A 57,671-nucleotide genomic window follows, 5' to 3' on the forward strand; every position below is an offset into this window, starting at 1 on the left:
CTGGCACCGCCGCCACCGGAGGATCCGCCCCCGCCCCCGCGCGGTCCACCGCCACCACCACCTCCACGGGAGATAATCGATAAGAGGAGGTAGGTAAGTGTTCCGCCAAAAAACATAAAATCAAGAACAACTACTCCGATTATGATGATAATCAACAGCCAGGAAGGAATAGGGAAATCCTGCTGCTGGTCCTGCTGCTTTTGACTGGGGGCACTGCCGAATTCATTTGTTCCGGCAACTTCGCTGGCCAGTGCTTGATAAGTGTTCATTACGGCTAGATTTGGCTGCCCGTTTTTTAGATGGGGGATAGCATATTCATCAAGAATTCTCCCTGCTTTCCCATCGGGGATGATGCCTTCAAGGCCATAACCAACCTCGATCCTGATTTTTTTCTCTTTCATCGCAATGACGAGCAGGACACCGTTATTATTTTCGGTTGTCCCAAGTCCAAATTTGCGATAAGCTTCAACGGAATATTCTTCAATGCTCGTTTCACCGATTGAAGGAACGGTGAGCACGGCGATTTGGGAGGTTGTCTGGTCATCAATCGATCTCCCCAAATTCCGCAGCTGTGCTTTTTCATTGTCGTTTAATACATTCGCGAAATCCTGTACATAAATATCCCCAACAGGTGCCGGAATTTCACCAGGTGCCGCGATTGCTCCGGCTGGAAGCAGCATTATCAGGATAACAAGAAGAGCTGCTGATCCGGAGAATCTTTTATGGCTCATTGTCAGCCCCCGAAATCAACAGCAGGAGCTTCTTGCGCCCGTGGATCCGCTTTGAAGTATTCCTTTTCGTCAAATCCTGTAATGTTCGCGACGAGGGCACCCGGGAATTGCTTAACTTTTTTGTTGTAGACAGATACTTGGTCATTATAATCCTTGCGTGCAACTGCCAGTCGGTTTTCAGTACCAGCAAGCTCATCCATAAGTTGCGTAAACTGCTGGTCAGCTTTTAAATTTGGATAGTTTTCGACTACCACTAGCAGTCTGCTTAGAGCATTTGAAAGCTCTGCGTTAGCTGTTGCCTGTTCTTCTGGTGTCCTGGCACCAGCCAGTCTCGCTCGCGCGTCTGAGATGGACTGGATAACCTCTTTTTCATGTGCAGCATATCCTTTTACAGTGTTCACGAGGTTAGGAATCAAGTCCAGCCTTCTCTGCAGCTGGTTTTCCACCTGGGCATATGCCTGGTTCACGTTTTCTTCCTCGCTCACAAAGCTATTATAGCTGCCAACTCCCATCATGATAAAAATGCCGAGTATAACTGCCAATCCGATAATGATGCCTAATCCTTTTTTCATTCGATAGCCACTCCTGTTTCTATGATGTATAGGTCATGACGGTATTTTTCCCTAACTTACTTGGGTTTTAAACTTCAGGGTTTTAAAACTTGCCAGGCGTTGAAGATAGATTTTAGAATAAAATAAAGGGAAATACTGATAAAAACCATAATTTCAGCTATACTCTACATAAAGATAAGTCGTTATAGGTAAAGGAATGATTTAAATGAATAAAGAGAGTACAGACCAATCCTTAAAGCTGTTCATCGTCCTGTCCCGTGCATATCGGGCAGTGAATGAGAAAGTGAATAAAGTCATCCAGAAGAATGGACTGAATCCTACGGAATTTGCTGTTCTTGAGCTTCTCTACCATAAGGGCGACCAGCCATTGCAGCAGATTGGCGGCAAGATCTTGCTGGCAAGCGGGAGCATCACCTATGTTGTAGACAAACTCGAGGAAAAAGGCTATCTGAACAGGGTTGCATGCCCAAAGGACCGCAGGGTGACATATGCAAGCATCTCTGAAGAAGGAAAGAACCTGATAGAAGGAATGTTTCCTGAGCACAGTGCCCTGATTCATGAGTTGATGAGCAGCCTAGCTGATGATGAGAAATCCCAGGCAATTGTCTTGCTTAAGAAGCTGGGGCTTTCCGTCGGGAAATATTGACATAACGGCTATTTTGGCCGTTTTTTTATTTTGTTTTTCCGTAAATAAAAGGATATCTGGAATTTCCGTAGAATAGGATAGTGATGGGGATTCGCTCAATCCAATAAAGAGAAAAAGGGGGCATTACCATGAGATTTGAGCAATATACATATGTTCGCCCAAATTTGGACGAAATTACTTCAAATTTCGACCAGCTGCTTGAGAAATTCAAGAATGCTGGTTCAGTAGAAGAACAAAGCACTGCGATGAACGAAATCAATGAACTGCGAAATGATGTAGGGACCATGTTCAATCTTTGCTATATTCGCCACTCCATTGATACAGAGGACGAATTTTACAAGGGTGAACAGGATTTTCTCGATGATCTTGCACCTCAAGTAGAGGGACTGGTCACGAAGTATTATGAAGCGCTGGTTTCATCTCCATACAAAGCTGAGCTTGAGGCAAAATGGGGCCGCCAGCTATTCGCTCTGGCAGAAGCCCAGTTAAAACAATTTTCACCTGAAGTTGTTCCATTGATGCAAAAAGAGAACAAACTGTCAACTGAATACACAAAGCTTGTTGCTTCGGCGAAAATCATGTTTGATGGAGAAGAGTATACACTTGCACAGCTGGATCCTTTCACTGAATCAAAGGACCGTGATACAAGAAAGCGGGCAAGTGAAGCAAAGTTCGCGTTTTTCTCCGAGCATGGAGAAGAATTCGACCGGATTTATGATGACCTTGTTAAGGTAAGAACTGAAATCGCACATAAGCTGGGCTATAAGAACTTTGTTGAATTAGCCTATTATCGTATGTTCCGCACGGATTATAACAGCGAAATGGTTGCTGCGTTCCGTGACCAGGTGCATCAATATATTGTACCTGTTGCCACTAAGCTCAAGGAGCGCCAAAAAAACCGGATTGGCGTGGGAGAGCTGAAGTTTTATGATGAGCCATTTGACTTCAAGACCGGGAATGCTGCACCAAAAGGAAGTCCTGAATGGATTATTGAAAACGGCCAAAAGATGTACGATGAGCTTTCTAAAGAAACGGGCGAATTTTTCCGTTACATGAATGATAATAACCTGATGGATCTGGTGGCCAAGAAGGGAAAAGCAAGCGGGGGTTACTGTACCTATATTGAGAATTACAAATCGCCATATATCTTTTCAAACTTCAATGGTACTTCAGGAGATATTGATGTTTTGACGCATGAAGCAGGGCATGCTTTCCAGGTGTACTCCAGCCGCCATTTTGAAATTCCAGAGTATTACTGGCCGACATTTGAAGCATGTGAAATTCATTCAATGAGCATGGAGTTCTTCACATGGCCTTGGATGGAGTTATTCTTCAAGGAAGATACAGATAAATATAAATTCTCCCATTTGAGCAGTGCATTGCTCTTCCTGCCATACGGCGTATCTGTTGATGAATTCCAGCACTGGGTTTATGAAAATCCAGAGGCAACACCAGCTGAGCGCAAGCAGCAATGGAGGGAAATAGAGAAGAAGTATCTTCCGCATAAAGATTATGATGGATTTGCATACCTGGAGGAAGGCGGCTTCTGGCAGCGCCAGGGCCATATATACAATTCTCCGTTCTATTATATCGATTATACACTGGCGCAAATCTGTGCTTTCCAGTTCTGGAAACGCTCCAGAGAAAACCAGGAGGAAGCTTGGAAGGATTACGCAAATCTGTGCAAGCTTGGCGGCAGCATGGCGTTTACAGAGCTTGTGAAGGCTGCTAACCTGATTTCTCCTTTCGAAGAGGGATGCGTTCAATCGGTTATTGGTGAAATTGAGGGCTGGCTCGATTCAGTGAATGATCGTGAATTGTAAAAAATTAAGCGAAGCCTGTTGGCTTCGCTTTTTTATTGTTTTCTTGGCGAAAGTAAAGACTGTTTCTATTAAAAAAGTATTACATTCCCCGTTCCTTTTTCACCTGCCTGAAGAAAAAGACTTCATACATGACAGGGATCAGGATAAGCGTTAGCAGGGTGGATGAGGTGAGTCCGCCGATAACGGTAACGGCCAGCCCTTTTGAAATCAATGTGCCTGAAGATGTTGTCAGAGCTAACGGTATCAAAGCAGCAATTGTTGCAAAGGCAGTCATCAGAATTGGACGCAGTCTTGTTACACCTGCTGCAACTAAAGCTTCGCGAATTTCCATCCCTTTTTCAATCCGGTTTTGGCCGATCCTGTCAACAAGCACGATGGCATTTGTCGTAACAATCCCTATCAGCATCAGCAATCCGATCATGACACTTACAGACATTGGTTCATTTGCTATCCAAAGACCGAGCAGGGATCCGATTGGAACAAAAATCAGGGATGAGAGGATGATAAATGGTATTCTTGCCTGCCCAAATGTAATCAGCATCGTAAGGTATACAAGGCCGATTGCGACAATCATCGCGATTCCGAGCTGAGTGAATGTCTCAACTGTTTCATCACTGCCGCCTCCACCTTCCAGGGAAACTCCTTGAGGAAGGTCAAGATCATTTTTCACACCGTCAATGACAGCTGTAGATACTGCCCTTATATCATTTGAGGCAATTTGTGCAGAAACCCGGGCAAATATTTTGCCGTCAAGCTTCTGGATGGATGTGAATGCCTCGGCTTCGGTAATTTCGGCGATGTCCGTTATTGGAGTAGGACCTTGCTGGGTAAAAATAATCGTGTTCTTCAAGTCCTCCAATGTTTTCGATTGCTCATCATATGTGATGGCAACCCTTCGATCTTCGTTTCCTAAATTCATCGTCCCGGCATCGACTGGTTTAGTTTTATCAGCAATTGTTCCGAGAATCTGGAATCCGGACAGACCCAGCTGAGCAGTCTTTTCAGGATCGATGTCGACAATTACTTGCTTTTGTTTTTCAGAGAAATTATTGGAGACATACTTTAAGTCTTCCTGCTTTTTCATATATTCTTCTACCTGGGCAGCTGCCTCCTGCAGGGTTTGCAAATCGGTCGAATATAGATCGATGTTCACATTATTATTGGACGGAGGCCCGCCGGTGGACTGTTCCTGGACGCCAATTTTAGCGTCAGGCTCGTATGTGAAGATTAAATCCTCCAATTCTTTTTCAAGTTCTGGTATAAAGGTTGATACGCTGACGCCATCATCAAGACTGATGAAATAATTTGCCTGGTTTTGGCGCTTCAGACCAGTTTGAAAATCACGGCTGCCGATGCCAACAGTCACATCTTTAATTTCTTTTTTGTCTGCGAACATTTCCTCTGCTTTTAAAGAGATTTCATTTGTTCTCTCAAGTGAGGTAGATGATGGAAGCTGGAATGATGCCACCAGCAGCTTTTGCTCTTCGTTAGGTATGAAGGTGAAACCCAGGCCTTTCACAAGGAAGCCTGAGCCTGCCAGCAATACAACCGAAAGAATGATGACAAGTGCCTTATGGTTCAGTGACCATTTGATCGAAGCACCATAGGCACGCTGTATATAACCTTCTTTTTCTTCCTTCGGCACCATTTTGAATGAGAACTTCGCCAGGATCGGCACTATCGTAATGGCCACAATCAGTGAAGCCAGCAAGGAAAAAACGATAGTCAGGGCAAATGGAAGGAAGAACTCACCGGTAATGCCGCCTACAAGCCCAAGAGGCAGGAATACGACCACGGTTGTAATGGTAGAGGACGTAATCGCCTTCAGGATTTCTCTTGTTGAATCCTGGATCAGGTCATCTGTCATGCCTTCCGTTGTCTTTCTGACCCTCCGGAATATATTTTCAATTACAACGATACTGTCGTCGACGACACGGCCGACAGCCACGGCCATCCCGCCAAGAGTCATGATGTTCAACGAAATATCAAGCTGGTTTAAGAAAATGGATGAAATTAATAAAGATAACGGTATGGAAACAATCGCTATGATTGTGGCCCGGAAATTCCTTAGAAAAACCAGGACCGCGATAGAGGCGAATAGTGCCCCGAGCAGCCCCTCTTTGATCAGCGTATTTACTGATTTTTCAATTCCTTCCGCAGAGTCAAAGCCAATTGCATAATCGAGTCGATCACTATAGCTCTCTATTACTTCCAATACCTTATCAGCCACAGCAACAGTATTGGCATCCTGTTTTTTCGTGATGGCCATTGAAAGGGAATCCTTCTCGTTATAGCGGGTGATTTCGGCTTTTTCGGTAATCATTTCAATATCCGCAATTTCACCTAGCTTAACTGGCGGTGCATTGGGCACAAACTTCGGCTTGATCACCAGGTTTTCCAACTCATCAATTTTTTCTATTTTCTCTTGGACCCTGACAGGAATCTGGATTTCATTCTCGTTCAGGTTTCCAGCAGGAAAGCTGAATTTTTTTGAGTCAATGAGTTCCTTAATCTCGTTTAAACTCAGTCCCAGCTCAGCTGCTTTATCCTGGTTAACTGTAATCTGGACGATTTCTTCTTTTTGCCCGCCAACTGAAACACTATTAATACCCTGGATTTTATTTAATTCTGGGATGATTTCTTCATTCACCAGTTTTCCAAGATTATTGTCGTCCTTAGCGAAAAGGGAAATGTTAAAAATCGGGAAGGTGCCAAAAGAGAATCTGTTCACGTTTGTCTGAACGTTTTCCGGCAGGCCTGCCTCTTTTATATAGGTATTTACCTGCTGTTCAGCGTCATCGAGATTCGTATTAAATGGAAACTCAAGGTTGATGATAGCGATGCTTTCAAATGATGAACTTTGAAGCTTCTTGATGCCATCAATCCCTTTGAATTTAGTTTCAAGCTTTTCCGTCACTTGCTCATTAATATCCTGTGGTGATGCACCTGGATATACGACCTCAACTGATAGCTGAGGAAATTCAATATTAGGGAGCAAATCAACCTTTAATCGGGTAAAGGAATATAAGCCGCCAAGAATCAAGAGAAAGGAAATGATAAATACGGCAAAAGCGTTCTTTAAGCTGAACCTAGTCAAAAAACCCATAAATTAACCTCTTTTCTAGAATATTATGCTCTTATTCTATATGCCTTTAATGTACTTTTCATTTTTAAACTGTAAAATTAATAATATTTTTGCAAGGGCAGAGGGAAGAGGGTTATCTATAGGGTTTACAGATGCCCTGGAAGCAATGGGATAGAGTACAGAAGGAAACTTATGAGGGCTGTAGATGCCATCCAAGCGGAAAAAGGAGATGTGGAGGTAACCTATAAAGCTTATAAATGCCCTGGAAGCAGGGGAACATGGTCGATGAGATAATTTATAAGGGCTATTGAAAATACTAAAGCTTTTTTTCACTGGCTCTGTTAATCAAGGCTGTTGATTTTCGTTCCAGGCGCTTTGCTTTCCTCAGGAAAATTATGAAAAAGCCCAATTGCCGGCTTTTTCAAGAGCAAATTTTTCTTGGGGCGTGCGCTGAGCCTCCTTGCTTCGCTTCTGTGGGGTCTCACCTGCCCGCTATATCCCGAAGGAGTCTGCGCGCCTCGAACGAAGAGCAACAAGGTTTAAAAATCTACATTCAGCTTTTACAGAGCTTTTTCATTAGCAAAAGGCCCGGATTAAATTCCGGGCCTTGTTGCTTACTTGCGTTTGATTGTAATACTGTCATTTTCGATTACCGCAGTCAGTTCGTTTGCGTCTGGTTCTTCAAGAATAAAGTCAGCAATTGAATCCTCGAGCTTTTCCTGGATGGCACGGCGGAGCGGGCGGGCACCGAAAGCAGGATGGTAACCGAGTTCAGCCAGCTTTTCTTTGACATCAGTTGTTACGTCAAGGGTAACGTTTTGTTCGCTCAGCGTATTATTCAAGTCTCCTAGCATAAGGTCGACAATTTGAAGCAGGTGATTCTTTTCAAGTGACTTGAATTCAATGATGCTGTCAAAGCGGTTAAGAAATTCAGGCTTGAAATATCCACCCAGTGAATCAAGAATGCTCGATTCAGCCACTGCATCACTTTGGTCAAAGCCTACCTTCATTGTTTTATGGCCGACACCTGCGTTGCTGGTCATGATGATGACAGTATCTTTAAAACTTACTGTTCGGCCCTGACTGTCTGTTAAGCGTCCATCTTCAAGAATTTGGAGGAACATATGCTGAACATCAGGATGTGCCTTTTCGATCTCATCAAGCAGGATGATGCTGTATGGGTTGCGTCGGACCTTTTCCGTCAATTGTCCGGCTTCGTCATGACCCACATATCCTGGCGGTGAACCAATCAATTTTGAAACACTATGTTTCTCCATATATTCACTCATATCCAGCCGGACCATAGAGTCTTTTGTGCTAAATAATTCTTCAGCAAGAGTCTTGGTTAATTCAGTTTTACCGACACCTGTTGGCCCGACGAACAGGAAGGAACCAATTGGGCGATTTTTTGATTTTAAGCCTGCACGGCTGCGGCGGATCGCTTTTGCAACCTTTCCCACCGCATCCTCCTGGCCGATTACTTTGCTATTAAGGTTTGCAGCAAGGTTTCTCATCTTTTCCTGCTCATCTTCCTGAAGCTTGCCCACTGGGATACCAGTCTTCTTCTCAATAATCTCCTGGATATGCTGGACAGTAACTGCCGGACGATCTGTATTCCCGTTTTCATTCAATGCTTTTTCCAGCTTGGCTTCCTCATCACGGAGCTTTGCTGCAGTTTCATAATCTTCCTGGCTGAGTGCCCGCTCCTTTTCTTTTGCGATATCTGCCAGGCGTTTTTGCGCATCATTTATATTTGTATTGTCTGAGAGGAGGTTCAGCTTCGAACCGGCTTCATCCATCAGATCAATTGCTTTGTCTGGAAGGAAACGGTCCTGGATGTAGCGGTGCGATAGCTGAACACATGCCTTGATGGCATCTTCATTGAATGCGACTTCATGGAAGTCCTCATATTTAGGTTGGATTCCTTTTAGAATTTCAATCGCTTCCTCCACTGTCGGCTCAAGGACATGGACAGGCTGGAAGCGCCGTTCAAGCGCTGCGTCTTTTTCAATCTGGCGATATTCCTTCAAAGTTGTAGCTCCTACAACCTGAAGCTCGCCTCGTGCAAGAGCTGGCTTTAGAATATTTCCAGCATCCATTGAACCTTCTGCAGATCCCGCGCCGACGAGCTGATGTATTTCGTCAATGAATAGAATGATATTTTTCCGCGCCTGGAGCTCAGAAATAAGCTGCTTCATTCTTTCTTCGAATTGGCCGCGGATTCCTGTGTTTGAGACCATTGACGCAACATCGAGCAGGTAGACTTCTTTATTTTTAAGCTTAGCAGGGACATCGCCTTCCGCAATTTTTAAGGCCAGGCCTTCAGCGATGGCTGTCTTACCTACACCAGGTTCCCCAATCAGCACTGGATTGTTTTTGTTCCTTCTATTTAAAATTTCAATGACACGTTTTACTTCTTCGTCTCTGCCAATGACAGGATCGATTAAGCCTGTCTTGGCAATATGTGTGAGATTTCTTCCATATTGATCAATAAAGCTGTTTCCTCCACCCGCAGATTTAGTACCTGCAGAATAGGACTGATTTGGAATAGGATTATCCATATTGTCGGAATATGATTGGAACATATCATTGAATGGCGAACCACCAAATGGCGAACCGCCGAAACCAGTGAATCCGGACATCGAGCTGCCAAATGAAGCGCCTAGCTTTTCGCGTTCTTTTTTATAGCAATCCTCGCAGAGCATTAAATGCTTCTGATTACCGTTCAAGTTCACTTTTAATTGAATGTTAGCATTTTTTTCTTGGCAATTTTGGCAAAGCATTTAAATTCCTCCTTCAAAATGAATCGAAAAATTTTTATTTATAGTAATTGATCAAGTATATTGATTTGAGTTTGACTATCTTTGATCAATTTAATTTTATTATACTTTGACCTTTTTTGACTTTCAATATATCTACCCCATGTAATTTTTACCAAAAAAAGAATTCTTTTTATATAGCCCGTCATGGTTTGTCTCATTGCACATATATTGAAAAGGAGGGAGGGGAAGGCCTTGAAGACAAACTGGGGAGCTGCCTTTCAAATCGCGGCTGTTTATGTTGGCACAGTCGTCGGTGCTGGCTTTGCGACCGGGAGGGAGATCGTCGAATTTTTTTCCCGCTTTGGCATATTTGGTTTAGTCGGAATTTTAATGAGCGGCTATATGCTTATTTATATGGGTTCAAAACTTATGAGAATTGCAGCTTCCATTGGAGCAAAATCATATGAAGAGATGAATGAACATCTATTTGGGAAGTTTTTCGGAAGATTGATTAACATTGTCATGTTAATCATGCTTCTTGGCGTGTGCGCTGTTATGCTTTCAGGAGCTGGTGCTGTTTTTGAGGAACAGTTGGGGCTTACTAAGGCACTCGGCATATTTGTTACGATTGCCTTGTCCCTGGCAGTCATGTTTGTTGGGCTGAAGGGAGTGTTTGCTGTCAATACCTTTGTTGTGCCTATGATGATTCTTTTTAGCCTTATCCTGTTTTTTCTGTCGGTTAAATTGCCGGGCTTTATGGATCAAGTGGTTTTCTTGCCATATGCGGACGATGGCTGGAAGTCGGTTGTGGCGCCTTTTTCATACACGGCCTTGAATCTTTCGCTGGCACAGGCAGTCCTTGTCCCGGTTGCTGCAGAGATAAAGGATGATCAAACCGTAAAGTGGGGAGGCATCCTTGGAGGGATTGCTCTCACATTAATTTTATTATCGAGCCATTTGACTTTGATCATGCTTCCGGGCTTCGAGACCTTCGAAATTCCCATGGCTGTCATCATGAAGCAGCTGGCCTCAGGACTTTATTGGATATTTGTACTGATTGTCTATGGGGAAATTTTTACTTCTGTGATTGGAAATATCTTTGGTTTAGAGCGGCAAATCCAGAAATATATCAAGCTTCCAAGTATGGTCGTTGTGTCCATTTTGTTCATTATTTGCTATTTTATCAGCCAAATCCACTACGGAACACTGCTGTCTGTTTTATATCCTGTTTTTGGATATATAAGCTTGATTTTCATAATCCTTTTGTGGATGAAGCCGGTTAACATGAAAAGTGGTTAACTTTTTGAAGGGTCCAAACTGGTTTTATAATATAGCCTTTGTTAAACAAGGCTGTTGATTTTCGTTCCATGCGCTTCGCTTTCCTCTGAAAAATTATGAAAAAGCCCAAATTGCCGGCTTTTTCAAGAGCAAATTATTCTTGGGGCGTGCGGTAAGCCTCCTCGTCGCTTATCTTCTGCGGGGTAAAATGGCCCCTTCTTTTCGGGCCATTTCTACCTTGGTCTCACCTGCCCGCTACATCCCGAAGGAGCCTGCGCGCCTTCCACTACAATCGACTGCGTTTAAAAATCAACATTCAGCTTTAACTGAGCCATAATGTAAAAAAAGAAGGGAAGCCCCTTCTTTTTTATTTGTTTTCTTTTTGAATTGTTTTGCCCATTTCCAGGAATGCATTTTTATGGTCTGCATTGTCTTTCGTGAAAAGAGTCAATTTAATTGGCTGCTTTTCATTTTTTATAAGGTAGGAAGTGACCGATTCAGAACCACTCTTCGTCTCCATTGCCCAGGCATTTTCAAAAAATGGATCTTCGGGAATATCGGCTTCCTTCACATCAGGACCTACAGCAGTTAGCTGTGCTTTTGTGTTTTCTTCCATCATGGCCCAGTCGATGTCTGCAGGCAGCAATTCAATCCTCATGAATACACTATCGTCATTTGTCCAGTACAGGACGTCCTTATTAGGCTCTTCTCCAGTCAGTTCATAATCTGGAAGTACATACATTGAGTAATTCTGGTTATCATTGTATTTCAAAAAGGCGGTATCTTCTTTTTGCTCACCATTGACTTCATAAGAAACATTCTGTTCAAGGATTCGAACAACGCCTTCTCCTTCAGCCTGTTCATTTTGTTCCTGTTCTTTGCTTTGGTCCTTTTCCTTTTCCGTGCTTTCTGGCGCAGTGACCGGTTTTGCGGCAGGTTTTTGGTCAACAGCTTCTTCAGCTGAACCGCAGCCGGCGATGAATAAAGCAGATAAGGTAATTACTGCAAAGGGTTTTAATAGTTTGTTCATTTTTACAATGCCTCCTGTTGTGGTATCTACTCTTTTAGACGCAAAAGATACTGATAAGTTACATACACTATACCCTAAAAAAAGATAACACGGACAAACTGTTTATAACAATAAAAAAAATGACCCTTTTATGCCAGATGCGGCAGGGCCATTTTTCCTATCGAAGCGGAATGAAGACAAATAATAATAAATCGAAAACAATATGGGAGACAATAACCAGTGGGAGACTCCGTTTCCAAGCATATAAAATGCTCCACGCCAATCCCGCGATGACGGCAGCCAGTACTAGAATGAACTCGCCTGAGTATAAATGGACTGTTGCATATATTAGTACAGAAAGTGCAATTGTAATTTTAGTATCGAAATACTTATTAATCCGCTTTTGTATGAAGCCTCTCCAAAAGAATTCTTCACCAGGTGCGATAATCAGGACAAGTACAAGATAATGCCAGAAGAGCTCAGGTGAAAACCGGTTGTACAGACGGGAAATTTGGCTGTAGAAAGGCAGATTTAGCAAGTCAATCAGTGCACTGCCAAGCCAAAAAAGGCCAAACAAGCCTAAGCCTGATGCAACGCCAATTGTCAGGTATGTTAAAGTCGGTGCTTCGTCCTCAATATTTTCATGTATGATTGTATAGCTGATTAACACCAGCATGGATGCTGTGAATATATACCAGAATACGGCCTTATCTTCAAATGTGAAAAATAATAACAGATGTGCGATCAATATCCCTAGAATCAATCGGCGATCCGCCATCCAAGTCTTCATTACAATAAACCCCTTTCCAGAAACCAAAATTTATTGTATCAAAAAATTGCTTAAAGTTGTAAGGAAATGATTTCTTTTAGTTGGGGAATGGTAAGAAGGAGATACAATAATAATTTATGGAGGGATCACCATGTCAGAATCAAAACGCGAAAAGGAACGAAACTGGACAGTCAGAAAGCAGGATCAGCACCCTCATGGGAAAGTAAAGTCATTCAAAGAACTGGCTGGGAAGGAAACAGGGAAATAAACACAATAAAAAGCAGCCTCTGGCTGCTTTTTATTAATGAGAATATTCCTCTTCCAAACTCGAGCCATTCCGTCAAAAGGAGTACTTCTGCAGGAGGGGGGCACCAGGTTTTGCAAGAGCAGGATAAGAAGACAGGCTGGCTGATCCTGAAGGCTTGCTCCTTAAAACAGAAGAAAGCGTTCTTATTCCAATGCTTAGTATATTAATAGGCTGTTTCTTTAATAATTTTATAGTTTTTATGATTGATTACAGTGCGCTGGTCAAGTTCCAGGTCCCGGAAATTGTTCATATATGTTAAATCAACAATAACGGAATTCTCATTTACTTTTTCGACTATGCCTTGCAATCCTTCTTTGAATTCGATTACATTTCCAACTTCTGCTTTCTTCAAATAACCTCGCTCCTTCGCAATAGTTCGAATTACTAACCATTTTGCACTAAAAAAATTCAGTCGTAAAGGAAAATTATCATAAATTTCAAATGTTCACGTAATTTTCATTTTATAATAGTTAGAAAATTCAATTTTTGTCTTTCTATTATATTGCACAATTGAAATTTCTTCCACAAAAAATTACCGATAATATGAGTTGGCCATAGCTTTGCATAATTGTCTGTAAAGCCGCCAGCTTACTGCAACTGAGGAAATTATTGAATTATAAAAAAATGAAGATAAAATAGTTTAAAGAATCATTTAGTATTTAAGGAGGAAACGCAATGGATAAGGAGCAAGCTTCGAGGATGCTTGATAGCTTAAAAAATAAAGAAGTTGAAGAAATTTTCGTAGCAAAACAGGATTTTATGGCATTCAGGGAAGTCATTGTCAAAAGGGAAGATTTTAAACATTTCAGAGGAATTGCCCAGCGTGGAGGAGATGTCATTTATAAATACATGGATGACCCACGCAGTTAATTTAAATCAATATATAGCAGATAGGTTTTTTTGAGGCACCAGAATAGGTGTCTTTTTTTGGATAAAAATGGTTAAAAGTTTTCATTTCCTTACTGGGGTGATAAAATTTTAAAAAGGCTGTTTTGTCAATTGCAGTGTCTGTCAAAGCTTGGCGTCCAAGAAAATAACAATTCAGTTAAGACAGCAATAGAGAAAGATTAAATCAATCGTTACAGGGGGAGCAATCATGGGGTGGGAAGCTAAACTAGATTTGTTAAAAAATGAAATCAGGAAAAACGTTATCGGGCGGGATAAAGAAGTTGAATTGATGGTAATTGCGATGTTAAATAATGGCCATATTCTAATGGAAAGTGTTCCAGGGACCGGAAAGACTTTGCTTGCAAAAACCTTTGCCCGCTCAATCAGCGGCCAGTTCACCAGGATACAATTCACCCCGGATGTTTTGCCAAGCGATATTACAGGGATCCAATTCTTCAATCCGAAGCTTCAGGAATTTGAGCTGAAGCCAGGTCCGATTGTAACAAATATCCTGCTGGCTGACGAAATCAATCGGGCAACACCGCGTACACAGTCCAGTTTGCTAGAGGCAATGGAGGAACATCAGGTAACAATTGATGGCCATACCATCCAATTAAAATCCCCGTTCCTTGTCATTGCAACGCAGAACCCTGTTGAGTCACAGCAGGGGACCTTCCAGCTGCCAGTTGCCCAAATGGATCGCTTCTTTATAAAGCTTTCATTGGGCTATCCGGGAGTAGAGGAAGAAAGTGAAATGTTAAGGAAGCACCGATTTGCTGCTTCAAAAGCGGAGATCATGCCTGTAATAAATGAAAATGATATTAATGAATTAAAAAGAGAGCTAGAGAATGTGACGCTAACTAAGGTAGTCGAGCAATATTTATTATCAATTACCAGGGAAACCAGGAATCACTCCTCAATAGAACTTGGAGTCAGCCCGCGCGGGACACTTGCATTGGTAAAGGCTGCACAGGGCAGGGCTTTTATTAAAGCACGAAGCTATATTATTCCGGAGGATGTAAAGGAGATGGCGCCTTATGTTCTCGGGCATCGAATCTATTTGTCTGCCGAGGCATCATTAACCTCAACACCAGAAAAGGTTGTACAGGAGCTATTGGAAACCATTCCGCTTCCGGTGGAAGCAGAGGTTTAAGCTTATGCAATGGAAAAAAATAATTCTTGAGGATAAGTTTCTCGCCATCCTTGCGTTTATTGGCATCCTGTTGGTACTGGCCAGCTTCTATCTGAATTCCTGGCTGGTTTTCGGATCTGGACTGATGATCGTATTGATAGGGGCAGCAAATTCCTATTATTTAAAACACATCGGAGCAGGTTTGCTTTTTGAAAACAAAAGGGGAAGAAATCGTTTTTTCATTGGAGATCAAGGTGAATGGACATTGTCATTGGCGAATCGTGGCTTGCCAATCATGAAAGCCTATTTAACTGTATATTTTGACCATGCTGTCCTTCCTGCATCTGGTGAATATCATGTCCACCAGTCAAAGGTAGATGTATCCCTGCCAATTTCTCTTGGGAGAAACGAAAAAATCCTGGTTAAGATTCCATTTACTGCCCAGAGAAGGGGACTGTCAAGAATCAGGAAGTTGGAGCTGCATATACCCCATTTCTTCGGTTTCGGAGACACAATCCTCGAATACGAAGAGGTCATCAATATGGAAGCAATTGTCTACCCTAAAACGATAACCGTAAATGGATTAGACAAACATAAATCAGTTAAGCCAGGGACTAGTCCCTCATGGTTTTCTGTTTTTGAGGACAACATGGGACCTATTGGTACAAGGGATTACCTGCCAACTGACAGCTTCAACCGGATAAATTGGAAGGCTAGTGCCAGAAGAATGAATTTGCAGACAAAGGAATTTGAAAGGATCAATGAAGCTGGTGCAGTGATCTTTGTTAACGTAGTGGATGGGTTTTCGGTTACCGATAAGCTTGAGTTCCTGATGAGCAGTGCTGCCGAAATGGCATATTTTTTTCATCGTTCCAATATTCCTTATTCACTATGCTTGAATATAAGGTCTGCAGGGGCTGCTCCCTTTACATATCTTCCTCTTGGTTCTGGAAGGGATCACCTGCAGAAGTTTCTGGAAATCCTGGCGATTGCAGACCATCATTCCCCAACTATTCCATATGACTCCATGATGTTCTTTTATAAAAGACACATTCAGCAAGCGCCAGTCATGATTCATTGCGGAAACAGGCTGGAAAGCTCAGATAAATATTTCCGGGATTTCCAAAGGGACGGAACACTAATTTTGAGCCTTGAGCATCAACAAGAGAGCGCATATTTAGAAAGGATGAAAATGATGACGAAAGAAGGGCTGGCAATTGGATAAACATGTATTGAAGGTTTTCTACAAAGTATATATCGAATGGACCTTCGCCGCCCTGATTATATTGATGCTTCATTTATTGTCATCACAGGAAATGCCCTTATATGCAGCGATGGGGATGTCAGCACTATCCATCTATACATTTGCATACTTTTTACAGAAAAAAGGCCAGATGGCCAAACCTCTTTTCTTCTTATCTGTATTGCCGCTGCTTGTTCTTGCGTCATATATAGCGGGGCTTCAATTTTTTTATACGGCCATCATCGCGCTGATCATTTTTTGGAGGACAATGGTCTATCACGAGGATACTACGAGTAACTCAGAAACAGTCTGGCTTGTTTTGACATTTCTCACTGGTTTATTACTGACACCTCTTGCGCATTATTATGGCGGACAGTATCTTATGCAGATTTCATTTTTGTTGATCTTTCAGCTCCTATTTATCATTGGAGGACAATTTTTTATCAAATGGATTGACATTGAGCAGATTACAAAGAAGAGATTTGCTGCTGATTTTTCAAAGCTGCTTGGTGCAGGAATCTTGATTGTAAGTGTCATCACCTTTGGAAGAAATATCATCAAGGAAATTTTCTTTTTCATCCTGCAGGGGATTGGTTGGATTTTCTCATTGCTTCTATATCCTGTATTTACTTTAGTTGAGGAACCACTTGATATCGGCAGATCAAATGAACTGCTAAGCAAGCTGAAGCAGCAACAAGAAGATGAACCATTATTCACCAATTCTTCTTCCGGGATTGATGCAGAATTCTGGGGTCCGATTGTTTTTGCTTTACTTGGTGCTGCGGTTTTCTGGTATCTTTATAAAAAAAACAATTTATTTAACAAAGAAGAAGGAACTCAAATTGCACCAGGAGGCTTAATAATATCCAGCTCTATTAGCGACAGCGCATACAGTAATAGACTTTTTAATAAGAATGCAAGTATGCCCGTAAATCAGATAAGGAAAGAAATCTACCAGCTTGAAAAATTTGCCCGCAAAAAAGACCTTGGGAGGCTGAGGCATGAGGGTATCCATGAGTGGCTGACAAGGGTTGGGGTGCAATTTGATGCAGGAGTGGTAAAAAACTATCAGGATGTACGATATGGGAACATAGAAGAAAACAAAAATATAAACTGGTTCAAAGAAGAAATCCGCAATATTAAAATACAGCTGAACGCGATTTATAAAGAAAAAAAGGAAGAAAATAGGGCTGGTATTTCAGGCAGCATAAAAAGCATATTGAAGAAAAAATAGTTTGTCTTTATCTCCTGGGAAGCCAGGAACAATGATTTGTCACGAATTTGTTAAAATGAAAACGTTTTACCAAAAAAATATGCTGAAACCCTGAAAAAAACAGGGTTTTTTCGTTGTCTAACTGGTATCAAAATGCTATTCTTTTGTGTGGGATGCCAGTCGTTAGTAAAAAAGATGGAGAGTGCGCCGCTTTTGGGCCAGGTCAGCTGGCTGCAAGCCAATTCCTGCTTTTACGTGGAAACGATTGGAAATAATATATGGTGTGAAAGAAGATAACAAATGGGTAAACTACAATTATCTTTTTAGCAGGCCAGATATTTTGACCTTCGCTGAACGGATCCATTTGGTAAGGAAGGCATCATGTATGGTCATCTTAATCATTTATTTAAAGGAGATTGATCCAATATGGTACAAAAACAATTCAAAGTTGTTGCTGAAACAGGAATTCATGCTCGTCCGGCTACTATGTTAGTTCAGGCTGCAAGCAAATTCGATTCAGAAATCCACTTAGAATATAAAGAAAAAAAGGTTAACCTTAAGTCTATCATGGGTGTAATGTCTTTAGGTATCGGCCAGGGAGCTGATATTGCTATCATCGCAGAAGGAAGCGACGAGCAGGATGCTCTTAACACACTTGAAGAAACGCTAAAAAGAGAAGGTTTAGCTGAATAATGGGCTTTCTCCAGGGAATTGCCGCTTCAAACGGCATTGCAATAGCAAAAGCTTATAAGTTGGTAGAACCGGATTTTTCTTTTGAAAAAAAGACGATTGATGCTCCTGCAGATGAAGTGGCACGTTTTCAGCGTGCCCTTTCGACTGCCAAAGCTGAACTCGAACAAATCCGTCACCATGCAGGCACAGAACTAGGTGCAGATAAAGCTGCTATTTTTGATGCTCATCTTCTAGTCCTTAGCGATCCAGAACTGATTTCACCCATCGAAGACAAAATCAATACTGAAAATGTGAACGCAGAACACGCATTGAAAGAAACTGCTGATATGTTTATCGGCATGTTTGAATCAATGGATAATGAATATATGAAAGAACGTGCAGCAGATATCCGTGATGTTACGAAGCGTGTATTATCACATTTGTTAGGAATACAGATTCCAAACCCAAGCATGATTGCTGAAGAAGTAGTCATTGTTGCGGAAGATCTGACACCTTCGGATACTGCACAATTAAACCGTCAATTTGTAAAAGGCTTTACTACAAATATTGGCGGCCGTACTTCCCACTCAGCTATCATGGCCCGTTCCATGGAGATTCCTGCTGTAGTTGGTACGAAAACAGCAATTGAAGAAATCAACAATGGAGATCTCGTTGTTGTTGATGGCTTGAAGGGTGAGGTCCATTTCAATCCTACACCTGAAGTGCTGGAGGCCTACAAGAAGATCCAGGAAGACTTTGAAAAACAAAAAGCAGAATGGGCTAAGCTTGTAAATGAAAAGACAGTGACGGCAGATGACCACCATGTTGAACTTGCTGCCAATATTGGAACACCTAAGGATTTGAAGGGTGTTGTCGAAAACGGCGGCGAAGCTGTAGGGCTTTACCGTACCGAATTCCTTTATATGGACAGGGACCAGCTTCCTACCGAAGAGGAGCAATATACAGCTTACAAGGCAGTTCTTGAAGGCATGGAAGGCAAGCCAGTCGTTGTCCGCACATTGGACATTGGCGGCGACAAAGAACTTCCTTATTTGAATCTTCCAAAAGAAATGAACCCTTTCCTTGGTTTCAGGGCGATCAGACTTTGCCTTGAAGAACGGGATATCTTCAGGACTCAGCTTCGTGCACTTTTACGTGCGAGCGTCCATGGCAACCTTAAAATTATGTTCCCGATGATTGCGACTTTGAATGAATTCAGGGAAGCAAAAGCAATGCTTGAAGAAGAAAAAGCAAAATTGGCAGGTGAAGGTATCCAGGTTGCCGACCATATCGAGCTTGGCATCATGGTAGAAATTCCGTCAACAGCAGTCCTTGCTGACCAATTTGCTAAGGAAGTTGATTTCTTCAGCATCGGAACAAATGACCTGATTCAATACACAATGGCTGCCGACAGGATGAACCAGCAGGTTTCTTATCTGTATCAGCCTTATAACCCATCAATCCTTCGACTTGTGAAGATGGTCATCGATGCTGCCCATAAAGAAGGCAAATGGGCTGGTATGTGCGGAGAAATGGCCGGCGATGAGACTGCAATTCCAATCCTGCTTGGTTTAGGTCTGGACGAGTTCTCCATGAGTGCTTCTTCAATTCTGAAAGCACGCTCCCTGATCAGACAGCTGAACAAATCTGATATGGAGAAACTTGCATCCGAGGTTCTTAATATGAGCACAACGGAAGAAGTAGTTCAAGCAGTAAACAAAGCAGTTTCTTTGTAACATAATTGTAATATAAAAAATGTTTTAACCTATATATGGCGGGTATATATGAGTAAGCACTTTGGTTAGACTGAAAGTAAGCTAATCATTCTCATTTTCCCCCAGATTTGGCCGGCTGTTAATCAGCCGGCATTTTTTTTGCATTAATAAAGTTTATCTGCAAAAAAAATCCTCCATTATGTTTGGAGGATTTTTTTATTGATTATTTTTCTGCTTAAACGGATTTTTCCATTCCATCAGCATTCCATAATTCAGCGATTCTTCGTCTTCGAGGTAATTAGCTACTGGTTTGACAGGTGTTCTGCCGCAGCGCATTAAAAACGTGATAACAGGATCCTTTAAGTCCCCATTCATGATTTTCTCTGCATATGCGTCAATGGACATTTGATGGGCATGACGATGATAACCTGGCATCCTGCCTCCGCCTAGCAGGCGATCCAGCTTTAAATGGACGACCGTTTCATACATTGACTGCAGAAGCCATTTTCCCAACCCCAGTTTTCTGTATGCTGGACTGATGCATATATCAACTATGTATAGAGTGTTTCCTCCAGGATCGTGGTTTTGGATAAACCCATTATCAGTGATTTCGGCCCATGAATGTTCCTGCTCATCATTGTTTAGATTGACAATCAGCCCGGTGATCGACCCGGCAATTCTGCCGTTGACCTCAACACAGAGGGCTCCTTCCGGGAAAAGGGTGATGTGGTTTCTGAGCTGTTCATGATTCCAAAGAAGCTCCTCTGGGAAAGGAGGGGGAAAAGCTTCTCTCTGTACCCTGATTAGTTCCTCAAAGTCTGTTTCATTGTAATTCCTTATCACTGCCTTGACTGGATGTGATTGATCGAAGACATACAGTTCTTTTAAAAACATCGTACCACCTCTTTTTTTCACTATAGCTCTGTTAAACTAGGCTGTTGATTTTCGTTCCCGGCGCTTCGCTTTCCTCGGGGCGTGCGCTGAGCCTCCTCGTCGCTTTGCTCCTGCGGGGTCTCATCTGCCCGCTTCATCCCGAAGGAGTCTGCGCGCCTTCCACTACAATCAACAGCGTTTAAAAATCAACATTCGGCATTAACAGAGCCTTCACTATAAATAGAGTTTATGAAAAACATCTTCTTTTTACAAATAACAGTCATTCAGAATTTTTTACATGAAAAAAACTCATGGTTTTTATATAATGGACGCAATAATGAGGGGGGATTACCTATGGAACTTAATCTGGTCGGTAAAACGGCTGTCATTGCTGCTTCAAGCCAGGGGCTGGGAAGAGCAATAGCTGAAGGTCTGTTGCGGGAAGGGGCAAATGTAGTTATTTCTGGCAGAGATGAGGAGAAATTAAGAGCTGTTACTGCAGAATTAAAAGAGGTCGGCACTGGAAAGATTATTCATCATCAAACTGATATCACCAATCCCGAGGATATAAAGAAGTTGGTCCAAGCGGCTGCCGACCGCTTCGGAGGTATTGATATCCTTGTAAACAATGCCGGGGGTCCGCCTGCTGGTTCTTTTGAAGAGCTTACAGACGAACAGTGGCAATCAGCATTCGAATTGAATTTGCTTTCATATATCAGGCTGATTCGTGAATCTCTGCCTTTTTTAAAAAAGCAGGGGGGCAGGATTATTAACATCGCATCATCTTCCATTAAGGAGCCAATACCAGGGCTGCTGCTATCCAATACTTTCAGGACAGGAATAGTCGGTCTAACGAAAACCCTAGCTCAGGAGCTCGCTCCTTATGGCATCCTGATCAATACGGTGGCACCTGGCAGAATAGCAACCGACAGGGTCAAGCATCTTGATGACGTGAATGCAGAGAAGCTTAATATTTCACGTGAGGAAGTGGAGGAAAGAGTGAAGGGCTCTATCCCATTAGGACGGTACGGCAAACCTGAGGAGTTTGCGAAGGTTGTTGTTTTCCTTTCGTCCGATGCGAATTCATATATGACAGGCAGTTCATTCCTCGTTGATGGCGGAATGGTTAAATCAATTTAAATAATAGGTTTCAATTTTGGTTAGAAAGGGTATATAAAAACTGCGCATAAAATTGCAGATCGTCCTGGAAGGCCTGAAGAGCATCTCTTCGGGCCTTTTTGCATGGTTTTCTTTGACGCTTCTTAGGGCGAGAGATGTTCCATGCAACAAATACCTCACTGATGGTAAAATGGAAATAATCTCTTATGAAAGAAGGAATACATATGTTATCGAAGGAAGATACAGTGGTTGGCTTCATTGGTACAGGGGTGATGGGGAAAAGCATGGCTGGGCATTTGCTGAATGCTGGCTATCAGGTAGCTGTGTATACCAGGACAAAGGCAAAGGCTGACGAGCTGATTGAAAAAGGGGCAGTATGGGCCGAATCACCTGTTGAGATCGCAAAGAAAGCTGATGTGATTTTTACAATTGTCGGCTATCCTGCCGATGTTGAAGAGATTTACCTGGGCGAAGATGGTTTGATTGCGAATGGCAAACCTGGTTCTTACCTGATTGATATGACTACATCAACACCTTCACTTGCAAAAAAAATCTATGAAAAGGCGAAAGAAAAAAATATCCATGCCCTTGACGCCCCGGTATCTGGCGGAGATGTGGGAGCACGAGAAGCCCGCTTGGCGATCATGACTGGCGGGGAGCAGCAGGCCTTCCTGGAGATCGAGCCGCTATTGAATATCCTCGGGACCAATATTGTCTATCAGGGTGAAGCAGGTGCAGGGCAGCATACGAAAATGTGCAATCAGATCGCGATTGCCTCAAACATGATTGGGGTTTGTGAGGCAATTATCTATGCTGAAAAAGCAGGCCTGGATCCGGAGACAGTTCTAAAAAGTATTGCCACGGGTGCTGCAGGAAGCTGGTCACTTTCTAATCTGGCACCAAGGATGATTGATGGCAACTTTGAACCTGGCTTTTACATTAAGCATTTTATCAAGGATATGAAGATTGCTTTGGATGAAGCTAAGCGGATGGACATGGAGGTTCCCGGTCTTTCATTAGCTTTGTCACTTTATGAACAGCTGGCTGAAAAAGGCGAAGAAAACAGCGGAACACAGGCCCTTTATAAGTATTGGAAACAATAAGAAGCACTTTTAAATTTTTCAAGTCATAGCATCCCTTTTCGGTATAATACTAAAACTAAAGGAGGGGATAGCTATGGCTAAAAGAACAAAGAAAAATGACCCGCAGCAAAAAAACAAAAAAGGCTTTGATTCGGCGGTAATCGACTCAGAATTCTCACATGAGATCGGCAGCGCCGCAACAAACAAAATCCATAAGGATAAAGCCAAAAAGGAAAAAGCTCCGAAAAACAATGGAAAATATAAAGGTTAAATGGGAAAAGCCGTTCCATTTGGGAACGGCTTTATTTATATGGAGTCTAATAGAGCTCATTAAGACCAATCTGAATATGATTTTTATTTGTGGAAGCTAATTAAGACCACCTAGATAGGATTTTTTCTTGTGAAAGGCTCTAATGAATCTTATTAGGACCATCCAGAAACGATTTTTACTTGTGGATGACTCTAATGAAGCCTATTAAGACCACCTAAATACGATTTTTACTTGTGAAAGGCTCTAATGGATCCGATTAGGACCATCCAGGTACGATTTTTACTTGTGGAAGGCTCTAATGAAGCCTATTAACACCACCTAGATAGAATTTTTTCTTGTAGAGGGCTCTAATGAGGCCTATTAAGACCATCAAGACTCGTTTTTTTCTTGTGAATGGTTCTAATGAAGCTGATTAAGACCATCCAGAAACGATTTTTTCGTGAGGATGGCTCTAATGAAGCCTATTAGGACCACCCAAATACATTTTTTTCACTCGGATGGCTCTAAAGAACTCCTTATTAGGATATCTAAATAATCTTCTAAAGTCTGCATTGGTGATCTCACGCTGCAGTCCACTTCGGAGTCTGCCTACGCGTTTAAAAACTTCTCCAGGCGGTCCAGCCCTTCCTTCAGCGTATCCATGGAATAAGCATAGGAAAGCCTGAAATAACCCTCGCCTAGCTCTGAAAATGCACTTCCAGGAACGACTGCCAATTTGGCTTTGTCTACAAGCTCCATACAAAAATCAAAGGAGGAAATGTTTTCGCGAGGTATTTTAACAAAAAAGTAAAATGCGCCTTCAGGCTTGATGACATCTAAATTCATTGAGACAAGCCTGTCATAAACATAGTCCCGGCGGGCTGCATATTCGCGCTTCATCTGTTCTGCATCATCAATCCCAACCGTCAGTGCTTCGAGTGCAGCCATTTGGGATACGGAGGTCGCACAGGTGACATTGTATTGGTGCACCTTCAATATATGTTTTGCCACATATTCCGGAGCAAATAGCATGCCAATTCTCCAGCCAGTCATGGAGTGTGATTTGGACAGGCCATTGATCACAATTGTTTTATCCTTGATGAATTGTGCAATAGATACATGCTTTTGTTCATAAACAAGTTCACTGTAGATTTCATCAGCCAGAATAAAAATTTCTTTATCAGCAACAAGCTCGGCAATTTCTTTTAGTTCTGCCTCGTTAAGGCTTACCCCAGTAGGATTAGATGGATATGGCAATACGATGCATCTTGTTTTTTCCGTAATCAGGCTTTTTATTAAATCAGCTGTCATTCGAAATTGGCTGTTCCTGATATCGGCGTAAACAGGAATGGCACCACAAAGCTTGATGATTGGTTCATAGCCAACATATACCGGGGCAGGGAGGATGACCTCGCAGCCTTCCTCCAGGATTGTCCTGAATGTTATATCAATAGCTTCGCTGGCACCAGCTGTAATGATTGTTTCATAACCTGCGGAATATTCAACATTATATTTCTCATGGTAAAAATTCGCTGCAGCTTCCCTCAGCTGAAGCAAACCTGCATTATGGGTGTATGTAGTGAAATTATCGTCAATCGCTTTTTTGCCTGCTTCTTTAACATGGTCTGGTGTTGGGAAGTCAGGCTGGCCGATTGTTAACTGAATCATATCTTTTACATCAGCAACCATGTTGAAAAACTTCCGGATGCCAGAAATTTCGATTTGTTTTACCCTGTTATTGATTAAATGTTCCACGTTTTTCATCCCTCCGATTGAATAACCCTATTTTAACATGTTAAAGCAACAAGGTGTACAGAGGATAAGAAGGTTATTAAGAAGCTGTGTAGAATAATTTAAAGGATAAATAGAAGGGGGAGAAAACAATGGAATTAGAACAAATGAAACAGCATTATAAAGATTTTGATCAATGGGCAGCATCGTTAAATGAAGTGTCCGAGAGCGAATGGCAGAAACCGCTTGGCGAAGGTAAATGGTCTGTCGCAGCGGTCGTTGCCCATCTGCTTTTATGGGATCAATATTCCCTTAAAGAAAGGTTCCCTTACTTCACCGAAGGCGCAGAGCTGCCATCCTATCCAGATTTTCAGCAGGTCAATGACCGTGCAAAGGAATACGCCGAAGCAGTTTCAAAAGCCCAAATCCTGGGGGAGCTTCATGAAACGCGTAAATCCTATCATCATATGCTCGAGGATATGGACAATGACAAGCTTGCTGTTTCCTTTAAAATTTCTGCACATGATTTAACTTATGGGGAATATATTGTGGATTTCATTCAGCATGACCTGCATCACCAAAAACAAGTTGACGAAGCACTTGGCAGAACACTAGTAAAATAAGAAAAGGCAAACCGATCATCGGTTTGCCTTTTTAAATGCATAAGAACTTTACTGTAACAGGAATATTTTGGGCGAAAACAGAATTAATAAGAGATATAAAAACAGGGGAGGCTCCCGCCTTACACTTGTTAACAAAAGGGGGATAAAAAATGAACAAGGCCATTTTCAGTTTTTTACTGCTGCTCTCGCTTATCTTTCTCTCTGCATGCAATAGCACTTATGAAGCTGTAAAAAAAGAAGATAGAAAGCAGGATACGCCAAAACAAGAACAAGAAATGAAAGAATCCAATGAGGAAGAAAATAATGAAGCAGAGGCAATACCTTCTTATCCTAAAGAGACCAAAAGAGCACTTCCAGATTCATCAGATCTTATAGACTTTGCCAGCTTCAAACCAGATCCAATTATTAACGAAAATAAAGCTATCTACAATTTAGATGTGAAAATGGATGCTACAGGGAATTTTACAGTGACAACGGATATTTCAGTTGAAAATAATTCGAAAGATACCTGGAATGAAATTATATTCTATTTTATTCCGAATGCTTTCATTGAAAAAAATAAGCCCGAAATCTTAGAAAATGCCGCGACAGTTTCTATCGATTCCTTGTCGCTGGATCAAGAAGAAGTGGATTTTAAATTAAATCATGATACTTTATATCTTCCAGTAAAAAAGGGTTTTATGCCTGGTGAAAAAAAGGTCGTAAAGGTGAAATATTCATTCACGCTTCCTGAACAGGGTCTTCGATTCTCGAAAAATAATAATAGCTATTATTTAGCAGAGTGGTATCCAATGCTGGCTACTTATCATTCAGGGTGGCGGAAGGAAGACTACCTGCCAGGAGGGGAATCGTATTTTACAGACTTTAGTGATTTTACAGTGAAATACAATTTGCCGGAAGATTATTTGGTAATGAGTACTGCAGATGATGATCCCGATCTCCCTGCTAGGACAGGGGAACTCCATGCTCAAAATGTGAAGGAATTTTATTTGGCTTTTACAAAGGATATGCAGCTTTTGAAGAAAACAGCAGGTAATATCGAGGTGAGGGTAGCGGGTGTTGCTGCAGAGGAAAACCTGCAAAAGCTTTTGGATGCTTCAGTAAAGGCAACTGAGTTTTTTTCGGAGAAATTATCCCCGTACCCGCACAAGCAAATTGATATTATCGCCGATGAAGGTGGTATGGAATATCCAGGAATAGTTACTGTTGGCACAGTTGAAGATGATTTTCGCAACAAGGGAAGAATCTATACTTATTTTGCGGTTATTCATGAAATAGCACATCAATGGTTCTACGGGATTGTCAATAGTGATCCATATTATGATACTTATCTTGACGAAGGATTAACGAATTTTTCCACTTACTTGTATTTAATAGCCCATGATAAGCAAACGCCCGAAGAAGCATTCAGTGAATCTGACAAGATTATAAGCAGAACAAAAGTTCCTCCTTTGGCTCGTCTTCCTTTACATGAATATGCCAATAGAGGGTTCGTGGGGTCTAATTATGAACTCCCTTCTTTAAAACTTTGGGAGCTGATGAAAGATGAAAAAACATCCTTTGCTTATTTGAATAAGTATGTTGAGCTATACTCCTATAAAGAGGTAGACAGCTATGAATGGATCCGGTTTACAAAAGCATATTTTAATATGAAGGACGATGCATTCTTCCGTGACTGGATCGCATATGACTAAATTGGCGGGGCCCTTGTTCAAGGGTCCTTTTTGTTGGGCAGCTGAGTGATATAGCTAAACAGTTCCATTTTGGCAGCCGATAATAGAAATGATGAAATGTTCCTAAATAGCTATTTTACCCGGAAGGACGAGACAGATGAAAGATAATAACAATATATTACTTGAAGCTGGTACAAATGAGCTTGAAATAGTTGAATTCAGCATAGGTGAAAATAGATTCGCAATCAACGTGATGAAGGTAAAAGAAATCCTGAATCCAGTACCCGTGGTTGCAATTCCCCATGCTCATCCATTTGTGAGAGGAATCATGGAGCTGCGGGGAGAAGTCCTGCCTGTTATTGATGTAGCAAAGGCATTGGGGCTGCCGGCATCAGAGCAGTCTCAGCTCGATAAGTTCATTGTTGCAGAGTTCAATCAGCAGAAGACCGTTTTCCATGTTCATGCCGTCTCACAAATTCATCGGATTTCCTGGAGCCAGATTGAAAAGCCTTCGGAAATGTATCAAGGTATTGAGAGCCAGGTCATTGGTGTCATCAAGCTGCAGGGACAAATGGTGCTGTTCCTCGACTTTGAGAAGATGCTGTATGAAATCAATCCTGATTCGGGAATCAAAATGAGCGATGTAAAGAAATTGGGACCAAGAGAAAGGTCTGCAAAAAAAATTGTCATAGCAGAGGACTCCGTCATGCTTAGAAAGATGCTCCATGACATACTTCAGGAAGCAGGGTTCCAGAATATGGAGTTTTTCGAGAATGGAAAGGATGCGATGGCCTACCTAGAGCATCTGGGAGATACTAGTGGGAATATCGAGGAGGCCGTACAATTAATCATCACAGACATTGAAATGCCGCAAATGGATGGGCATCACCTGACTAAAAGGATAAAGGAACATTCGACTTTGTCAAAGCTTCCGGTGATCATATTCTCATCTTTAATAACAAATGAGCTTCGCCACAAGGGCAATATGGTTGGGGCAGATGCACAAATCAGCAAGCCGGATATCGGCCAGCTCGTTCTTAAGATTGATGAGCTGATTTTGTAAAAAGAATCTATGAAACAGGGGGCAATTCCCCCGGGGCTCACCTGTCCATCTGCGCCCGCAGGACTCTGACTGGGCTTTCTCGAATTGCCAGGCACGATGGAATTCCTTAGTTTCTTCGGAAGAGTCTGCAATCAACTGGAGTTAAAATAACATTGGTTTACAAAGCAAAAAAAAAGAAAGCTGTTTCAGCAGCTTTCTTGTTATGGATACCGTTCACCAAGCTTTTTGAAGACTGGTTTTGCATATTGCTTTGTTCGCCCCGCTCCCACTGGCTCCTGGGTCTCTTTTAATCCTGTATAGGCTGACAATAATTTTTTTGCGTTGTTGAGGGAGATGGATGCCTTTGGATTTCTGACAGACTGATCAAGCTTGCCAAGATGGGGAAGCTGCTCAAAATCTATTTTGGTTGGCGGGATGTGGAAGGTGTATTCACCGCATTCGACCAGGACATCAGATTGCTGCTGGCTGTTCCGCGGGTTATTTGAGAAATGCAATCCGGTTTTTTTTGCTTTCCCCTCCTTAAGCATCTTTTTAATCGCATCATGTTTTAACTGATATAAATATTTAGGGTTTGGAGCAGTCTTGGCGTGTCGGTTCACAGTGAAGATCGCTTGTGAGAGGTTCTCGATCGTTGGACGGAGTTGGGGAGAATTGTTTCTTTCATTATTCAATGGAATAGGCTCCTTTCTTTCAATTACAGTTCTAGCATAATTATATTATACCCTTTATTGGCTGAATTGAAAAATAGAAGCCTGCCAATTTCCATACTGCGAATTCTAGTAACTGATTATCACTCTCGTTCCGTTGGGTACCTGCCTTGCCAGGTCCAGTACATCTTGATTATGCATCCTGACACAGCCCTTTGATACCTGTTTGCCAATTGAGGATGGATTGTTGGTGCCGTGAATGCCGTACCCCAGTTTTGACAGAGATAGCCACATAACACCATAAGGACCGCCGGGGTTTGGCTCTCTGTTGACTATGACAAACTCGCCAACTGGTGTTCGAGTCAGCATTTTTCCTATACCTACAGGATAGCTTTTTATCAGCTGTCCTGACCGGTACAACGCCAGGCGTTTGTTATTCAGGGAAATGGAAATTGAATAGGGTATGGTATTTGGATCCCTCAATCCAGGGATGGTTATCCGCTGTCCTGGAAAGATAAGTGCCGGATTTGTGATACCCGGATTAGCCAAAAGTATTTCCCTTAGGCTTCTCCTGTAATTGGCCGCAATGAGAGCAAGGGTTTCACCGGGCTTAACAATATGCTGCATACCTATCTCCTCCTCTATTCAAAGACTATGCTTTTAAAAAAAGCAACATTCCATGGATTGCATCCCAACTTTTGAAGTCCATGTCAGATTTTAGCGAAAAATTTAAAATATTGGAAAAATATTGTCGTTTTTCTGAAAAATTCAAGTTAAAATGGATATATAAGATTTTATGTATTTTTTCACAGGGGATAGCACTCCTGAAATGAGGATGGTTTAATGAATCAGACTAAGCAAGCACGAACTACATATAGAAGGGCGAAGCCTGCCTCCAGGTATATTGAGAAGATGATTTCAGATATCATTTTTACTCATGTAAAAGACCTTGTGTTCATAATGAAGGTAGAGGAAGATGATCAGTTCCGTTATCTTTTTGCCAATGAGAACGCACTTCTTCATGCCGGGATGAAAGCAAAGGATGTAGGAAAGACAATGGACGAGGTTTTGCCGAGCCACCGTGCAATTGCCTTGAAAAAGCAATATTTGAACGCTGTCCGGACTGGAGAAGAGGTTGTTTTTTATGATGAAGTAGAGCTCGGTGATCAGGAGCATTTACTTGGGGAGACTCTATTGACTCCTATCAATGGGGAAAATGGACAGATACAGTTTGTGGCTGCGGTAACAAGGGACATGACCGCTAATTTTAAGGAGAAGCTAAGGCTGATGGAAAGCGAACAAAGATATCGGTCATTAGTCGACCATAATCTGGATGCTGTATTTTCTATTGATCTTAAGGGGAAAATCCTTGATGTCAACCCAGCTGCACAGTCATTGACAGGCTATACGGTCAGACAATTAAAGACGAGGAAGATTTTCAGTTTGTTATGTGAATCGGATATTCCAGCCTTTCAAGCGATTATTGAAGAAACGAAGATCGGGAATGCTATGGAATCAATCGATTGCCGATTCATGCACCGCAAGGGCCAGTATTTAACGATCCATCTAAAAACCATACCGATTGTCATAGATAGTGAAATTAAAGGAATGTATATCATTCTTCGGGATTTGTCAGATCAAGCAAAGAGTACGGAATTAATTAAATATATGGCATTCCATGATCAGCTTACAGGTCTGCGGAACAGGCGTGCACTCCTTGACCAGCTCGATGCACTGGTCAAGGACAAGAAAAGGACAAGCTATCAATTCGCGCTCCTGTTCATTGATATTGACCGGTTTAAATACCTGAACGACACATTGGGACATATTGTTGGAGATCAGATTTTGAAGCAGGTTGCCGACCGGCTTATCGATATCCAAAAGGATCATTGTACTGTTTACAGACAGGGCGGAGATGAATTTATCATTGTCCTCGAGGATACAAGCAGGCTAAAAGCAGGACAGTTTGCGCAGAAGGTGCTTTCCCGCTTCACCGAATCCTTTTATTTTAATTCGCAGGAATACTATATTACTCCCAGTATTGGAATCAGCCTTTTCCCGAATGACGGCAAGGATGCAGAGACCTTGATTAAAAGTGCTGACGAAGCACTATACAGTGTTAAGGAAAAAGGCAAGGCTCATTATCAATTTTACAGGGCTGAAATGCATTCAGCCGGAATTAACGTAATCGCGCTGGAAGCTCACTTGCGTAAGGCAATTGAACGTGGCGAATTGGAATTATACTATCAGCCGCAAGTGAATTTATTTACAAATGAAATTACCAGCTTTGAAGCGTTGCTTCGTTGGAATAGCAAGGAACTGGGCTTCATTTCGCCAGCTGAATTCATCCCGCTTGCCGAGGACACCGGCCTGATCATTCCGATTGGCAACTGGGTGATTGACAGGGCGTGCATGCAAATCAAGGAATGGGGAGAAAAGTCAGGAAAGCCAATTAGAATTGCGGTCAATATATCCCCTAAGCAATTCATGCAGCTTGATCTGGTAAGGATCATCAGGAAAGCGATTGAGGATTATCAGATAGAACCATCGCTGCTCGAAATTGAAATAACTGAAGGTGCCATGCAGGATACCAAGGAAACAATCCCGCTTTTGAAAAAATTAAAGGAATTGGGCATCACCGTTTCGATCGACGATTTCGGAACCGGCTATTCTTCCCTAAGCTATCTGAAGCAATTTCCGATCGATGTACTGAAAATTGATCAGAGCTTTGTCAGGGACATCAAATCGGATGACAAAGACGCTGCCATCATCACAACCATTATCCACCTGGGCAAAAGTCTAGGCATGGAGGTAGTGGCTGAAGGGGTAGAAGATGAAAGCCAGGCTGAATTCCTGAAATCAGTAGATTGTGAAAAAGCACAGGGATTCCTTTTCGCTAAGCCATTAAAAGCTTTTGAAGCGGAAGGTAAATATATATTGAGTGATAAAAGCAGCTAATAAAATTTAGCTGCTTGTTTTTTTACTATAAAGAGTGAAAAGTGCAAGTTCTGGCTGCGATAGGAATCTGAATGGCAAACGGGTCGTACCAAGTCCGCGATTTACATATAAGGTCACTTCTCTTTCGCTTCCAATCTGGTAAAAGCCTTCTACATATTTCTCTGCGAATGGGGGTGTTACCAGAGGACCGTAAAATGGGATTTGAATTTGCCCTCCATGGCTATGTCCGCTTAACTGCAGGTCAATCGGATAGAGTGCTGCTTCATCAGCTTTATCTGGAGCATGTGATAAAAGGATAGTGAAAGTGTTTTGAGGTATTTTTTCAACAGCTGCGGATATATCAGGTTTTCCCAGCATAGCATCATCAATACCAGCAATTGCGATGCTGCTGCCATCAAGCAGTCCGATTTGTTCAGATGTATTCAGTAAAAGCCTGAAACCTGATTGTTCCATAATACTTTTGTATAGATCTGAACCATATCCTCCATGGTCATGGTTGCCATAGACTGCGAATTTTCCTAGTGGAGCATCCAGCTTGCTTAGCATGGCAATAATTGGTGTTGGATCTCCGTAATGACGGGGGTCATCCAATAGATCACCTGTAAAAAAAATGAGGTCAGGCTGCATATCGTTTATCTTGCTAATCAGTTTCTCAAGCTGCTCAGCCCTGTATTGGAAGCCGAGATGAGTATCGCTGATCTGGATGATTTTTGTGCCGTTAAATCCAGCGGGTAAATGGTGATTTTTGATTTTATGACGAGTTATGTCCAGCATGCGGGGCTCAATTTCACCCGCATAGAAGTAGCCCCCTGCACTTGTGCCTGCCACAGCCAGGAGACTGCCGATGGTCCTCTTAATAAAAGTCCTCCGAGTCATTTTTTCAGACATGAAATTACCAGCCCTATCTCCAAATTATCTCTACTATACTAGCAAACAACCAGTGAAAATAGAAGTACCATTTTAGGGAATCAAGCTTCAAGTCCTTTATTGAAGGGTTTTCAAATTTTGACAGCAGGGAAGAGAAAGGGAATACAGAAAAAGCTTTATCCCGAAATCGCGTTAAGCGGATAACGGATAGCAGGGATTGGTTGAATGGATGAGATCTGGAAGCAGAGGTGAATGACATGGATTATGAAGAGAAAAGAATGGAGATGATTTTCATACCAGCAAAAAATGGCTATATTAAAGTTTTTATCTACGGCTTTTCAAACCTTGGAACATGGGGAAAGGCATTTGCGGAATTTAATGGGATTTCCGTAGCAGCGACAGGCTTCAGCAAGAAGAGAACAATTGTCAGATCCATTGCCAAACTGCATGAATCCCTTCTAAATAAAGGCAAGTGAAATGATTAATATATTGATAAATACAGCAGTAAAGATAAGGCTGGTAAATACCAGCCTTATTTAGATATTTCTCATCGATAGCTGACAGCTCTTGATTGCATGGCCTTCCAGGTATTGATGAATTTTTGCTTGTTGACTGGAACCTGCTTTCTTCCGGACAGCGGATCATTTATATAGACTGTATTGCCGTTATAGCCTACAAGGACGACGGCGTGCAAGTCTAAAGGTGTTTTGATTGTCTGAGCACCATGTTTCCATGATTCCCAGCGATCTGGCAGGCGGTAATCCCCAGTTGTCCAAACGACGACCGGATAACCTGCTGATACATGAGCCAGGACCTCATTGAAATTTTTCCCGGTTAGGTTGACTGCCCGTCCCGGGAAATAGTTATTAATCAGGTCAATCATTGGTTTATCAAAAACCGCATAGCCTGCACGCCTTCCCGTCATGTCACCGACGAATCCCTCTGCCGGATTGCCCCAGCTCAAAATATCTCCCCTTGATCTTTTTAAGGGATCTGGATCTTTTTCTATCTCCTTAAAAAGTTTCATCTTAGTTGTATTGGCGCCTCCATACTGGAGCACCATGGCCAGACTGGTTACTTCACAGCCGTATTTTAATTCAGGATTCTGCCTTATTAATGGCACGTTCAACATGATCTTGCTTTTTGGCACTGGCTGCTGTCTGGTTTGCTGATTCATACTAAATTCCAGGGTTTTCGCTGTTTTATCTTGAAATTCAAGAATAGCTGGCGGGTTTTCAGCATTTGATTCTGTCTTTACATCCTGTACGGCGGGCGAGCCGTGGCTGCATCCAAGCAATGGAAGAAGAATGCCGATGAAATGCAACGTTTTCATGTCATCATCCTTCCATAAGCTCTTGTTTTAGTGTTGGCCTGGGGTCCGCTTTTATTAGTTGAGGAAATTGGAAACAGTGAAACTGAGGGAATAAAACATAATGTGGTAAAATGATTCATATCTCAATAATGAATAACCATTCTTATTTGCGATTTTATGATCATTCGCTGGGCTCGTTAAGTTTTTGCGTGCCGGTGAGAGGGGTTGAACACGTGGACGCGCTTGATATTTTGACTGACCTGGAAAATGTGGTGCCTTTTTTTCAGCCGATATTTAATGCCGAAGAACATAGGATTGTCGGGTATGAAATCCTGGGAAGATATCAGGGAAGTGATGGTACAATAAGTCTGGGCCCTTTTTTTCAGGATGAAACGATTCCGGAAGAATATCGTATTGAGGTCGACAATACCGTGCTCAGCAAGGCTTTGGAGATTGCATCAGCTTTGGAGGAAAAAGATTTCCTTTGGTTTGTGAACCGGGATGCAGAGCTGCTCCTACTGGATCAAGGTGAGCAATTTTTACAGCTTATCCTTGGTTTTCAAGAAAAAGGAATCAATCCCGAGCAAATCGTCCTTGAAATCTCATACCGAAACGAAGGGAAATCGGACAGCCATATCGATCATTTGTTGAGCTATTATAAATCTTTCGGCATTAAAATTGCGATTGATAAGGTTGGCAATGAAAGCAGTCAGCTGGACTCCATCGCAGAACTTGAGCCGGAAATTTTAAAGGTCGATATGACTTCCATGAGGTCCAGTGCCTCCGGTTCATCATTTTTGGATGTGCTGCATTCATTTGCCATACTTGCGCGAAAGATCGGAGCAACTTTATTGTTTGAAAATATAGAAGCAAGCTATCAGCTGCAATTTGCCTGGAAAAATGGCGGCAGGTTTTATCAGGGATATTATCTGCAAAAACCACAGCAAACCCTTGCTGACAAAAATATCCTTAAAGATAAATTAAAGGAACAGATCCATGGCTTTATTCTGTCTGAAAAGAAGCGCCTACAGTCTTTTTTTGATTTAAGAAGCGAGCTTAATTCGATGTTTCTTGATCTGATCAGCCGAAATAAGAAAGCACAAAATAATAGTGAGCTGTTGATGGTGCTTGGAAAAAGCCTGGAAGGTAAGGCCTTCAGGATGTACATATGCGATGAAGATGGCTTTCAAAAGTCACCGAATGTTTACAATGCTGACCGGCAATGGCTGCTGCAGCCAGAATATTTGAATAAAAACTGGAGCTGGAGACCATATTTTCTTGAGAACATCATAAGAATGAGAACGGGAAAAAAAGGGATATTATCAGACCGTTACAGTGATATAGAAACCGGTGAAGTAATCCGTACATTTTCCCTTCCGCTAAACGAGAAGGAGTTCTTGTTTGTTGATTTAAGCTCGGCTTATCTTTCGGAAAAAGAAGGGTTATTTTAACAATAAGAACCGAGAATATAGATGCTTATTTAGCGCAATTTATATATATAGCCTTCTCAAAGGGGGATTAACATGAGCATCTATATGACAATGCTGCTTTTAGCGGGCGCGGGAGTTCTCGTTTTCGGACTGTTTTATACATGGTCTTTAACGAAAGCGCAGAAAAGAGCTGGCGGAAATCTTGATACCCAGGTTCCTGGGGCTGTTCAGGGGCATGCCTATATCCGCAACCCTGTTTTTTTGACATATATCATTGTGCTTTCAATTGCATTGTTGTTCGTAATTTACTTTGCAGTAACAACAGGAAGATATTAACATCAACCTCCGTCCCGGGGGTTTTTTTAATTTGGTCAGATGACTTTCCAATTCTTCACGAAGGAATAAAGAACTATTTTCCATACAATATTTTTTCTTTTGCGTTAGTTCGATTTTTTTAGGGGTAAATTCACTATAAGAAAGATGTTTTATGTCATATCTTGATGGTATTTTACGAACGAATCACGTCATGCCCTGGGGAAAATCTTGGTAAAATGGTACTTACATTCCTAAAAAAGGGGGAGGAAAAATGGACAAGCGTTTATGGCCATTATTTTTAATTTTTTCTTTGTTCGTTTGGATGCAGCCTTTAAATACATATGCCCAAAGTGACTCTTTGGACAGGGCTGATGTGTTTGAGTTTCTTGGTGAGGCATTCGAGGCACAGGTTAGCCTTAGTGACCAGGAAAGATCAATGCCTGAAATTGAAGAGATCCTCGATCCTTATTTTACAGATGAATACAAATCGATGTTTATAAATGAAAATGTTGTTGGGCAGGAAAACCAATACCAGACTTATGGCAGTGATTTCGCACCTTATTATATACCGTTTTATGGTTTCTCCGATAAAACAAAAGTCGTTAATCTGGATAACGAAATTTACGTGATTGAATATTTCCCTGGGAATGGGGAAGGGCCGGTAAGCTATGAAAATCATTATGAAGCGCTTAAGCTGATTAATGAAAATGGGAGCTGGAAGGTGTCCGAATATCTTTATGACGACATACCGAAGGAAGTCATAACAAAAGCATACCCTGAAAAAGTAAAGGAACAGGAAGTCTCAAAAGAAAGTGTCATTACAAAAAGTAAACCGGAAGAAAAGCTTTTTCCCCAGACACTTGTTTTTGGCCCGAATTTCTCTTCCCTGAGGTCATTCATGGAGTTCGGAGTGATGTTCGGAAATGAAAGCAAAACACTTTTATTTGGCTTTTTATAAATGGCCCAGCAGATAAGCAAAAATGAGGTATCCCTTATGGTAAGCAGTTCCGTTTCAGTGGAGGAACATACGAATTAGCATACTGATTAGTAGGCCAAATCAAATATGATTTGGTCTCTTCTTTTTCCCTTATATAACAACTATTATTGGATATTTCCATTTGAAATAGCATGCATCTCAACCCAAATTACATAATGACAACAGCTATTGTCAACGTGCTAATGATTATGTTAATTTGCAAGCTATTTGCTATGGTGATTATCATAAACCAAGTTGGTAATTGTAATTTTATGTTAAATTAAAATGGAGATTGTAAAATAGTTTTCTTAAACTGCCCTCTAGTTTTCTAAAGGACAAGAATCAAATATCCTTTTTTCGTGAGTAGCTAAAATAACGGACTATAGAACAAAATTTATCTGGTTTTTAGTGATGAAGGGAAGAAAAAAGAATGACTCTCTTAATAATGGCAATTAGATTTGTTTGTGAAATACTAGCTCTCATCATATTTGGCTTCTGGGGTTTCCGTTATGGCAACATTATTGGAGCTATTGGAGTTCCCATAGTGGTGGCGGTTATTTGGGCACTACGGGGTTCGCCTGCAGCCCCTTACCAACTTGAAGGGGTTTATAAGCTCTTCTTGGAGTCAGCCATATTTTTGCTAGCGAGCTATGTACTGTTTAGCTTGGGACATAACTACTTAGCATTAGTGTTTTGTATTGTAGCTTTAGGAACATCTCCAATTATTCGTTATATGAATATATAAGTGTTTAGGTGATGGGATTTGCTTTAAGAGGAATTGACTTATGTAACAAACACTTATTTTACAAACGGGGCTTTAGTTGAAGAAGACAATATGAAAACATAACGCTTGGATATTAAAATCCAAGCGTTATTGTTTGTTATTTGAACTGTTATTTATGGTGCTAAATATACTATGTTTTAGTATATTATTTCACCTGTTTTTTTACTTATGGGACGCCTCTTTTTGCTGTGGAGCTAATCTTGAATTTCCAGGACCTGCTTCAATTTCTCCAGGTCAAAACCAGTCACAATTTCTTTGCCGACTATGATCGTTGGAGTGGAGTATGAACCATAAACCTCTGTCAATTCTCTCCTGCTCAGGTCATCTGTATTGATGTTCTTCTCAGTGTAGGCAATGCCATAGTCGTCGAGGAACATTTTGATGATCTTGCAAGGCGGGCAATCATTTTGGGTATAGACAATGATGTCATTCATTATAGTGGATCCTCCCTAATTTTTGCTGAAATAATCAACCAAGCCCATGGCGCTGACATTAACATCCAGCTGCAGCAATTCATTGATTGGATGGTCTTCTCTCAATCCACGTTCAGTCAAGTAGGACCTGACTCTGCTGTATAGTCTGCCGGTCAAAACCTGTGTCTGCTCTGCAGCCCCCATGACTGTAGAAACAACTTGTCTAGCTTCATCAAGGAATATCTCAAGCCAGCTCTCTACCTTGCTGAACGCTTCAGCTGGATTCTCTGACATGCTATAGTGGCCAAAAAAGATTCTCTCAATTCCGAGCTTTTTATATAGAGCAATCGATTGCAGCATTTTATCAGGATCAAATTGGTTTGGAGAAGTGGTAGGAAGGTAAAACTCAATTCCTTCCCTTGCAATTTGCGGGTAGTATATGCCTGCAGTATCACCTGAGAAAATGCCATTAGCTGCTGGATGATAAATGCTGAAATGATGGTTTGCATGGCCGGGTGTATCAAAGAACGTCAAGGTGACCTTTTCACTCAATTTTAGTGTATCCCCATTATTTTTAACAAGGAGCCGTTCTTCAGGCACTTCAATAATCGGGTGGAAAAGTTCATCGAATTTTTCACCGTATACAGCCTTGGCACCAAGAATGAGCCTTGATGGATTAGCCAAATGCCTAGCCCCCTTAGGGTGGACAAAAACCTTTGCATTAGGGCAATGAGTCAGCAAAAGCCCTGCCCCGCCTGCGTGGTCAAGGTGTATATGTGTAACAATTATGTATGTGACTTCTTCCGGATTGACCTGCAGATCTTTCAAACCTTCCAGAATATAAGGAACAGAAGGACTCGCCGAGGTTTCAATTATGGCGATCTGTTCTTCCAGCAATACGTACGTCCCAGTACGTTCAGGCATACTGAGATCATGATCATCAATTAAATAGATATTTTCGGTCAGCTGCACAGTTTTTTTCAAAAAAACCCTCCCTTTCGCAAAGCTTTTACTTGTACATCGTCTTACAATATTTTATTCTGTTAATATTGACATGTAAAGAATAAGGTATAGAATATTCTGAAATCATTTTACATGGATATAAATAAGGCAATTGAGAAACCTATTGTTAGATAATTGGTTTTCGCTTTGAAAGGAGAGGAAGCAAATGTCACAGCTTCAAGGAATCATCACTCGTTTGAAGAACCTGCAAGAGCAGTCTAACGGGGGAGAGCCTGCACAACGTTTTTTTGAAGTGAACGGAGAACGTAGATGCCAGGTTACATACCACCCAAAAACGGAAACATTTGAATTGGAAATATATAATGAAAAAGAAAAACCTAAGAAGTATCAGTTCGACAACATCGATATGATTACTATCGAGATTTTTGATTTAATCCAACAATAATTTTCTTCATAAAAGCTGGAGATATCACAAGAAGGGACCTTTAAATGAAAGGTTCCTTTATTGTTTTTATGAAAAAAATTTGGAGTACTTTTCTTATGGCACCAAAAGGAAGCATTTTGATAAATCATTTGACCAATGTATAAACTAAATAAAAGCAACGGTAGCCGAAATATGTTAAAATGAAATGGTAAGAAATCCATTTTAGGGAGTTTTCGCCATGATTAGTCTTCACAGCGGAGAGTTTTTGGAATTGAATATTAAAGATTTAATGATCCCCTCTGAACGAGTTGCCCATGTGCAAATTGGCAATAGCCTGGAGCACGCTCTGCTGGTTTTGACCAAGAGCGGGTACACTGCGATTCCTGTTTTGGATCCTCATTACCGTCTTCTAGGTTTAATCAGTACACCCATCATAATGGATTCAATCCTCGGCCTTGAGCGAATCGAATTCGAACAGCTTGAAAAGAAACGAGTAGAAGAGGCCATGAATAAGAAAATACCTAGAATTAGCATCCACTCAACATTGCAGTCCTCATTAGAGCTTCTTGTTGACCATCCTTTTCTTTGTATTGAAGATGAAACAGGCATTTTTGAAGGGATCCTGACAAGGCGGACGGTTTTACAGCACGTTTCAAAACAGATAAAAAGGAATCTGAAAAAGTAAATGCTTTTTAAGGCAGCTCCCGTCCGCCAGCGGGGGCTGAATTTTTTTGCTGGATTTTTTGTCCTCAAGGCAAGCATCCTAATAAGATTTCCGCATTGCATAAAATATGGGAATTTACATAATTAACTAAGCTATTATGAGGTGGACAAATGGGACAGGCAGTAAATATGCAAAAACCAAAAAAACGGGAAACGAAACGCCCGTATGTGTTAGTGACCGTCATGCTTGCCATGTTCATGGGTGCGATAGAGGGAACAATCATTTCTACTGCGATGCCTGCGATCGTGGGAGAGCTTGGCGGATTTGCGCTGTATAGCTGGGTTTTCTCTTCCTACCTATTGATGAATGCAGTAACGGTTCTGATTTATGGAAAGCTTTCGGACTTGTTTGGCAGGAAACCAATCCTGACATTTGGAATCGTAATATTCCTGATTGGCTCGATTCTTTGCGGGCTGGCAGAAACGATGGAAATGCTGATACTTTTCCGTTTCATCCAGGGATTCGGTGCTGGAGCTGTAGCTCCGATTGCCACAACAATTGTCGGCGATATTTATACGAAGGAAGAAAGAGCAAAAATCCAGGGTTATTTATCCAGTGTATGGGGCATATCGGCAATTACCGGTCCAGCATTAGGAGGGCTGTTAGTTGAGTATGTAAGCTGGCGGTCAGTATTCTGGATCAATGTTCCGCTAGGCATACTTGCCATCGCTGGTTTATGGCTGTTCCTCCATGAGAATGTCGTTAAGGAAAAGCATAAAATTGATTATCCAGGAGCCATCCTGCTTACTGCTGCTATCAGTTCCTTGATGATCGTGCTGGTCGAAGCTGGTACAAATTGGGCCTGGACCTCCTATAAAACGATAGGTCTGATCATTATTAGTGTGTTTGCTTTTCTCCTGTTTATTTTCCAGGAGAAAAAGGCGGAAGAGCCAATGATGCCTTTTAATATTTGGAGAGAACGTTCCATATTCATAGCCAATATGACCTCTCTGACAACTGGAGTCATGCTGATAGGCATTTCCAGCTTTCTTCCTGCCTTTGTACAGGGAGTCATGGAAAGATCGCCAATTGTTGCCGGGTTTACTTTGACGTCGATGTCGATTGGATGGCCGATTGCTGCGGCTGTAGCAGGAAGACTGCTATTGAATATTGGCTATAGAGCGACTTCGGTGGCTGGGGGTGTTGCCCTCATCCTTGGAAGTATCATGTTCGTTACCCTGACGCCAGAGCTTGGACCCGTCTGGGCAGCAGTTGGATCCTTTTTAGTCGGAGTAGGGATGGGGCTGACAAGCACGGCATTCATAGTCTCGATTCAGAGTACTGTTGGATGGCAGCAAAGAGGTATAGCAACAGCTGCAAATATGTTCATGAGGAATCTGGGAAATACGGTAGGGGCTGCTTTGCTTGGCGGGATCCTGAATAGCAGTATTATCAGTTACATGGCAAAAAACGGCGGTACGGAAAGCAATCTATCGATAGATACAGCGAATGTCCTTTTAAATGAGGAAGAACGGATGAAGCTGCCTGCTGAATTAAAGCTGCTCATGCAGGACGCTTTGACATCAGCCCTTCATTCAGTGTATTTCTGGGTAATGATTTTTGCCGTTATAAGTATGCTTTTCATCATATTCCTTCCGAAACAAGAAAAAACTGCGGAATAAATTCGCAGTTTTTTTACGATATATTTATAATGATTCGGAATGATTTTTGCTTTATAATATAAGGAAAACTTATGAAGAGGGAAATAGATGTCTTCAATTTCAGAATTCCACCTGCTTTCTGTGCTTGCACAGGAAATGAATATGAGGAAGGCTGCCGAGCGGCTTTTTGTTTCTCAGCCTGCGCTCTCACAGCGGCTCCAGACCATTGAGAAGGATTGGGGAGCAAAACTTTTCCTGAGGTCGCAAAAGGGTCTCACCCTGACTCCCGCTGGTGAGGTAGTGATCCAATTTGTGAATGAAACGATTGCCCGTGAGGAGAAAGCCAGGGAATCAATCCATGCATTAAATTCAGAGGTGTATGGAACGCTTAAAATAGCAGTTGCATCAATTGTTGGCCAGAATTGGCTTCCCCAGGTACTGAAAAAATATGTGAACCGGTACCCTCAGGCAAAAATCTCGCTGGTGACCGGCTGGAGCAGCGAGATTTCAAGAGCGTTATACGAAGACCAGGTACACATTGGGATTATCAGGGGGACACCAGACTGGAAGGGTGTAAAAATTCATTTATTCAAGGATAATCTGTACCTTGTTGATACAGAAATTACAAGCCCTGAACAGGTACTGGATACGGACAGGCCTTTTATCCAATTCAAAAGTGATTCGAACTACTATCAGGAAATCCAGGATTGGTGGCTAAGACAATTCCAGACTCCCCCGCGCCGGACGATCATCGTTGACCAGATTGAGACCTGCAAACAGATGACCTTCAATGGGATTGGGTATGCAATCCTGCCGGCGATTACATTGAATGGGGCAGAAAAGGATATATTCAAGGTGCCTTTGCAGGATGAGCACAACGAGCCCTTGGGTCGGGATACATGGCTTCTTGGCTACGAATCTGCCTTCCAATTAAAGCAGGTTCAGGCTTTCATCGATATCGTCAAGGAACATATTGTAGATTCCACCCAGATCTAAAATAGTTTTTCTTGTTTTCGATACTTTTGTTTGTTAAAGTAATTTTTAGAAAAAAGTTATACATAACTGGAGGTAACTAGAATGAAAATGATGGATGCTAACGAAATTATTTCGTTTATTCAAAATAGCAAAAAAGCAACACCGGTAAAGGTTTATGTGAAGGGTGACCTTGAGGGAATCGACTTTGGTTCCAACTCTAAAACTTTCATCAGCGGCAACACAGGGGTTATTTTTGGCGAGTGGGCTGAAATCAATCCTGCAATTGAAGCAAACCAGGCGAAAATTGAAGACTATGTTATTGAAAACGACCGCAGGAATTCTGCAATCCCGCTGCTCGATATGAAAAATATCAAAGCCCGCATTGAGCCAGGAGCGATTATCAGGGATCAGGTTGAAATTGGCGACAACGCAGTCATTATGATGGGTGCTTCCATCAATATCGGTGCTGTGATTGGCGAAGGAACAATGATCGACATGAACGTAGTCCTTGGCGGCCGTGCAACTGTCGGAAAGAACTGCCATATTGGAGCAGGTTCCGTGCTTGCAGGGGTTATAGAACCACCTTCTGCAAAGCCTGTTATCGTAGAAGATGATGTCGTGATTGGTGCCAACGCTGTTGTTCTCGAAGGCGTTACAGTTGGTAAGGGTGCAGTAGTTGCAGCAGGAGCAATTGTTATTGACGACGTTCCTCCTTATACAGTAGTTGCAGGTACACCAGCACGTGTCATCAAGGAAATTGATGAAAAAACAAAATCAAAGACTGAAATCAAGCAGGAGCTTCGCCAGCTGTAAAAACTATCTGGATTGCAGCAGAGATTTTTATTAGCAGAGGTAAAAGCGTGGATAGTGGATCCACGCTTTTCTTTATAAGGAGAGAGGGTTAATGGAGCAAGAAGTCCTAATCAAAATCAGAAGGGATTTGCACAAGATTCCTGAGCTAGGCTTCAAGGAATTCAAAACACAGGAGTACCTTTTGAATTACTTAAAGCAGCTGTCCGGTGAGCGGCTCGTTATCAAGACTTGGGAAACAGGCATATTCGTGAAAATAAGCGGAAAGAATCCAAAGAAAACAATTGGGTATCGGGCAGATATAGATGGTCTGCCGATAACAGAAGCTACTGGGCTCGATTTCCAATCGCTTCATGAAGGCAGGATGCATGCCTGTGGCCATGACTTCCATATGACTATTGCGCTCGGTTTGATTACTCATTTCATCGAGAATCCAATCGAAGACAATCTTCTATTCATTTTCCAGCCTGCAGAAGAGGGACCTGGCGGAGCTGAACCGATGCTCCAGACAGAAATCATGCATGAGTGGAAGCCTGATATGATCATTGCTCTGCATATTGCACCAGAATATCCGGTGGGAACGATTGCTACCAGAGAAGGCTTGCTGTTCGCCAACACCTCTGAACTCTTCATCGATCTGGAGGGAAAGGGAGGCCATGCAGCTTACCCTCATAATACAAATGATATGATTGTGGCCGCTTGTGCGCTCGTCACCCAGCTTCAGTCAATCGTGGCGAGGAATATTGACCCTCTTGACAGCGCAGTGGTCACGGTCGGAAAAATTACCGGCGGAACAGTCCAGAATATTATAGCCGAAACTGCAAGGATAGAGGGCACGATCAGGACGCTCTCAGTTGAATCTATGGCAAAGGTAAAAGAACGGATTGAAGCGCTAGTAAAGGGAATTGAAGTCGGCTATCAATGTAAGACCGCAATCGATTATGGGGCGATGTACCATCAGGTGTACAATAATGAAGAGCTGACAAGAGAATTTATCGATTTTGCAAATACAAATGAAAATGTTGATTTGTTAGTCTGCAGGGAAGCCATGACTGGAGAAGACTTCGGCTATATGCTGAAGGAAATCCCGGGATTCATGTTTTGGCTGGGGGTAAACTCAGGATATGGGCTCCATCATGCAAAGCTGAACCCTGATGAAAAAGCAATTGGAACCGCTATAGATGTATTGTCCGGTTATATTGAATATAAAAGCCGCCAGTAACTTTTTTATTACGAATAAAATGTTTTTATGTTTTGTCCGACTGATATAAAAATGCTAAACTAAAATTAAGAATGTTTAGACCCAATCATCCTCAATACTTTTCGTTATTTAACGATGGGATGGCCAGAACATTCCCACTTGATCAGTTTGATAATTTAAAAGACCTGACATCAGTTAGGTCTTTTTTTATCAAGGCTCTTATATAGGTGAATAGTTATTTTTAAACCCTGTTGATTGTAGTGCAAGGCGCGTAGACTCCTGCGGGCGCAGCTGGACAGGTGAGACCCCGCAGGAGCAAAGCGACGAGGAGGCTCAGCGCCAGCCCCGCGGAAAGCGAAGCGCCCGAAATGAAAATTAACAGCCTTGTTTAAAGATAGACTTTATCAAAATTCTGATTCCAGCAGATTAAACAGCGTATACTGGGTGTTTAATATTCTGATATATATATGAAAACATTAATAGCGGGGTGGTTTTTTTATGAAATTGCGACAGCCCATGCCAGAAATTACTGGTGCAACAGAATGGCTTAACGGTGAAGTATTAAAAGAACAGCTGGCTGGAGAAAAGCCAACACTGATTCATTTTTGGTCGATAAGCTGCCATCTCTGTAAACAAGCAATGCCCCAGGTGAATGAGTTACGGGATAATTATAAAGACAGGCTGAACGTGATAGCAGTCCATATGCCTAGATCTGATAAAGACCTTAATATGGAGGAAATCAAAAATGCAGCTATTGAGCATGATATCACCCAGCCTATCTTCATTGACGGTGAGCATAAATTAACGGACGCGTTTGAAAACCAATATGTCCCCGCTTACTATTTATTTGATAAGGAAGGCAAGCTCCGTCATTTCCAGGCAGGCGGGAGCGGCATGAAAATGATTGAAAAGCGAGTGATTCGAGTTTTGGATGAAATGGATATCACAGAATGAATTTTTTCAGGACCGGATGAAACCGGTCCTTTTTGTGTGCTTTTGCCATATCGTGATTTATTAATCATTTTCAGAAAGAAAACGCGTACACCTTTAGTATCGGGAAGTCCATCCGCAAAAAAGTAACTCCGCAAAAAAACTGATTATTTAAACTGGTGAAAAAAATAAAAAAATTCTCAAAAAGGTCTGGAAATATATTTCGAAACCCGATATATTATTGTATACGTGCTTTTCTTTTCCAAGGGGGGAATTGAATGGAAACATTTAAAAAATTGAAGGAATACTATTGGCCTTATAAAGGATATTTTTTATGGTCGATCTTCTTTATGCTGCTTGTAACAGCGATTACGGTCATATATCCCATGATCCTTCAGATGACAATCGATGATGCGGTGATAGGCGGCGATTATCAGCTTATACCACTGCTTGCAGCTGGCTTTATCGGCATTATGGCTGTAAAAGGCATTTGTACTTATATCTATCAATATACTGGTGACCTTTTCGGTATCTACTCTGTCTACAAGCTCAGAAATTCTCTATACGAAAAGCTTCAGTTCCTATCATTCCGTTATTATGACAATGCCAAGACAGGGGATTTGATGTCTAGGCTTACAGCAGATGTGGAAGGATTCCGTTTCTTTCTCAGTTTTGGCTTTTCCGAGCTGATCCGCTTTGTCCTGCTAATAGGCATAAGCTTTTCGGTAATGTTTTATTATTCAATTCCGCTGACTTTCATTACACTTGCTACCTTGCCATTCCTTGCTGTTGTAGTCTATAAATTCGATAAAGCCGTACATCCTGCGTTCAGGGGTATACGGAAATCGTTCGGCAAGCTGAATACCAAGGTGCAGGAGAATATCAGCGGAATAAACACTGTAAAATCATTGTCTAGAGAGACTTTTGAAATTGGCAGGTTCAATGATTCAAATGGTGACTATAAGGACAAATACTTATTCACTTCTGAAATTTGGGCTAAATACTTTCCGCTGATGGAGTTTCTGGGGAATATAAGTGTCGTCCTGCTGCTTGGATATGGCGGTTACCTGGTAATGGATGGTCAATTGAAGCCAGGTGAACTGGTCGCATTCTACAGTCTTGTATGGTATATCATGTGGCCAATCATGAACCTCGGTTTTGTTGTTAATCTCTTTTCTCAATCGAAGGCATCCGGTGAACGGTTATTGGAAATCCTCGAGGCAAAAGAAGAAATAAAAGATCTGAAAGAAGCAGCTGATATTGCAAAGCTAGCTGGAGATGTCCAGTTCCAGAATGTTACGCTCAAGTATGGCGATGGCGATGATGATAATGAGGCTTTGTATGATATTTCCTTCAGGGCACGGCCAGGACAGACAATTGGCTTGATTGGTTCCACTGGTTCAGGCAAGACAAGTATCACACAGCTGATGACGAGATTTTATGAACCAGTCGAAGGAAAAATCAAGATTGACAGCCGTGATATCAAAGACTATACATTAAGCTCATTGCGCAGCAATATCGGGATTGTGCTGCAGGAATCATTTCTTTTTTCTTCATCAATCAAAGCGAATATCTCCTACGGAAAGCCAGACGCCACGATGGATGAAATCATCGATGCTGCAAAACGGGCCCAAGCGCATAACTTCATCATGGAGCTTCCCGATGGATACGATACAATTCTTGGTGAACGGGGAATGGGATTGTCAGGCGGGCAGAAACAAAGGATCGCGATTGCCAGGGCTATTTGTGTGAATCCTAGCATTCTGATCCTTGATGATGCCACAAGCGCGGTCGATATGGAGACGGAATTCAAAATCCAGAAAGCGCTGCTAGAAGTCATGAAAGGAAGAACCACTTTCATTATTGCCCATCGCATATCTTCCCTGAAGCACGCTGATGAAATACTTGTCCTTGATCATGGCAGAATAGCTGAACGAGGCACCCATGAGCAGCTATTGAAAAACGGCGGAGCATATCAAAAGATCTATGAGATCCAATTCAAGGACCGCCAGAAAGTCAGCCAAACGGGATAAAACAAATCCGAAGCGAACAGGAGGGAAGAATTTGAGCAAGAATACGAATCCACATGTGTTGAAGAGATTTCAATATTCTACTGACCAGGTAATCGATAAGCCCTTTAACTGGCAGCAGATGCTAAGGCTGTTCAGCTATCTTCTGCCTTACAATAAAACATTGGTGCCGCTATCGATTGCAATGGTGATGATCACGACTGCCGTCAGGCTGGTGATCCCGATTCTGATCGGGATCTATACACTTGACCGGGCAGTGAAAAATAAAGATGCCAATATGCTTCTCTGGCTGGTGGCACTGATTGCCGGACTGTATACGGCATCGTATATAGCAAATATTTTCAGGATCCGCTGGATGAACCAGTTGGGCCAGAATGTCATTTATGATTTGCGCAAGCATTTATTCACTCATGTACAGAATCTGTCGCATCGCTTTTTTGATCAGCGCTCAGCAGGCTCCATTCTTGTAAGAATCATGAATGATATTAATTCACTTCAGGAGCTCTTCACGAACGGTGTCATCAATTTGCTGATGGATATTGTCCTGCTGATCGGGATATTTATCATTCTATTTTCACTGAGCCCGCAATTGACAATGGCAATTATGATCATCCTGCCAATCATGTTCCTGATCTCAACTAAATTGAGGAAAAATATCAGGCGTTCCTGGCAGGATGTCCGTTTAAAGCAGTCGAAACTCAATTCCCACTTGAATGAAAGCATTCAGGGGATCAGGGTTACACAATCATACACACAGGAAAAAGAAAACATGGCTTTCTTTGATGGAATCAACCATGAAACCTTTGCTAGCTGGAAGTCCGCATCCCAGAAAAATGCCATGTTCAGGCCGCTGGTGGAACTGACTAATGCACTTGGGACTGCCGTACTGATTTGGTATGGTGCATCATTGATCCAGAATGGGACGATTTCCATTGGTGTTTTCGTATCCTTCGCTTTTTACCTGGGGATGTTCTGGGAACCAATTTCAAGACTGGGCCAGGTTTACAATCAATTATTGATGGGCATGGCCTCCTCTGAGCGTATATTTGAGTTTTTGGATGAGAAACCAATCGTATCTGAAGCAGAAAATCCGGTGGTGCTGGAGGACGTGAATGGTGCGATTGAATTTGAGAAGGTAGTATTTTCATATGATGATAAGCGGACCGCTCTTAAAGGAATCAATCTTGAGATCAAGGCTGGCCAGACTGTGGCGCTTGTAGGCCACACTGGGTCGGGGAAAACGACAATCGCCAATTTGATCAGCCGATTCTATGACCCTACATCAGGGAAAGTCATGGTCGATGGACATGATTTAAAATCGATTTCAATAGGCAGCCTGAGAAAACACATAAGTATCGTCCTTCAAGATACCTTTATTTTTTCCGGCACAATCTTCGATAACATCAGGTTTGGCAGGCCAGATGCAACGGATGAAGAGGTCAAAGCTGCAGCGACAGCTGTTGGAGCTTCTGATTTTATAAAGAAATTGCCCAATGGCTATCAGACTGAGGTAGAAGAGAGAGGGAATATCCTTTCCGTCGGCGAAAGGCAGCTGCTTTCTTTTGCAAGGGCGCTCTTGGCCAATCCGAAAATCCTCATCATGGATGAGGCAACAGCAAGCATAGATACAGAAACAGAAATGAAGATTCAGCAAGCACTGAAAACGCTCCTGAATGGACGGACCGCAATCATTATTGCCCACAGATTGTCGACCATCCGAGAGGCGGACCATATCTTTGTACTGGAAAATGGTCATATAATAGAGCGGGGAAATCATCAACAGCTGATGGACCTTGAAGGGGAGTACTACAACCTTGTTCAGGCGCAATTCAATATGCTGGATGCTGTATAAAAGCCTTCAATTTGAAGGCATTTTTTATGGCTAGTGAAAAAAAGTATTAGTTGTTAACTTCACGGAGTTATCCTGATTAAGATGCAGCACCTAATCTTTCGGACGCCCGCTTTTTATTTTCTACTTTGTAACATTTTTGAAATAAAACCGTCTGTTACATAAACCGGAAAATAAAGGGGTGCTTAATTGTGTCGAAAAAAATCCTGGCGGTCATTTTTTCATTCATCATCATTTTGGCTGGCTGCAGTGGGGGCATGTCGGATAAAAGTGATTCAAAGGCAGCAAGAGATGGAGATACATCCGAATCAATGGACAATACAGCGAAAGAAGAGCTGGCTCTTTCTGAAAGTGAACAGAATTCAAACACTGCTGACAAAGGCACGGACAAGACTACAGTGGACACTGTCCAACGAATGGTTATCTTTAATGCCGAAATGAATTTGAGGGTCAAAAATTTTGAGAAAGCCAGGAATGCACTGGAACAAAAAGCAAAAGGCTATAATGGGTATATCGTGCAGTCCAGCTCGAGCAGTTATGAAGATGGTCAGCAAAGCGGAATGATGACATTCCGGATTCCTCAGGAGCATTTTCAGGCATTTCTGAATGATGCAGAAGGATTGTCTGTCGAGGTTTATAACCGCCAGGTAACCGGGCAGGATGTGACAGAAGAATATGTGGATTTGGAATCGAGATTGCGGTCAAAGCGGGCCGTTGAAGCAAGACTGCTTGAATTTATGAAGAATGCCCAGAAAACAGAGGACTTATTAAAGATTTCTTCAGATCTTGCAAATGTACAGGAGGAAATCGAACAAATTGCAGGCAGGAAGAAGTTCCTTGAAAACCAGACAGCTTTTTCTACGGTGACGATAAATGTTGAAGAAAATCAAGTAACGGTCCCTAAGATTGATAATGAGAACTTGAACACATGGCAAAAAATTAAAAAGCAGTTTGCAGATAATATTAATATACTTTTATCTGCAGGTTCAGCGATCATTGTTTTCCTTGTCGGCAACCTGCCAATTTTGGCGATAGTGTCATTGATCGTTGCCGCTATCATTCTGATTGTCAGGAAATACGTGAAACGGACTGAAAATCAGGATATTGACTCAAATACTTAATCTATTATGGGTTGGGTGGGAGTTAAAGCATGAAAAAAATTGAAGCAGCAAAAAAGGCCAGGGCATTTGCCCTGGCCTTTTTTGCAAATATTAAACCTCCATGATGATCGGAAGGATCATTGGACGCCGTTTTGTTTTTTCATAAAGGAATGGAGCAAGAGTATCAGTGATTTCATTTTTAATTTCTGACCACTGAGTTGTCTTTCGTTCCATCACCTTATTCAAATGTTTGTTAATCAGGCTTTGAGCGTCATTGATTAGATCGCCGGACTCACGCATGTAGACGAAACCGCGTGAAATTAAATCAGGGCCAGCAGCAATCTTGAAATCCTTCATATTAATGCTGACCACAACGACTACAAGCCCTTCTTCTGAAAGGATTCTGCGGTCACGAAGGACGATATTGCCAATATCACCGACACCACTGCCGTCAATGTATACATTTCCAGAAGGGATTTTGCCTGCGACCTGAGCTTCATTGTCTCCAAGTGCCAATACTTCACCATTATCCATGATAAAGCAGTTTTCTTCAGGTACACCGCAATCATTCGCTAATTTAGAATGCATTTTCTGCATTCTGAACTCACCATGAATTGGCATGAAGTATTTTGGCTTTATCAAGCGGAGCATTAATTTTTGCTCCTCCTGGCCGCCGTGACCGGAAGTATGGATATCGTTCAGCGAGCCATGGATCACATCAGCGCCAGCACGGGAAAGCATATTGATCGTACGATTCACGCTAATAGTATTCCCAGGGATTGGCGAAGAAGAAAATACAACTGTATCTCCAGGCTGGATTTGAATTTGTCGGTGGGTGCCGTTAGCAATTCTTGATAATGCTGCCATAGGCTCACCCTGGCTTCCTGTACATAAAATAGTAACCTGATTGGCAGGGAGGCGGTTAATTTGCTGTGCATCGATAAATGTATCCTTTGGTGCAGTGATATAACCTAGTTCTTGTCCAATAGTGATGGCAGATTCCATGCTTCTTCCGAAGACTGCTACTTTTCTTCCGTTCATGACTGCGGCTTCAGTTACCTGCTGCAATCGATGGATGTTCGATGCGAAAGTGGCAAAGATAATCCGTCCGTCCACTTTCCTGAAAATATCCTGGATGCTTTCGCCTACTCGACGTTCTGACATTGTAAAATGAGGAACTTCAGCATTTGTGCTGTCGGACAGGAGGCAAAGCACACCTTCTTTTCCGATCTCCGCCATTTTTGTCAGGTTAGCTGGTTCACCGACCGGTGTGAAATCGAATTTGAAATCTCCGGTATGGACAATTTGCCCAGGTGGTGTTTTGACAACAACACCATATGAATCAGGAATACTATGGGTAGTCCTGAAGAAGGTGACTGAAGTCTTACGGAACTTAATGATGTCATCTTCCTTTATCTCAATCAGCTTTGCCTTGCGCAGCAGGCCGTGTTCTTCAAGCTTGTTCCTGATTAAGCCAAGCGCCAGTTTGCCGCCGTAAATCGGGATATTGATTTCCCTCAGCAAATAAGGGATACCGCCGATGTGGTCTTCATGGCCGTGCGTTATAAAAAGACCTCTGATTTTATCTTCATTTTTGACAAGGTATGAATAATCCGGAATGACATAATCAATTCCCAGCAGCTCATCCTCCGGGAATTTAATGCCCGCATCAATCAGGATGATTTCGTCCTGGAATTGCACGCCATACGTGTTTTTGCCGATTTCGCCAAGTCCACCAAGAGCGAATACGGCTGTTTGGTCATTTTTAACAAATTTCATAAATTATCCTAGCTCCAATACTTCAAAGTCTTCTTTTTGTTTCTCATATTCGTAATAATTACCCGCTACAGCCTCTACATACTCTACATTGTATTGACGGTCAGCTATTTGTTTGCGAACTTCTCTTTCAGATTCAGCTTCCACATATATAGTTTTTGTTTTTTCGCGAACCGGTACCTGCTTGTTTGACTCCTGGAAGTAAACTTTAAAAATCATGATCAATCTCTCTCCTTAATTAGTTTCACTATTTTCTATTTTATAAAAATTAACAATGCGTACATTGTTATTAATTATGGCACATTCATATCATTTGCTTTTTAAGGTTGAGGTAACGTACTCCGTGCTTTTTTCAGCCCTGCATTGCAAATGGAGTATGACTCAGCTTGTGAGACCCGCGATATTAGGAAAAGGGCCTTTATAGATTCCATTTTAAATTGCTGATAACATCTCTTTTTTTCCGCTATTAACCAATTTACAATAAGGAAGGAGCCCTTCGCAAGTTTGAAGGGCTCAAAAAATTTAAGCGATTGTTTTTTTACGAAGCAAATCTTTCCACTGTTTTAAGAGCTTCTTCCTTAGCTTCTTCAACATAGTGGATCATCTCCTTAGTTCTTATTTTAAACTATCCTTGTCCAAAGTAAAGTAAACAAGGAAAAGTTTAGAGAAGATTATTTCTTAAAATCCTATCTTTTTGTTTATATTATATGATGAAATAGCAAAATTTTTCATGGGTATTGTTGGAATTACATAAATTGTCATTAATTTGCCAAAGTTAAACCTGCGTTTTAATGTACAAGCACTGATTATTTTGATAGACTCCCTTGATATATACATATTGTTTGTATGATCAGTAAAAAGAAAACTTCAAAGAATGTTGCAACAAAGGAGATAAGTATGAGCAAAATTGTGTTTTTTGACATTGACGGAACATTGCTGGATCATGATAAAAACCTTCCTTCCTCTACTAAGGAAGCGATCAGCCTGCTAAAGGAAAATGGAATATTTGTTGCCATAGCCACAGGAAGGGCACCTTTCATGTTTGAAGGGCTGAGAAAGGAGCTTGATATTGATTCATTTGTCAGCTTCAATGGCCAGTATGTAGTTTTTGAAAACGAGCCTATTTACCAAAATCCATTGGATAGCAAGAAAATAGAGGAGCTTTATAAAAAAGCCCACGAAAAGGAACATCCAGTAGTGTTCATGAACCATATGACCATGAAGGCATCTGTCCAGCATCATGACTATATTGAAACAAGCCTTGGCACCCTGAAATTTGCTCACCCTGACCATGATGATAATTTCTATATGGGAAGGGAGCTGTATCAGAGCCTGCTTTTTTCTCCAGAAGGGGAAGAGGAGTATTATAGAGAGAATTATCCGGAGTTTACCTTTATTAGGTGGCATCCGTTTTCAGTGGATATATTGCCTGCTGGAGGCTCTAAAGCAGAAGGAATCAAGAAAATGATTGAACGTTTAGGTTTCAAAATTGAAGATGCCTATGCTTTTGGAGACGGTCTGAATGATTTTGAAATGCTGAAAGCTGTAGGAACTGGAGTTGCAATGGGCAATGCCGTCCCTGAATTGAAGGAGCATGCCAATCTTGTTACAAAAGATGTAGATGATGATGGAATCTGGCATGGCTTGAAGGAGCTCAAGCTAATCTGAAAAACTAATGCGGAAAATAAAAAGCCGAATCAGCGATGATTCGGCTTTTATCTTTCAACTGGCGCAGCATTTGGAATATCTGCAAATGGATCCTGTTTATTGATGTGGTCATAGAACATGATGCCGTTTAAATGATCGATTTCATGCTGGAATACAATTGCGGGAAGCCCTTTTAATCTTAGTTTGACTTCCTTTCCATCCAGGTCTGTTCCTTTTACTGTGATTCTCGCGTAGCGAGGGACATATCCAGGGATGGATTCATCTACAGAAAGGCATCCTTCACCTGCTGCCAGGTAGGAACGCTCAACAGAATGGCTGATGATCTTGGGATTGAACAGTGCGTAGCTGTAAAGATTATCTTTCTCGTCTGTTACATGGACAGCGATCATTCTTTTTGCAACATTAATTTGCGGTGCGGCAAGTCCGATACCGGGGCGAAGGCTGTATCTATTGGCAGTTTCGGGATCCTGGCTGTTCTTGACGTATTGTATCAAGCTTTCTAGAATTGCCTTATCTTCTTCTGACGGAGGCAATGAAACTTCTTCTGCTACCTTGCGGAGGACCGGGTGTCCATCACGCACTATGTCATCCATTGTCAACATATACTTCACCTCAGGCTGTTTACTATGTAATGTCCTAAGTCTAACAAAAGAACTGTAAAAAGTTAACTAGAAAAACTATAAAAAAGGGAAGCTGCTTATTGGGCACCTTCCCTGGGAACGTTAAAAGAATTTACTGCATGAGCAGCCTACGATAATGAGGAGTATGAACAAAACAACAATCAAGGCAAATCCTCTTCCGTAGCCATAACCCGGATATCCACATCCGTAACCGTAACCATACATATTAAAAAACCTCCTCTGATCTGTGTATCGCCAATCTTCTTCTGGCGATTTCTATAGCCTATGCATTTTTGCGGAAATGGTATAGGCTTGCGCCCAAGGCATATACTTGTGGGTAAAAGAATATACATATTCCAGGACAAGCATTTATCCAGGAAACTTTCTGTTTTTAATCAATTAAAAAAGCGTTGTGAGGAATTTGATTGATTTGAACATAGGGCTTTTCCTTTATTAACCGATGTTTACCCCTTCCAAATTAATTGTCAAAACTCGTCGTAATCGCTATAGTAAAATTGGTATCTATGAGGAGGTATTTATTTTGTCCATTATTAAAAAATTCAGTTTGTCCATTATATTGGTGACTGGAATTCTGAGTCTTGCCGGGTGTATGGGCCAGCCGTCACCAGAGGAGAAGATGTTCGAAGCCCTTGAAAAGGTAGTGTCTGTAGAAAAGGGATTTGAAGAACAGCAGGACCCATTAGTTGAATTGGAGAAGCAGGAAAAGAAAATATATGAGCAAATTATTTCTTTGGGAATGAAAGAATATGACCAAATCGTCAAATTGGCGGATGAAGCTCTTCAAATAGCTGAAAAAAGAAGTGAACATATCGAAAAAGAAAAAGAAAGCATCAAGGAATCAGAAAAGGAATTCAAGAATGTCGAAAACATCATGAAAGACATTGAGGATCCTGGACTGGAAAAGCAAGCAAAAGGCCTGCAGAAAACAATGGAAGAAAGATACTCCATCCATGATGAATTGTACAAAAACTATAAACAAGGCATTCAATACGATAAAGAATTATATGAAATGCTGAAGGATAAGGACCTGAGCTTCGAAAAGCTCGAAGAACAAATCAATAAAGTCAACCAGGTATATGAAACTGTCCTGAAAAATAACCAGGCCTTCAACGAAAAGACAGATCAATACAATAAAGAGAAAATGGAATTCTACAAAAAAGCTGGAATCGAAGTGAAAACCGAACAAAAATAAACACCAAACAGCCCGCATCCACGATGCAGGCTTTTTTTTATTGCTCTGACGCATCACCGCGCCGGGGGTCTGACCCCCGGCGCGGTGATGCGGTAAAGGAGTGGGGGTCTGACCCCCAGCGGTTTAAAGCGATGAAGGATTGGTGGGGTGGTACAGTTTGCATCATGGTTGATTTATTATAGTACAGTAATAAATATTTACTAATACAGTTGGCTCGGGTAGATTGCAACATATTGATGGTGAATAAAATTAGAAAAGATAAAACTAAGTATTTGACGGACTTATTTTAGTGATGTAAACTAAAAATCGAATGAGTGAATTGTATTACTTTATTTTTGGTTTTCACTGATACAGGATAAATGCAAGCGAAATAGTTTTTTTATAGTCCATCTGTGGAAAACTAACTAATGGTGTGTTCACAGACACTGATCCGCTGAGTATAGATTATCGGCTTTCATTGTTATGTGTTTCTGCCTATTTAAATAATCTCAATACAAATTTGCTCTCAGATGTATTTAGAAACCCGGGGAAGTTTATCCTGAATTTGGGTAACCTATTTCTGTATATTAATTAAAAAATTATTGAGGAAGAAAGGAAGAGGTGGCTTGTATGGCATCTAAAACAAAAAATAACTCTCTTGATGCAGTTAAGCAGCTCGAGACTATCGAAAGCCAATTCGAGATGTTCCAAATTCTAAACGAAGAAGGCGAGGTCGTGAACGAAGCGGCAATGCCTGAACTTTCAGATGAGCAATTACAGGAATTGATGAAGCGTATGGTCTACACACGTATCCTTGATCAGCGTTCTATCTCTTTAAACCGTCAAGGACGCCTTGGTTTCTATGCGCCAACAGCAGGACAGGAAGCGTCCCAGTTGGCATCTCAATTCGCTCTTGAAAAAGAAGACTTTATCCTTCCAGGATACCGTGATGTTCCACAAATGATCTGGCATGGTCTTCCGCTTACACAAGCATTCTTATTCTCACGCGGCCACTTCAAAGGAAACCAGATTCCTGAAGGTGTAAATGTGATTTCTCCGCAAATCATCATTGGTGCACAATATATTCAGGCTGCAGGTGTTGCATTGGGCATGAAGAAGCGCGGAGCTCAGGCTGTTGCGGTAACTTACACAGGTGATGGCGGTTCATCTCAGGGTGATTTCTACGAAGGTATCAACTTTGCAGGTGCATACAAAGCTCCAGCAATCTTCTTTGTACAAAACAACCGTTTCGCAATTTCAACTCCTGTTGAAAAGCAAACTGCTGCCAAGACAATCGCACAAAAAGCAGTAGCTGCAGGAATTCCTGGAATCCAGGTAGATGGCATGGACCCGCTTGCTGTTTATGCTGTAACTCTTGAAGCTCGTAAACGTGCAATCAATGGAGAAGGCCCTACATTAATTGAAACAATGACATACCGTTACGGTCCTCATACAATGGCTGGTGACGACCCAACTCGCTACCGTACGGCTGACCTCGACAATGAGTGGGAAAAGAAAGATCCACTAGTGCGTTTCCGTAAATTCCTTGAGAAGAAGAATCTTTGGACTGAGGAATTGGAAAACGAAACAATTGAGAAGGCTAAAGAAGATATTAAAGAAGCGATCAAAGAGGCAGATAATACACCAAAACAAAAGGTTACTGACCTGATGTCCATCATGTATGAAGAAATGCCAAACCACTTGCAAGAACAGTATGAAATATATAAAGAGAAGGAGTCGAAGTAAGCCATGGCTCAAATGACAATGATCCAAGCAATTACAGATGCTCTGCGCACAGAGCTGAAGAACGATCCTAACGTACTTGTATTCGGGGAAGACGTAGGAGT

General features: G+C 41.8%; 55 protein-coding genes (2 of these 55 cut by a window edge). 36 read left to right on the forward strand and 19 right to left on the reverse strand.

The features are described from left to right. Together AC3EBE_RS13515 and AC3EBE_RS13520 are read right to left on the reverse strand one after the other, a co-directional pair. Positions 1–731, reverse strand: partial view of a TPM domain-containing protein gene (locus AC3EBE_RS13515; RefSeq protein WP_488595563.1) — the 5' portion only. The gene continues 13 nt to the left of window position 1, outside the view; only the first 731 of its 744 coding nucleotides appear in the window; it begins with the start codon at positions 729–731; its stop codon lies beyond the left edge, outside the window. Positions 732–733: 2 nt separating this feature from the next. Further along, the gene (locus AC3EBE_RS13520) at positions 734–1,303 is read right to left on the reverse strand and encodes a LemA family protein (RefSeq protein ID WP_488595564.1); all 570 of its coding nucleotides are present in this window, start codon (positions 1,301–1,303) and stop codon (positions 734–736) included. 205 nt (positions 1,304–1,508) lie between these two features. Here AC3EBE_RS13520 and AC3EBE_RS13525 point away from each other — a divergent pair, with 205 nt between their 5' ends. Both AC3EBE_RS13525 and AC3EBE_RS13530 read left to right on the forward strand, forming a co-directional pair. Continuing rightward, positions 1,509–1,949, forward strand: coding sequence for a MarR family winged helix-turn-helix transcriptional regulator (locus AC3EBE_RS13525; RefSeq protein ID WP_488595565.1), 441 nt, complete (start codon positions 1,509–1,511; stop codon positions 1,947–1,949). A gap of 128 nt (positions 1,950–2,077) precedes the next feature. Beyond that, positions 2,078–3,772: a M3 family oligoendopeptidase gene (locus AC3EBE_RS13530; RefSeq protein ID WP_488595566.1), complete on the forward strand. Its 1,695-nt coding sequence runs from the start codon at positions 2,078–2,080 to the stop codon at positions 3,770–3,772. A 79-nt stretch (positions 3,773–3,851) separates the two neighbouring features. Here the strand turns inward: AC3EBE_RS13530 and AC3EBE_RS13535 are convergent, their stop codons facing one another. Both AC3EBE_RS13535 and AC3EBE_RS13540 read right to left on the reverse strand, forming a co-directional pair. Next, a complete protein-coding gene (locus AC3EBE_RS13535; protein ID WP_488595567.1) occupies positions 3,852–6,878 on the reverse strand; it encodes an efflux RND transporter permease subunit in 3,027 nt (1,008 codons plus the stop codon). Positions 6,879–7,471: 593 nt separating this feature from the next. Next, positions 7,472–9,640 (reverse strand): ATP-dependent Clp protease ATP-binding subunit, encoded by a 2,169-nt coding sequence (locus tag AC3EBE_RS13540; protein WP_488595568.1) that lies wholly within the window; start codon positions 9,638–9,640, stop codon positions 7,472–7,474. 231 nt (positions 9,641–9,871) lie between these two features. Between AC3EBE_RS13540 and AC3EBE_RS13545 the strand changes: the two genes are divergently transcribed. After that, positions 9,872–10,918, forward strand: coding sequence for a YkvI family membrane protein (locus tag AC3EBE_RS13545; protein WP_488595569.1), 1,047 nt, complete (start codon positions 9,872–9,874; stop codon positions 10,916–10,918). A gap of 346 nt (positions 10,919–11,264) precedes the next feature. Here the strand turns inward: AC3EBE_RS13545 and AC3EBE_RS13550 are convergent, their stop codons facing one another. Both AC3EBE_RS13550 and AC3EBE_RS13555 read right to left on the reverse strand, forming a co-directional pair. After that, on the reverse strand, positions 11,265–11,927 hold the full coding sequence (locus AC3EBE_RS13550) for a hypothetical protein (protein WP_488595570.1): 663 nt from the start codon (positions 11,925–11,927) through the stop codon (positions 11,265–11,267). Positions 11,928–12,084: 157 nt separating this feature from the next. Beyond that, on the reverse strand, positions 12,085–12,696 hold the full coding sequence (locus tag AC3EBE_RS13555) for a CPBP family intramembrane glutamic endopeptidase (protein ID WP_488595571.1): 612 nt from the start codon (positions 12,694–12,696) through the stop codon (positions 12,085–12,087). A gap of 130 nt (positions 12,697–12,826) precedes the next feature. On the opposite strand from AC3EBE_RS13555, the gene AC3EBE_RS13560 reads away from it, so the two are divergent. Beyond that, positions 12,827–12,943: a DUF6254 family protein gene (locus AC3EBE_RS13560; protein WP_488595572.1), complete on the forward strand. Its 117-nt coding sequence runs from the start codon at positions 12,827–12,829 to the stop codon at positions 12,941–12,943. A gap of 202 nt (positions 12,944–13,145) precedes the next feature. On the opposite strand, the gene AC3EBE_RS13565 is transcribed toward AC3EBE_RS13560, so the two are convergent. After that, a complete protein-coding gene (locus AC3EBE_RS13565) occupies positions 13,146–13,334 on the reverse strand; it encodes a YkvS family protein (RefSeq protein ID WP_488595573.1) in 189 nt (62 codons plus the stop codon). 323 nt (positions 13,335–13,657) lie between these two features. On the opposite strand from AC3EBE_RS13565, the gene AC3EBE_RS13570 reads away from it, so the two are divergent. The 6 genes from AC3EBE_RS13570 (at position 13,658) to ptsP (ending at position 19,866) form a co-directional block, all read left to right on the forward strand. Further along, positions 13,658–13,852, forward strand: coding sequence for a hypothetical protein (locus tag AC3EBE_RS13570; protein WP_488595574.1), 195 nt, complete (start codon positions 13,658–13,660; stop codon positions 13,850–13,852). Positions 13,853–14,078: 226 nt separating this feature from the next. Further along, positions 14,079–15,023 (forward strand): AAA family ATPase, encoded by a 945-nt coding sequence (locus AC3EBE_RS13575; RefSeq protein ID WP_488595575.1) that lies wholly within the window; start codon positions 14,079–14,081, stop codon positions 15,021–15,023. 4 nt (positions 15,024–15,027) lie between these two features. Then, the gene (locus tag AC3EBE_RS13580; protein ID WP_488595576.1) at positions 15,028–16,227 is read left to right on the forward strand and encodes a DUF58 domain-containing protein; all 1,200 of its coding nucleotides are present in this window, start codon (positions 15,028–15,030) and stop codon (positions 16,225–16,227) included. Continuing rightward, positions 16,220–17,479 carry a hypothetical protein gene (locus tag AC3EBE_RS13585; RefSeq protein ID WP_488595577.1) on the forward strand — a complete coding sequence of 420 codons (1,260 nt, stop codon included), beginning with the start codon at positions 16,220–16,222 and terminating at the stop codon, positions 17,477–17,479. The genes AC3EBE_RS13580 and AC3EBE_RS13585 overlap by 8 nt, the downstream gene beginning before the upstream one ends. 405 nt (positions 17,480–17,884) lie before the next feature. Continuing rightward, positions 17,885–18,151 (forward strand): phosphocarrier protein HPr, encoded by a 267-nt coding sequence (locus tag AC3EBE_RS13590; RefSeq protein ID WP_144474695.1) that lies wholly within the window; start codon positions 17,885–17,887, stop codon positions 18,149–18,151. Then, a complete protein-coding gene (ptsP, locus tag AC3EBE_RS13595; RefSeq protein ID WP_488595578.1) occupies positions 18,151–19,866 on the forward strand; it encodes a phosphoenolpyruvate--protein phosphotransferase in 1,716 nt (571 codons plus the stop codon). The genes AC3EBE_RS13590 and ptsP overlap by 1 nt, the downstream gene beginning before the upstream one ends. Positions 19,867–20,061: 195 nt before the next feature. Here the strand turns inward: ptsP and AC3EBE_RS13600 are convergent, their stop codons facing one another. Next, positions 20,062–20,739, reverse strand: a complete 678-nt coding sequence (locus tag AC3EBE_RS13600; protein WP_488595579.1) for a GNAT family N-acetyltransferase — start codon at positions 20,737–20,739, stop codon at positions 20,062–20,064. 333 nt (positions 20,740–21,072) lie between these two features. Here AC3EBE_RS13600 and AC3EBE_RS13605 point away from each other — a divergent pair, with 333 nt between their 5' ends. The 3 genes from AC3EBE_RS13605 to AC3EBE_RS13615 all read left to right on the forward strand — a co-directional run bounded on the left by AC3EBE_RS13605 (position 21,073) and on the right by AC3EBE_RS13615 (position 23,190). Beyond that, complete coding sequence (locus AC3EBE_RS13605) at positions 21,073–21,858, forward strand: SDR family oxidoreductase (protein WP_488595580.1); 786 nt, start codon at positions 21,073–21,075, stop codon at positions 21,856–21,858. Positions 21,859–22,061: 203 nt separating this feature from the next. Next, positions 22,062–22,940 carry an NAD(P)-dependent oxidoreductase gene (locus AC3EBE_RS13610; RefSeq protein WP_488595581.1) on the forward strand — a complete coding sequence of 293 codons (879 nt, stop codon included), beginning with the start codon at positions 22,062–22,064 and terminating at the stop codon, positions 22,938–22,940. Between the two features lie 73 nt (positions 22,941–23,013). Next, the gene (locus tag AC3EBE_RS13615) at positions 23,014–23,190 is read left to right on the forward strand and encodes a hypothetical protein (RefSeq protein ID WP_167831916.1); all 177 of its coding nucleotides are present in this window, start codon (positions 23,014–23,016) and stop codon (positions 23,188–23,190) included. A gap of 588 nt (positions 23,191–23,778) precedes the next feature. Here AC3EBE_RS13615 and AC3EBE_RS13620 read toward each other — a convergent pair. Further along, positions 23,779–24,924, reverse strand: a complete 1,146-nt coding sequence (locus AC3EBE_RS13620; protein WP_488595582.1) for an aminotransferase A — start codon at positions 24,922–24,924, stop codon at positions 23,779–23,781. Positions 24,925–25,052: 128 nt separating this feature from the next. On the opposite strand from AC3EBE_RS13620, the gene AC3EBE_RS13625 reads away from it, so the two are divergent. From AC3EBE_RS13625 to AC3EBE_RS13635, 3 genes are all read left to right on the forward strand, one after another. Next, positions 25,053–25,523, forward strand: coding sequence for a DinB family protein (locus AC3EBE_RS13625; protein ID WP_488595583.1), 471 nt, complete (start codon positions 25,053–25,055; stop codon positions 25,521–25,523). 149 nt (positions 25,524–25,672) lie between these two features. Further along, the gene (locus AC3EBE_RS13630; RefSeq protein ID WP_488595584.1) at positions 25,673–27,217 is read left to right on the forward strand and encodes a M1 family metallopeptidase; all 1,545 of its coding nucleotides are present in this window, start codon (positions 25,673–25,675) and stop codon (positions 27,215–27,217) included. A gap of 136 nt (positions 27,218–27,353) precedes the next feature. Next, positions 27,354–28,259 (forward strand): chemotaxis protein, encoded by a 906-nt coding sequence (locus AC3EBE_RS13635; protein WP_488595585.1) that lies wholly within the window; start codon positions 27,354–27,356, stop codon positions 28,257–28,259. A 200-nt stretch (positions 28,260–28,459) separates the two neighbouring features. On the opposite strand, the gene AC3EBE_RS13640 is transcribed toward AC3EBE_RS13635, so the two are convergent. Further along, on the reverse strand, positions 28,460–28,930 hold the full coding sequence (locus tag AC3EBE_RS13640; protein ID WP_488595586.1) for a YkyB family protein: 471 nt from the start codon (positions 28,928–28,930) through the stop codon (positions 28,460–28,462). A gap of 105 nt (positions 28,931–29,035) precedes the next feature. Further along, positions 29,036–29,533, reverse strand: coding sequence for a L,D-transpeptidase family protein (locus AC3EBE_RS13645; protein WP_488595587.1), 498 nt, complete (start codon positions 29,531–29,533; stop codon positions 29,036–29,038). A gap of 216 nt (positions 29,534–29,749) precedes the next feature. Here AC3EBE_RS13645 and AC3EBE_RS13650 point away from each other — a divergent pair, with 216 nt between their 5' ends. Next, positions 29,750–31,864, forward strand: coding sequence for a sensor domain-containing protein (locus AC3EBE_RS13650; RefSeq protein ID WP_488595588.1), 2,115 nt, complete (start codon positions 29,750–29,752; stop codon positions 31,862–31,864). 6 nt (positions 31,865–31,870) lie between these two features. Here the strand turns inward: AC3EBE_RS13650 and AC3EBE_RS13655 are convergent, their stop codons facing one another. After that, positions 31,871–32,752, reverse strand: a complete 882-nt coding sequence (locus AC3EBE_RS13655; RefSeq protein ID WP_488595589.1) for a metallophosphoesterase — start codon at positions 32,750–32,752, stop codon at positions 31,871–31,873. Positions 32,753–32,988: 236 nt separating this feature from the next. On the opposite strand from AC3EBE_RS13655, the gene AC3EBE_RS13660 reads away from it, so the two are divergent. Then, complete coding sequence (locus AC3EBE_RS13660; protein WP_488595590.1) at positions 32,989–33,207, forward strand: hypothetical protein; 219 nt, start codon at positions 32,989–32,991, stop codon at positions 33,205–33,207. A 71-nt stretch (positions 33,208–33,278) separates the two neighbouring features. Here the strand turns inward: AC3EBE_RS13660 and AC3EBE_RS13665 are convergent, their stop codons facing one another. After that, positions 33,279–34,064, reverse strand: a complete 786-nt coding sequence (locus AC3EBE_RS13665) for a C39 family peptidase (protein WP_488595591.1) — start codon at positions 34,062–34,064, stop codon at positions 33,279–33,281. A gap of 212 nt (positions 34,065–34,276) precedes the next feature. Here AC3EBE_RS13665 and AC3EBE_RS13670 point away from each other — a divergent pair, with 212 nt between their 5' ends. The 4 genes from AC3EBE_RS13670 (at position 34,277) to AC3EBE_RS13685 (ending at position 37,509) form a co-directional block, all read left to right on the forward strand. Next, positions 34,277–35,494, forward strand: coding sequence for an EAL domain-containing protein (locus tag AC3EBE_RS13670; RefSeq protein ID WP_488595592.1), 1,218 nt, complete (start codon positions 34,277–34,279; stop codon positions 35,492–35,494). 72 nt (positions 35,495–35,566) lie between these two features. Beyond that, entirely contained in the window at positions 35,567–35,809 is a 243-nt protein-coding gene (locus AC3EBE_RS13675; protein WP_488595593.1) for a hypothetical protein, read from the forward strand. A 250-nt stretch (positions 35,810–36,059) separates the two neighbouring features. Then, positions 36,060–36,746: a DUF3993 domain-containing protein gene (locus AC3EBE_RS13680; protein ID WP_488595594.1), complete on the forward strand. Its 687-nt coding sequence runs from the start codon at positions 36,060–36,062 to the stop codon at positions 36,744–36,746. A gap of 448 nt (positions 36,747–37,194) precedes the next feature. Further along, a complete protein-coding gene (locus tag AC3EBE_RS13685; protein ID WP_488595595.1) occupies positions 37,195–37,509 on the forward strand; it encodes a YrdB family protein in 315 nt (104 codons plus the stop codon). 233 nt (positions 37,510–37,742) lie between these two features. On the opposite strand, the gene AC3EBE_RS13690 is transcribed toward AC3EBE_RS13685, so the two are convergent. Then, positions 37,743–37,982: a glutaredoxin family protein gene (locus AC3EBE_RS13690; RefSeq protein WP_488595596.1), complete on the reverse strand. Its 240-nt coding sequence runs from the start codon at positions 37,980–37,982 to the stop codon at positions 37,743–37,745. 15 nt (positions 37,983–37,997) lie between these two features. Continuing rightward, on the reverse strand, positions 37,998–38,945 hold the full coding sequence (locus AC3EBE_RS13695; RefSeq protein WP_488595597.1) for an MBL fold metallo-hydrolase: 948 nt from the start codon (positions 38,943–38,945) through the stop codon (positions 37,998–38,000). 184 nt (positions 38,946–39,129) lie between these two features. Between AC3EBE_RS13695 and AC3EBE_RS13700 the strand changes: the two genes are divergently transcribed. The 10 genes from AC3EBE_RS13700 to AC3EBE_RS13745 all read left to right on the forward strand — a co-directional run bounded on the left by AC3EBE_RS13700 (position 39,130) and on the right by AC3EBE_RS13745 (position 50,589). Then, entirely contained in the window at positions 39,130–39,369 is a 240-nt protein-coding gene (locus tag AC3EBE_RS13700) for a YkuJ family protein (RefSeq protein ID WP_488595598.1), read from the forward strand. Between the two features lie 217 nt (positions 39,370–39,586). Further along, complete coding sequence (gene cbpB, locus AC3EBE_RS13705) at positions 39,587–40,033, forward strand: cyclic-di-AMP-binding protein CbpB (protein WP_488595599.1); 447 nt, start codon at positions 39,587–39,589, stop codon at positions 40,031–40,033. A gap of 149 nt (positions 40,034–40,182) precedes the next feature. Beyond that, positions 40,183–41,694 carry an MDR family MFS transporter gene (locus AC3EBE_RS13710; protein ID WP_488595600.1) on the forward strand — a complete coding sequence of 504 codons (1,512 nt, stop codon included), beginning with the start codon at positions 40,183–40,185 and terminating at the stop codon, positions 41,692–41,694. Positions 41,695–41,781: 87 nt separating this feature from the next. Beyond that, a complete protein-coding gene (ccpC, locus tag AC3EBE_RS13715) occupies positions 41,782–42,669 on the forward strand; it encodes a transcriptional regulator CcpC (RefSeq protein WP_488595601.1) in 888 nt (295 codons plus the stop codon). 81 nt (positions 42,670–42,750) lie between these two features. After that, positions 42,751–43,461: a 2,3,4,5-tetrahydropyridine-2,6-dicarboxylate N-acetyltransferase gene (dapD, locus tag AC3EBE_RS13720; RefSeq protein ID WP_488595602.1), complete on the forward strand. Its 711-nt coding sequence runs from the start codon at positions 42,751–42,753 to the stop codon at positions 43,459–43,461. Positions 43,462–43,552: 91 nt separating this feature from the next. Beyond that, the gene (locus AC3EBE_RS13725; RefSeq protein ID WP_488595603.1) at positions 43,553–44,680 is read left to right on the forward strand and encodes an N-acetyldiaminopimelate deacetylase; all 1,128 of its coding nucleotides are present in this window, start codon (positions 43,553–43,555) and stop codon (positions 44,678–44,680) included. 477 nt (positions 44,681–45,157) lie between these two features. Then, the gene (locus AC3EBE_RS13730; protein ID WP_488595604.1) at positions 45,158–45,613 is read left to right on the forward strand and encodes a TlpA family protein disulfide reductase; all 456 of its coding nucleotides are present in this window, start codon (positions 45,158–45,160) and stop codon (positions 45,611–45,613) included. Positions 45,614–45,867: 254 nt separating this feature from the next. Next, on the forward strand, positions 45,868–47,622 hold the full coding sequence (locus tag AC3EBE_RS13735; RefSeq protein WP_488595605.1) for an ABC transporter ATP-binding protein: 1,755 nt from the start codon (positions 45,868–45,870) through the stop codon (positions 47,620–47,622). Positions 47,623–47,653: 31 nt separating this feature from the next. After that, complete coding sequence (locus AC3EBE_RS13740) at positions 47,654–49,471, forward strand: ABC transporter ATP-binding protein (protein WP_488595606.1); 1,818 nt, start codon at positions 47,654–47,656, stop codon at positions 49,469–49,471. A gap of 188 nt (positions 49,472–49,659) precedes the next feature. After that, complete coding sequence (locus AC3EBE_RS13745; RefSeq protein WP_488595607.1) at positions 49,660–50,589, forward strand: DUF4349 domain-containing protein; 930 nt, start codon at positions 49,660–49,662, stop codon at positions 50,587–50,589. A gap of 90 nt (positions 50,590–50,679) precedes the next feature. Here the strand turns inward: AC3EBE_RS13745 and rnjA are convergent, their stop codons facing one another. After that, positions 50,680–52,347, reverse strand: a complete 1,668-nt coding sequence (gene rnjA / locus AC3EBE_RS13750) for a ribonuclease J1 (RefSeq protein ID WP_488595608.1) — start codon at positions 52,345–52,347, stop codon at positions 50,680–50,682. 3 nt (positions 52,348–52,350) lie between these two features. Then, positions 52,351–52,563 carry a DNA-dependent RNA polymerase subunit epsilon gene (locus tag AC3EBE_RS13755; protein ID WP_488595609.1) on the reverse strand — a complete coding sequence of 71 codons (213 nt, stop codon included), beginning with the start codon at positions 52,561–52,563 and terminating at the stop codon, positions 52,351–52,353. A gap of 678 nt (positions 52,564–53,241) precedes the next feature. On the opposite strand from AC3EBE_RS13755, the gene AC3EBE_RS13760 reads away from it, so the two are divergent. After that, positions 53,242–54,012, forward strand: a complete 771-nt coding sequence (locus AC3EBE_RS13760) for a Cof-type HAD-IIB family hydrolase (RefSeq protein WP_488595610.1) — start codon at positions 53,242–53,244, stop codon at positions 54,010–54,012. Between the two features lie 47 nt (positions 54,013–54,059). Here AC3EBE_RS13760 and def read toward each other — a convergent pair whose 3' ends face one another. Both def and AC3EBE_RS13770 read right to left on the reverse strand, forming a co-directional pair. Beyond that, on the reverse strand, positions 54,060–54,614 hold the full coding sequence (def, locus tag AC3EBE_RS13765) for a peptide deformylase (RefSeq protein WP_488595611.1): 555 nt from the start codon (positions 54,612–54,614) through the stop codon (positions 54,060–54,062). Positions 54,615–54,734: 120 nt separating this feature from the next. Next, entirely contained in the window at positions 54,735–54,857 is a 123-nt protein-coding gene (locus tag AC3EBE_RS13770; RefSeq protein ID WP_488595612.1) for a YjcZ family sporulation protein, read from the reverse strand. A gap of 316 nt (positions 54,858–55,173) precedes the next feature. Here AC3EBE_RS13770 and AC3EBE_RS13775 point away from each other — a divergent pair, with 316 nt between their 5' ends. From AC3EBE_RS13775 to AC3EBE_RS13785, 3 genes are all read left to right on the forward strand, one after another. After that, on the forward strand, positions 55,174–55,845 hold the full coding sequence (locus tag AC3EBE_RS13775) for a YkyA family protein (protein ID WP_488595613.1): 672 nt from the start codon (positions 55,174–55,176) through the stop codon (positions 55,843–55,845). Between the two features lie 609 nt (positions 55,846–56,454). Further along, positions 56,455–57,570 (forward strand): pyruvate dehydrogenase (acetyl-transferring) E1 component subunit alpha, encoded by a 1,116-nt coding sequence (gene pdhA / locus AC3EBE_RS13780; protein ID WP_488595614.1) that lies wholly within the window; start codon positions 56,455–56,457, stop codon positions 57,568–57,570. Positions 57,571–57,573: 3 nt separating this feature from the next. Further along, positions 57,574–57,671 carry the 5' portion of an alpha-ketoacid dehydrogenase subunit beta gene (locus AC3EBE_RS13785; RefSeq protein ID WP_488595615.1) on the forward strand. Its footprint extends 880 nt past the window's final position, so only the first 98 of its 978 coding nucleotides appear in the window; the start codon lies at positions 57,574–57,576; the stop codon falls past the right edge of the window.

Source organism: Mesobacillus sp. (genome assembly GCF_057785455.1).

Excerpts from the sequence above, each read along its gene's own strand:
- AC3EBE_RS13770 (WP_488595612.1), bottom strand. The coding sequence starts at position 54,857 with ATGTATGGTTACGGTTACGGATGTGGATATCCGGGTTATGGCTACGGA.
- AC3EBE_RS13530 (WP_488595566.1), top strand. The coding sequence starts at position 2,078 with ATGAGATTTGAGCAATATACATATGTTCGCCCAAATTTGGACGAAATT.
- AC3EBE_RS13535 (WP_488595567.1), bottom strand. The coding sequence starts at position 6,878 with ATGGGTTTTTTGACTAGGTTCAGCTTAAAGAACGCTTTTGCCGTATTT.
- AC3EBE_RS13675 (WP_488595593.1), top strand. The coding sequence starts at position 35,567 with ATGAGCATCTATATGACAATGCTGCTTTTAGCGGGCGCGGGAGTTCTC.
- AC3EBE_RS13570 (WP_488595574.1), top strand. The coding sequence starts at position 13,658 with ATGGATAAGGAGCAAGCTTCGAGGATGCTTGATAGCTTAAAAAATAAA.
- AC3EBE_RS13755 (WP_488595609.1), bottom strand. The coding sequence starts at position 52,563 with ATGATTTTTAAAGTTTACTTCCAGGAGTCAAACAAGCAGGTACCGGTT.
- def (WP_488595611.1), bottom strand. The coding sequence starts at position 54,614 with ATGTTGACAATGGATGACATAGTGCGTGATGGACACCCGGTCCTCCGC.
- AC3EBE_RS13735 (WP_488595605.1), top strand. The coding sequence starts at position 45,868 with ATGGAAACATTTAAAAAATTGAAGGAATACTATTGGCCTTATAAAGGA.
- AC3EBE_RS13650 (WP_488595588.1), top strand. The coding sequence starts at position 29,750 with ATGAATCAGACTAAGCAAGCACGAACTACATATAGAAGGGCGAAGCCT.
- AC3EBE_RS13560 (WP_488595572.1), top strand. The coding sequence starts at position 12,827 with ATGTCAGAATCAAAACGCGAAAAGGAACGAAACTGGACAGTCAGAAAG.
- AC3EBE_RS13635 (WP_488595585.1), top strand. The coding sequence starts at position 27,354 with ATGAAAGATAATAACAATATATTACTTGAAGCTGGTACAAATGAGCTT.
- AC3EBE_RS13600 (WP_488595579.1), bottom strand. The coding sequence starts at position 20,739 with ATGTTTTTAAAAGAACTGTATGTCTTCGATCAATCACATCCAGTCAAG.
- cbpB (WP_488595599.1), top strand. The coding sequence starts at position 39,587 with ATGATTAGTCTTCACAGCGGAGAGTTTTTGGAATTGAATATTAAAGAT.
- AC3EBE_RS13590 (WP_144474695.1), top strand. The coding sequence starts at position 17,885 with ATGGTACAAAAACAATTCAAAGTTGTTGCTGAAACAGGAATTCATGCT.
- AC3EBE_RS13520 (WP_488595564.1), bottom strand. The coding sequence starts at position 1,303 with ATGAAAAAAGGATTAGGCATCATTATCGGATTGGCAGTTATACTCGGC.
- AC3EBE_RS13605 (WP_488595580.1), top strand. The coding sequence starts at position 21,073 with ATGGAACTTAATCTGGTCGGTAAAACGGCTGTCATTGCTGCTTCAAGC.
- dapD (WP_488595602.1), top strand. The coding sequence starts at position 42,751 with ATGAAAATGATGGATGCTAACGAAATTATTTCGTTTATTCAAAATAGC.
- AC3EBE_RS13725 (WP_488595603.1), top strand. The coding sequence starts at position 43,553 with ATGGAGCAAGAAGTCCTAATCAAAATCAGAAGGGATTTGCACAAGATT.
- AC3EBE_RS13730 (WP_488595604.1), top strand. The coding sequence starts at position 45,158 with ATGAAATTGCGACAGCCCATGCCAGAAATTACTGGTGCAACAGAATGG.
- AC3EBE_RS13700 (WP_488595598.1), top strand. The coding sequence starts at position 39,130 with ATGTCACAGCTTCAAGGAATCATCACTCGTTTGAAGAACCTGCAAGAG.
- AC3EBE_RS13615 (WP_167831916.1), top strand. The coding sequence starts at position 23,014 with ATGGCTAAAAGAACAAAGAAAAATGACCCGCAGCAAAAAAACAAAAAA.
- pdhA (WP_488595614.1), top strand. The coding sequence starts at position 56,455 with ATGGCATCTAAAACAAAAAATAACTCTCTTGATGCAGTTAAGCAGCTC.
- AC3EBE_RS13685 (WP_488595595.1), top strand. The coding sequence starts at position 37,195 with ATGACTCTCTTAATAATGGCAATTAGATTTGTTTGTGAAATACTAGCT.
- AC3EBE_RS13645 (WP_488595587.1), bottom strand. The coding sequence starts at position 29,533 with ATGCAGCATATTGTTAAGCCCGGTGAAACCCTTGCTCTCATTGCGGCC.
- AC3EBE_RS13540 (WP_488595568.1), bottom strand. The coding sequence starts at position 9,640 with ATGCTTTGCCAAAATTGCCAAGAAAAAAATGCTAACATTCAATTAAAA.
- AC3EBE_RS13660 (WP_488595590.1), top strand. The coding sequence starts at position 32,989 with ATGGATTATGAAGAGAAAAGAATGGAGATGATTTTCATACCAGCAAAA.
- rnjA (WP_488595608.1), bottom strand. The coding sequence starts at position 52,347 with ATGAAATTTGTTAAAAATGACCAAACAGCCGTATTCGCTCTTGGTGGA.
- AC3EBE_RS13760 (WP_488595610.1), top strand. The coding sequence starts at position 53,242 with ATGAGCAAAATTGTGTTTTTTGACATTGACGGAACATTGCTGGATCAT.
- AC3EBE_RS13550 (WP_488595570.1), bottom strand. The coding sequence starts at position 11,927 with ATGAACAAACTATTAAAACCCTTTGCAGTAATTACCTTATCTGCTTTA.
- AC3EBE_RS13690 (WP_488595596.1), bottom strand. The coding sequence starts at position 37,982 with ATGAATGACATCATTGTCTATACCCAAAATGATTGCCCGCCTTGCAAG.
- AC3EBE_RS13680 (WP_488595594.1), top strand. The coding sequence starts at position 36,060 with ATGGACAAGCGTTTATGGCCATTATTTTTAATTTTTTCTTTGTTCGTT.
- AC3EBE_RS13710 (WP_488595600.1), top strand. The coding sequence starts at position 40,183 with ATGGGACAGGCAGTAAATATGCAAAAACCAAAAAAACGGGAAACGAAA.
- AC3EBE_RS13655 (WP_488595589.1), bottom strand. The coding sequence starts at position 32,752 with ATGTCTGAAAAAATGACTCGGAGGACTTTTATTAAGAGGACCATCGGC.
- ptsP (WP_488595578.1), top strand. The coding sequence starts at position 18,151 with ATGGGCTTTCTCCAGGGAATTGCCGCTTCAAACGGCATTGCAATAGCA.
- AC3EBE_RS13610 (WP_488595581.1), top strand. The coding sequence starts at position 22,062 with ATGTTATCGAAGGAAGATACAGTGGTTGGCTTCATTGGTACAGGGGTG.
- AC3EBE_RS13525 (WP_488595565.1), top strand. The coding sequence starts at position 1,509 with ATGAATAAAGAGAGTACAGACCAATCCTTAAAGCTGTTCATCGTCCTG.
- AC3EBE_RS13665 (WP_488595591.1), bottom strand. The coding sequence starts at position 34,064 with ATGAAAACGTTGCATTTCATCGGCATTCTTCTTCCATTGCTTGGATGC.
- AC3EBE_RS13580 (WP_488595576.1), top strand. The coding sequence starts at position 15,028 with ATGCAATGGAAAAAAATAATTCTTGAGGATAAGTTTCTCGCCATCCTT.
- AC3EBE_RS13625 (WP_488595583.1), top strand. The coding sequence starts at position 25,053 with ATGGAATTAGAACAAATGAAACAGCATTATAAAGATTTTGATCAATGG.
- AC3EBE_RS13555 (WP_488595571.1), bottom strand. The coding sequence starts at position 12,696 with ATGAAGACTTGGATGGCGGATCGCCGATTGATTCTAGGGATATTGATC.
- AC3EBE_RS13575 (WP_488595575.1), top strand. The coding sequence starts at position 14,079 with ATGGGGTGGGAAGCTAAACTAGATTTGTTAAAAAATGAAATCAGGAAA.
- AC3EBE_RS13630 (WP_488595584.1), top strand. The coding sequence starts at position 25,673 with ATGAACAAGGCCATTTTCAGTTTTTTACTGCTGCTCTCGCTTATCTTT.
- ccpC (WP_488595601.1), top strand. The coding sequence starts at position 41,782 with ATGTCTTCAATTTCAGAATTCCACCTGCTTTCTGTGCTTGCACAGGAA.